Consider the following 50,455-nt stretch of genomic DNA (forward strand, 5'->3'; position numbering starts at 1 on the left):
ACCAGCTGGTGTTCACGACATTCGATCCGTCATCTTCGGCCAGCGCCTGCGACCCGGGGCTCGGCACGGCCAGGATGTACATCCTCTCCGCCACGGACGGCAGGACGCTGTTCGACCTGAATGGCGATGACGTGCTCGACGTATCCGATCGATCCGATGTCCTGAAACTGCGCGGCATACCTCCCGGCATGACCGTACTGTTTCCCGAAGCAACGGATGGTCGGGCATTCGGGCTGATCGGCACCGAAAAAGCACCGGTCCAGATCACCACGGACCCGCAACGCACCTACTGGTATGAACTCAAGGAGGAGTAGCCATGTCTGGAAAACACCGAGGCCTTACCCTGATCGAACTCATGATCACGGTCGCCATCGTCAGCATCCTGGTCGCCATCGGCCTGCCGTCCTACCAGGACTACACCGATCGCGTCAGGCGCACGGAGGCAAGCGCCTCCCTGATGAAAATGGCCGGGTCGTACGAGCAATTCATCCTCCGGAATCGACGACCCCCGGAAACCTTTGTCGCGATCGACGATGCCCTGACGCTGATGATGAACGGGTCGGCGTTTGCCCAGCAGGCACCGGTCAGCGGCCTGCAGTCGAACAACGGGAGCTGGCTGACCGAGGGCGGACACTACTCGATGACCTTGTCGCAGAATGCCGGGGGCCAGGTCCTGATGCAGGCGACAGCGAACTCGGCAGCCGCATTGAAGGATGAAGATTGCCGGACCATGCAGTATTTCGTGAACGGCCTGAAGACATCCATGGCGGCCGACGGGACCGATTCCACGGACACCTGCTGGCGCCGGTGACGCCGGGCCAGCCGGTCGGAAGGCCCCGGAAACAGTGGCGCCAGGCCGTTATTGAACTCCAGCGCGAAATTCCCGTATACTTCGCGCCCTTCGGGGTGTAGCTCAGCCTGGTAGAGCACTACGTTCGGGACGTAGGGGCCGGAGGTTCGAATCCTCTCACCCCGACCAGGTATCAGGAAAAGGCCTGCCATGCGGCGGGCCTTTTTTATTGCTTCGTCCTTGTCGACACCGCCAGCGTCGGCAAGGCCTTGAGGTCCACGACCGCCCCCTCGCTGGCCACCGCCACCTGCGACCAGGCGGATTCCCGCATCACGGTCGCCAGCGCATCCGCTGCCTGCGGCTCGCCGTGCACCAGCACCAGCGGCGGCCGCTCCCGGAAATGTTCCAGCCAGGCCTTCAAGCCCTGCTGGTCCGCATGGGCCGAAAGCCCGCCGACCGTATGGACTTGTGCTGCCACCCTCACCGGCTCGCCCCAGAGCGTCAGGTATTCCGCGCCGTTGACCAGCGCCCGCCCCGGTGTGCCCTCGGCCTGGAATCCGACAATCACCACCTTGGCCTCGGGCCGCCATAAATTGTGCTTGAAATGGTGGCGGATACGGCCACCGGTACACATTCCGCTGCCCGCAATGATGATGGCACCGGAGTGACGCTCATTGAGTGCCATCGACTGCGCCGGTGTTTCGCAAAAGTGCAGGTTCGGCAGCCGGAATCGCGTCTGGCGGACATCACTGCCCGCCTCCTGCTGGTAGAGCTCCCAGTGCCGCGCATAGAGCTCGGTGGCCTCGATCGCCAGCGGGCTGTCGAGAAAGATCTGCCAGCGATCCAGCTGCCAGTCCGCGTAGTGCTTCCCGAGCACGTACAGCAAGTCCTGGGTCCTGCCGACGGCAAAGGATGGAATGAGGATATTGCCACGCGCTGAATGCGCTGACCGGATGATGTCGCCCAGTTCCTGCCAGGTGGACTGCCAATCGCGATGGCAACGATCACCATAAGTGGATTCGCAAAGCACGATATCCGCCTGGTCGAGCACGTCGGGCTGGCGCAACAACAGGGCCGGCGCATGGCCGAGATCACCGGAAAAGACCAGCTTTCTGTTCACGCCGTTGTCAGCGAGCTCACAGCTCACTATGGCGGAGCCGAGGATATGGCCAGCGTCATGGAAACTGGCCGTGACGCCCGCCGCGACCTCGACCTTCTCGCCATAGTCATGAGTCTCGAACAGCGCCATGCAGGCCTCGACATCATCCTGGTCATACAATGCATGCACGGGTGGCAGGCCACGCCGCGCTCGCTTGCGGCTTTCCAGCTCGGCATCCTTCTGGTTGAGGAACGCCGAATCCTTCAGAAGAATGCGACAAAGATCGGCGGTGGCCGGGGTGGCATGAACGACACCGGCAAAGCCACGTTTCACCAGCAGGGGCAATCGTCCGGAGTGATCGATGTGGGCGTGGCTTAGCAAGACGGCATCGATGCTTGCCGGATCGAATGGAAACGCCCGGGCATTGAGATCCTCTTCGCCACCACCCTGGATCAAGCCACAATCCAGCAGTACGCGCTTACCACCCACCTCCAGCAAATGACACGATCCGGTAACGCGACTGGCAGCACCGTGAAACGTCAGCTTCATCCCCGTCTCCTCCCTGCATCTAGGGCATGCGATAATATCGACCCGGCAGGAACAGCATAGCGCCTGCCACTCCAGGCACCATGACCGAGATCAACCCAAACGGGGGAAAGCCGCGCCATGATCGAGACGCTCTCCGAAACGAACCTGCTCCACGATCCCTTTGCCATGTTCCAGAACTGGTACGCGGACGCACAACCCGGCGTGCAGGGCGACCCGACGCAGATGACCCTGGCCACCGCAGATGCCAGCGGCCGGCCCTCGGCACGCATCGTGTTGCTGAAAGAGCTGGATTCCGGGGGATTCGTCTTTTACACCAACTACAGCAGCCGCAAGGGCGCGGATCTCGCCGCCAACCCGCAGGCCGCGCTGCTCTGGTGGTGGCCCCACCAGGGTCGGCAGGTCCGGGTCGAAGGCAGCATCGAGCAGGTTCCCGACACGGTGTCCGATGCCTATTTCGCCAGCCGTCCGCGCGACAGCCAGATTGGTGCCTGGGCTTCCGAGCAAAGCTCGGCCCTGCGCGACCGGGCGTCGCTGGAAGAACGCGTGGCGCAATTCGAAAAGCGTTTCGACGGCCAGGATGTGCCGCGCCCGCCGCACTGGGGTGGATACCGACTACGTCCGGATCACTTCGAGTTCTGGCAGATGGGCGATGCGCGTCTGCACGATCGCTTCGGCTTCGACCTCGATGGTGGTGACTGGCTGGTCGAACGCCTCAATCCCTGAACGGGATCACTTCGGCACGCAGCGGGCGATCTCGTCCAGTCGTTCGATATCCAGCAAGCGGATGTCGCGGCGATCGACTTCCAGGATGCCCTCCTGCTGGAAGCGCTTGAACACGCGACTGACCGTTTCGGTCGCCAGGCGGAGGTAGTTGGCAATGTCACGGCGCGGCATCGCCAGCATGAAATGGGTCGCCGAATAGCCCCGCAATTTCAGGCGCGCCGACAGGCTCAGGAGAAATGCCGCGAGCCGCTCCTCGGCAGTGAAATCACCCGCCAGTGAATGTGAATCGTGGATGTCCTTGGACAGCAGACGGAACATCTGCTTCTGCAGGCCAGGCACCTTGCCCGCCAGGTCCGCCAGGTCTTCGTAGGGCAACTGGCAGACGGAAGCCGTATCCAGCGCCACGGCGCTGCACTGGTGCTTTTCCGGATAGATGGCATCCAGGCCCAGCAGCTCGCCTGGCAGGTAGAAACCCAGTACCTGCTCACGGCCGGATTCATCGATGGTGTAACTCTTGAGGTAGCCCGAGCGGACCGCATAGAGGGCTTCGAAAGGGTCACCCTTCTGGTAGAGATGATCGCCGGCATGCAGCGGCGAACCGCGCTCCACCAGGGAATCAAGCTTGCTCAGCGACTCCCTGTCCAGGCCGACCGGCAGGCACAGCTCGGCCAGCGAGCAATTGCTGCACATCTTGCGAAGCTCGGCATCCAGCTTGGCGACGGCTTGCTGTTCACCCATCGTCACTCTCCCTCGTGGAGAGCTCATGGTAACGACACTTCAGGGCGTTTGCACCCTCGGCGGCCAGCTCAGATAACGTCGCTGAAACTCTGTGAATCGTCGATCAATTTGCCGTGATAGGCGTCGAACGGCAACGCGATCACCCGCAACAGCAGCCGGCCCTTGCCGGTCACGACCAGGCGGCGGCGGTTGAGAATGGCCAGGCCATCCCTCAGCAACGGCGTCAGGCGCAGCAGGCTGTCGGCAAAATATTCCTCGAAGCGGATTCCCCAGTGTGCATCGATGTCGGCGAAGGACACGATGCCATCGCACATGATGCGCTGGATGACATCGGCCCGGATCCGGTCATCCCGCGACAGTTTCACTCCCCGGGCAATTGGCAGGCGACCGGCATCGATGGCGGCATAGTACTCGTCCAGGGACTTGGAGTTCTGGGAAAAGGCCGCGCCGAGATTGCTGATTGCACTGATCCCGAGCCCGATCATTTCGCATTCTGACTGGGTGGAGTAGCCCTGGAAATTGCGATGCAACTCGTCGTTCTGCTGCGCCTTGACCAGCTCGTCGTCCGGCAGGGCAAAATGATCCATGCCGATGAAAAGGTAACCCGCCTTCTTCAGTTTGCCGATCGCCAGTTCCAGCAACGCCAGCTTCTGTTCGCCAGATACCAGGTGGTGCTTCGCGATCTGCTTCTGCGCCTTGAACACGTCAGGAAGGTGGGCATAGCTGTAAAGGGCGATGCGCGATGGCCGGGCTTCCACGATCTTGTCCAGCGTGCGACCGAACCCTTCCAGGGTCTGGCGTGGCAGGCCGTAAATCAGGTCAACGTTCATGGACGACAAGCCGAGTCGCTGGCCTGTATCGAGCAGGTCATGGGTCAGGGCCTCGGGCTGGACACGATTGATGGCTTCCTGCACGGCCGGGTCGAAATCCTGGACGCCGAGGCTGATGCGGTTGAAGCCCATGGCCACCAGCCGCTCCAGTCGGCGGCCGTCCACGGTACGTGGATCGATTTCCAGCGAACACTCCAGGCGGTCCGAAGGCGCCATCTTGAAATGCTTCCGGAGCGTCTCGAGCAGCTGCTCGAGCTGGGCATCATCAAGGAAGGTGGGGGTGCCGCCACCGAGATGAACCTGCTGTACCTCCCTGTCGGGATCGACCAGCGCCGCCTGCATCTCGATTTCCTTTACCAGCCGCGACAGGTAGTCAGCAGCCTTGTTGCAGTCACGGGTGATCACCCGCAGGCAGCCACAATAGAAGCAGGGACTGGCGCAGAAGGGAATGTGGATGTAGAGCGACAGCGGACGCGGAATCGGATCGCCGTTCGATACCCGCATGGCCTCGCGGTAATCCTGCTCGCCAAAGGCCACCGTGAATTCACGGGCCGTCGGATAGGACGTGTAGCGTGGCGCCTTGATGTCGTAGCGACGAATCAGGCCCTTGTCGAAGGTCATGGTCTGGAGCATCACTGCCTCTGCACGGTTTTCCGATGTTGGAAGCGATTGTGCAAGGCTCCGAGGCCAGGGCGCATTGACCTGCATCAAGTGGCCTGCCATTACCACGCGGGCCGACGGGTCGCCTGTCCGCGGTTCAGTTGACCTGAGTCAATGCGGCCGTCCGGCCCCTCCACCGAGAATGTTGCCCACACTGCCAGCCGGCGGTTTCGAGTCATATCATCGAGGAGTGGGTCGCCCATGGAGACGACAAATGCGGGTATCAATTACAACGACAAGGTGGTGCGACAGTTCACCGTAATGACGGTGGTCTGGGGCATTGTCGGGATGCTGGTCGGGGTCATCATTGCCGCCCAGCTGCTGTTCCCGTCGCTGAATTTCGACATTCCCTGGCTGACCTACAGTCGCCTGCGCCCCTTGCACACCAATGCGGTGATCTTCGCCTTCGGCGGCTGCGGGCTGTTCGCCGCCTCCCTGCATACCGTGCAACGTACCTGCGGGGTACGGCTGTTCGGTGACAAGCTGGCAGCGACGACCTTCTGGGGCTGGCAGCTGGTCATCGTGGCCGCCGCCATCACCCTGCCGCTGGGCATCACCCAGGGCAAGGAATATGCCGAGCTGGAATGGCCGATCGACCTGCTGATCACCGTGGTCTGGGTGATCTACGGCATCGTGTTCTTCGGCACCATCATGAAGCGCAAGGTGAAGCACATCTACGTCGCGAACTGGTTCTTCGCCGCCTACATCATCACCATCGCGGTGTTGCACATCGTGAACAACCTGGTCATCCCGGTCGGACCGTTCAAGTCCTATCCCATCTACTCGGGGACGGTCGATGCCATGGTGCAATGGTGGTACGGACATAACGCCGTCGGCTTCTTCCTGACCGCCGGCTTCCTCGGCATGATGTACTACTTCGTGCCCAAGCAGGCCGGTCGCCCGATCTACTCCTACCGGCTGTCGGTAGTCCACTTCTGGGCGCTGATCTCCATCTACATGTGGGCCGGACCGCACCACCTGCAGTACACCGCCCTGCCCGACTGGGCCCAGTCGCTGGGCATGGTCTTCTCGCTGATCCTGCTGGCACCGAGCTGGGGCGGCATGATCAACGGTGTCATGACGCTGTCCGGTTCATGGGAGAAGCTGCGCACCGACCCGATCCTCAAGTTCCTGATCGTATCGCTGTCCTTCTACGGCATGTCGACCTTCGAAGGCCCGATGATGTCCATCAAGACCGTCAATGCGCTGTCGCATTACACCGACTGGACCATCGGTCACGTGCATTCGGGCGCGCTCGGCTGGGTGGCCTTCATCACCATCGGCATGGTCTATCACCTGATCCCGCGCCTCTGGGACCGCGAAGCCATGTATTCCATCAAGGCCATCGACCTGCATTTCTGGGTCTCGACCATCGGCGTGGTGCTGTACATCAGCTCCATGTGGATTGCCGGCGTGATGCAGGGCCTGATGTGGCGCGCGGTCAACGAGGACGGGACGCTGACCTACGCCTTCATCGAAAGCATCAAGGCCAGCTACCCCTATTACGCAGTGCGCCTGCTCGGCGGCCTGCTGTTCTTCGTCGGCATGCTGATCATGGCCTGGAACGTCTGGAAGACGATCCGCGGCGATCGCCAGCCCGTCACCGCTGCTGCTGCGGCTACAGCCTGAGGAGCCTGAACCATGAAGCATGAAAAGATCGAAAAGAACATCGGCCTGATGGGCATCCTGGTCGCCATCGTCATCAGCGTCGGCGGCCTGGTGGAAATCGTGCCGCTGATGTTCCAGGCACAGACCACCGAAGCCATCGAAGGTCTCGAGCCCTACACCGCACTGGAACTGGAAGGTCGCGACATCTACATCCGCGAGGGTTGCTATGTCTGCCACTCGCAGATGATCCGTCCCTTCCGTGCCGAGACCGAGCGCTATGGCCCTTACTCGGAAGCTGGCGAGTTCGTCTATGACCGTCCCTTCCAGTGGGGCTCCAAGCGCACGGGGCCGGACCTGGCCCGCGTCGGTGGTCGCTACACGGACGAATGGCACCGCGTGCACCTGATCAACCCTCGCGACCTGGTGCCGGAATCCAACATGCCGGGGTTCCCCTGGCTGGACGACACGCGCCTGACCGGCAGCAACACGGCCGGCAAGTTGAAAGCCATGAAGTTGCTGGGCGTGCCTTACACCGATGCTGACATCGAGGCTGCCGCCGACGCGGTTCGCGGCAAGACCGAGATGGATGCACTCATCGCCTACCTGCAGGTGCTCGGCACCGCCAACAACGGGAGATAAGCCATGGATATTCATGTTGTTCGCGGCCTGTACACACTGCTGCTGTTGATTGTCTTCGTCGCCATCTGGGCCTGGGCCTGGAGTGGCAAGCGCAAGGCGCGTTTCGAGGAAGCCTCGCAGCTGCCGTTTGCCGATGAATCCCCTGTCTCGCCCGAGAACGGTGGACAGCAAGAAGGAGCACAGCGATGAGTACTGCATGGAGCCTGTTCATCACCATCCTGACGATTGGCAACATCGTTGCCTGCCTGTGGCTGCTCTGGTGGACCTCCCGAGACCGACCCGCGGAAACCACCGAGGAAACCACCGGCCATGTCTGGGATGAAGACCTGGAAGAACTCAACAACCCCTTGCCGCGCTGGTGGCTGATCCTGTTCTACATCACCGTGGTGTTCGGGTTCATCTACCTGGCGCTTTACCCGGGGCTGGGAAACTTCGAGGGCTACCTGGGCTGGACCCAGATCAGCCAGTACGAAGAGGAGTCGGCACGCATCGAGGCACAGCAGGCCGAGACCTTTGCACGCTTTGCCGGTCTCGACATTCCGGCGGTCGCCGCCAGCGCAGAAGCGAACGAAATCGGTTCGCGCCTGTATGCCAACAACTGCTCGGTCTGCCATGGCGCCGATGCGCGTGGCGCACGTGGCTACCCCAACCTGGCCGATGACGACTGGCTGTACGGCGGCTCGCCGGATGCCATCCTGCATTCCATCCGCAAGGGTCGTAATGGCGTCATGCCGGCACTTGGCAGTGCGCTGGGTGACCAGGGCGTGGCTGAGGTGGCCGCCTACGTCCAGAAACTGTCCGGCCAGGCGCTTGGCCCCGCGGCAGCGCCGCTGGCCGCTGCCGGCGAGCAGAAATACCAGATGCTCTGCACGGCCTGCCACGGTGCCGATGGCAAAGGCAACCAGGCCCTCGGTGCACCGAACCTGACCGATGATACCTGGCTGTATGGCGGTGATTTCGAAACCATCAAGACATCCATTCGCCTGGGGCGCCAGAACGCCATGCCGGCCCATGACGAGCTGCTGACAGATGACGAAATCCGCCTGATCGCGGCCTACATCTACAGCCTGTCGAACCAGGACGGCAACTGATGACCGGCAGCGGCTTCGATACACCGGCTGCCCCTCGTGGCGTGCTGAAGGCACTGATCATCGCATGGTCATCCTTCATCACGGCCGGCGTTGCAAGCATGGTGTTCTTTGCCAGCTTCGACCCCGTCGTGCTGGCAGAGGCCGCAACGTTTCCCGCCGAGCTGAATCGCACGGCGGGTTACACCATCGGCTTCCTGCTGCTCTGGTTGCTGACCGCGATTGCTGCGGCCATGGCTGTCTACCTGATGGAATCCCTGAAGCTGCACCCGCCGGAAAAGAACGCGGCCATGGACCCGGCGTCCGGCAAGGAGCATGAACAGTGAGCAAGCCCGGCAACGGGAATACCGGCGATCCGATGTACGTCGCGCGGGAAAAGATCTACCCGCGCGAAGTCAGCGGCCGTTTCCAGAGCCTTCGCAAGCTGGCTGTCGTCGTGCTGCTCGGCATTTACTACATCGGCCCCTGGCTGCGCTGGGATGGCCGCCAGGCCGTGCTGTTCGACCTGCCAGCTCGCCAGTTCCATGTGTTTGGCCTGACCTTCTGGCCGCAGGACTTTTTCTACCTGGCATTGCTGCTGATCATCGCCGCGCTGTCCTTGTTCTTCTTTACCGCGCTGGCCGGACGGCTCTGGTGCGGTTTTGCCTGTCCGCAAACGGTATGGACGGAAGCCTTCATCTGGATGGAGCGCCTGGTGGAAGGCAGTCGCAACCAGCAGATGAAACTCGATCGTGGCCCGCGCAACCGCGAGTGGCTGATGAAGAAGACCACCAAGCACTCGCTATGGCTGGTTTTCGCACTGTGGACCGGCTTCACCTTTGTCGGTTACTTCACGCCAATCGACGTGCTCGCCGACGAGGTCATGGCCATGTCCACCGGACCGTGGGAGACGTTCTGGATTCTTTTCTATGCCTTTGCCACCTGGGGCAACGCGGGCTTCCTGAGAGAACAGGTCTGCATCTACATGTGCCCCTACGCCCGCTTCCAGTCGGCGATGTTCGACAAGGACACCTTGATCATTGCCTATGACGAGCAGCGCGGCGAACCCCGCGGTGGTCGCAAGCGCAATGTCGATCCGAAGGATGTCGGTCTTGGCGACTGCATAGACTGCACCCTCTGCGTGCAGGTCTGTCCGACCGGCATCGACATCCGTGACGGCCTGCAGTACGAGTGCATTGCCTGCGCTGCCTGCGTCGATGCCTGTGACAGTGTCATGGACAAGATGAACTACCCGCGTGGCCTCATTCGCTATGCCACCGAGCACTCCATCGACAACAAGCAGACCCGGATCCTGCGACCACGCACACTGGTTTACGGTGCCTTGCTGACACTGCTTGTATCTGCCTGGGTGCTCGGCATTGCCATGATCAAGCCACTGGCCATGGATGTGCTGCGCGATCGCAATGCCCTCTACCGACTGCGCAATGCCACGGTCGAAAACGTCTACACGCTGAAGATCATGAACAAGTCGGATTCCGAACAGGTCTACGCCCTGTCCGTCGATGGCCTGGACGAGCTGCGCATCGACAGCCAGGCCAGTGGCATCGCGGTACGACGTGGCGAAGTGCTGACCGCAGCCTTGCGACTGTCGCTCGACCTGCCGACCGACCTGCGTGGTGGCGGACATGACGTGACCTTGAGACTGGTCGACCGCGATGGCAACGAAATCGAGGAAACCACCCGTTTCTTCCTGCCGCTGGAGAGCGAACGATGAACGAAGCAACACTGCCGGTCGCGAAACGACCCTGGTACCGGGAACCGATGGTCTGGCTGGTGATTGCCCTGCCGCTCTCGGTGGTCATTGCCGGCATCAGTACCGTGGTCATCGCCAGCCGCAATGCGGACTCGCTGGTGGTGGACGGTTTCCAGCGTGTCGGCCTGCTGTCGAGTCGCGTGTCGGCAGCTGATCGCGAGGCCAGCAGGCTCGGCCTGCAGGCCATGGTGCGCATCGATGCAGAAAACGAGCTCGTGATGGTCAGCCTCAGCGGCAACGATGCGAGCTGGCAGGCAGGCGAAGTGCAGGCCTCCCTGCACCACCCGACTCGCCGCGAGCAGGACTTCACGCTGCTGCTTCAGAGCGAAAACGGCAGCCTGTTCACAGCCGGGCTGCCGCGCGAGATATCCGCAGGCTGGTACCTGCAGATCGAATCACGCGATGGCAGCTGGCGCCTGAGCGGCCAGTTCGCCGACGCAGGAATCCTGCGGCTTGCCGGCAAGGACCAGGCCACACGATGAGCACGGTGATGTCACTCGCTTGCTACCACTGCGGCGAGACCGTTGCTCGTGATGCGGCACGCTGGGTGTCACTGGATGGCACGGAGCAACCGATGTGCTGCAGCGGCTGCGCCGCCGTTGCCGAACTGATCAACCAGGGCGGGCTGGAAGCGTATTATCGTTTTCGGGAAGTCGACGCACCGCGCGCGGCGAACTCGGTGTCGCAATGGAGCAGCTTCGACCAGCCGGCCGTGCAACAGGCCTTCCTGCAGGCCGACAGCGAGACACAGCGGGAAATCGCCCTGCATCTCGACAATGTGCAATGTGCAGCCTGCGCCTGGCTGATCGAACGCTCGTTGGATGCCGCTTTCGACCAGGCCCGCATCGAGGTCAACCCGGTCAGCGGCCATGCCGTGCTGCAATGGAATCCACGGACGGCAGTCCTGTCCGACCTGCTCGCACACATCGAAATGCTCGGCTATGGGGTCGCGCCGCTGCGTCGCGATGCCGCCGGCACCGAAAACCGCCAGGAAAAACGCCGCTTTCTCGTTCGCTTGCTGGTTGCCGGGCTTGCCGCCATGCAATCGATGATGGTCGCAGGCGGCTTCTACCTGTCTCCACCTGGCGACATGCCGATCGACATAGAAAATTTCCTGCGGATCGTCAGCATGTTGATGGCCACGCCGGTGGTGCTGTATTCCGCGTGGCCCTTTTTCAAGGGCGCCCTGCGCGACCTGTCGCAGTGGCGCACCGGCATGGATGTGCCGATCGCCATCGCCATTGCCGCCGCCTACTCTGCCAGCATCGTCAATGTCTTCGATGGCCAGGGTGAAATCTACTTCGATTCGGTATGCATGTTCGTGTTCTTCCTGCTGATCGGTCGCTTCATGGAATTGCGCGCCCGGCATGAAGTTGCCTCGGCGAGCAATGCCCTCGCGGCATCGCTGCCGGCGATGGCGTTGCGTGAAGGCATTGGCGGCGAACCCTCCGCCATTGCCTTGACCGACATCCGCGCGGGCGATGTGCTGCTGGTACGCAGCGGCGACATCATTCCTGCCGACGGCAAGCTGCTGTCGGATACCGCGGTGGTCGACGAAGCGCTGCTGACCGGCGAATCCGAACCGGTGAACCGCCAGTGCGACGAAGAACTGCTCGCGGGTGCCATCAACCAGGGCGCGGCCGTCCGGCTGCGGGTCAGCCGCAGCGGCAATGACACGTACCTTTCCGGCATCAGCCGACTGCTGCGACGCAGCCAGGCAGCGCGGCCTCGCGTCGCCCGCTTGACCGACCGGATCGCCCGGCATTTCGTCGCTGTCGTGCTGGCTGCTGCGGCACTGGCTTATGCCGCGTGGCAGTTCATCGATCCGGCGCAGGGGTTCGAAATCGTGATCGCCGTACTGGTCGTCACCTGCCCCTGCGCGCTGGCACTGGCCGTGCCGGTTGCGCTGACCGCAGCCACCGGCAGGCTGGCAAAGGAAGGCCTGCTGACCATGCATCCAGGGGCAATCGAGCAGTTGCCGGCGGTTACCGATGTTGTCTTCGACAAGACCGGGACCCTGACAGAGGGTCGACCGACGGTCACACGGATCGTTACCGCCAGTGACATCGACGAGCCGACCGCCATGGCCATCGCGGCCGGGCTGGAGGCGGCGTCGAATCATCCACTGCGCCATGCCTTTGCCAGCCCCGACGCCTGGCGCTTCGATGCCGTACGGGAAGTTGCCGGACAGGGCCTGGAAGCCAGCCACGACAATGCGACGCTGCGACTCGGTCGACCCGATTTCGTGCTGGCTGCAACCGCCGGACAAGCGACGCCGGACGAGTCGAACAGCTGGATCGTGCTGGGCAGGAACGGCAAGGCGCTGGCCTGGTTTGCCATTGCCGATTCGCTGCGTGTGGATGCCGCCGACACCGTCGCCGCATTGCAGGCACGCGGCCTGCGCGTGCATTTGCTGAGCGGCGACAGCCAGCCACGGGTACAGCAGGTGGCCAACGAACTTGGCATCGACTCCTGGCAAGCCGGCGTAAGCCCCGAAGACAAGGTCGCTTTCATCCGCGCCCGTCAGCAAGCCGGCAACAACTGCCTGATGATCGGCGATGGCATCAATGACGCACCCGTACTGGTTGCCGCCGACACCAGCATCGCCATGGGCCGGGCGGCACTGCTGGCGCAGGCCAGCGCACACCTGCTGCTGCAGGGTGGTCTCTCCCAGCTGGTCCGGGGCCTTGATGTCGGGCAGCGCACGAGCCGCATCATCCGGCAGAACATTGCCTGGGCCATCGGCTACAACCTGCTCGCCCTGCCGCTGGCGATGACCGGGCTGGTAACACCCTGGATGGCAGCCATCGGCATGTCGAGCTCCTCCCTGCTCGTGACCTTGAACGCGCTCAGGCTGCGCCGAACTGCAGAGGTAAAGTGATGGAAATCATCTTCCTGCTGATCCCGATATCCACCCTGCTGATCGTCATCGCGGTCCTGGCCTTCATATGGGCCGTGCGCAGCGGGCAGTTCGATGACATGGATTCCCCGGCCTGGCGCATCCTGCTGGATGACGAAGGAACCGGCAATCGACGCGACGACAAGCCTGCCCGTGAACAGCGGGAGGAGCGCCGGTGAGCATCACCATCGCAGCCAGTTTCATGCTCGGCTTGCTGGGCGCAGGCCACTGTCTTGCCATGTGTGGCGGCCTGGCCAACCTGCCGCTCGCCCAATGGCAGCAGCAGCATGGACGCACACGGGCACTGGCACCGCTGCTGGTCTACAACGGCGGTCGGCTCGGCGCGTATGCCAGTGCCGGCTTTCTGCTCGGTGGTCTCGGCGAAATATCCGGGCTCGGTGAGTGGCTGCAGCAGACCGGCCTGTCGCTGCGATACCTGACCGCCGCGCTGTTGCTGATGGCAAGCCTTTACCTGCTGACCGGTTCACGCCGCTTTGCACCGCTGGAAGGCTTGGGCCAGCGTGCATGGCAAGCGCTGTCACCCGTTGCTTTGAAGGTCCTGCGCCATACCGGCAAGCAGGGCCTGACTCCGGCACGCATGCTGCTGCTGGGCTTCACCTGGGGATGGTTGCCATGCGGCCTGAGCTACTCGGTGCTGGCAATTGCCGCCAGCACGGCCAGTGCAGCAGACGGCGCGATGACCATGCTGGCCTTCGGGCTCGGCACCCTGCCCGCCATGCTGCTGGCCGGCAGCGCCGGGCTGGCAGCAAAGCGACTGCTGGGGCGTGCCGAGGGACGTCGCGTTGCCGGTTGCCTGCTGCTGGTTGCCGCTGCCTGGACCGGTCTTGGCCCGCAATTCCTGGCTGCCGGGCACCAGCATGATGCGTCGCCACAGACGGCACCCCATGCACACCACACCACGGTATCCACGCCATGAAGATCACCGTATTCAGCAGCCAGGCGCACGATCGCCAGTTCCTGGCCAGCGCCAATGCCGACAGCCACCAGCTGGTGTTTCGCAGCGAGCGCCTCGTGCCCGGCACGGCCACGCTCGCGGCTGGCAGTGATGCCGTCTGCGTCTTCGTGAACGACGACCTTGGCAGGGAAACACTCGGCACCCTGAAAGAGGCCGGGGTGAAATACATCGCGCTGCGTTGTGCCGGCTTCAACAATCTCGATCTGGCTGCGGCCCGCGAACTCGACCTGCCGGTCGCACGCGTGCCTCGCTATTCTCCGCACGCCGTGGCCGAGCATGCCATCGGCCTGATGCTCGCACTTGACCGCAAGTACCATCGCGCCTGGAATCGCGTCCGCGAGGGCAATTTCTCGCTGCAGGGGCTGCTGGGCTTCGACCTGCATGGCAAGACGGTCGGCCTGGTCGGCACCGGCAACATCGGCAGCGTGGCTGCTCGCATACTGCTGGGCTTCGGTTGTCGCGTCCTGGCCGTCGACCCGGTGCGAAGTGACGCCCTCGAGGAGGCCGGGGTCAAGTACGTTCCGCTGCAGGACCTGTATGCCCGCAGTGACATCATCAGCCTGCACTGCCCCCTGACGCCGGCAACGCATCACCTGGTGAATGCGAAGGCAATTGCCGCCATGAAGCGCGGTGTCATGCTGATCAACACCTCGCGCGGCGCTGTCATCGACTCGCGCGCCCTGATCGATGGCTTGAAATCAGGCCAGCTCGGCTACCTCGGGCTGGATGTCTATGAAGAGGAATCGGAACTGTTTTTCGAGGACCACTCCGCGGACGCGATCCAGGACGACCTGTTCATGCGCCTGACCACCTTCCCGCAGGTGCTGATTACCGGCCACCAGGGCTTCTATACCCGCGAGGCCATGACGGCGATCGCCAGCACGACCCTCAGCAACCTCGAGGACCTGGCGGCCGGCCGCGAATGCGAAAACCTCGTCGGCTGAAACCGGTCACTGTGCATTCCGCTGTATCCGACGCGTTTCTCTTGCGCAACAGCGCCGGCTCGGTAAAATCACCGGCATGAAAACACTCAAGAAACTCTTCGACAACAACGCCGACTGGGCCGCCGACATCACGCGCCAGGATCCGGAATTCTTCAGCAAGCTGGCCAAGCAACAGAAGCCGGAATACCTGTGGATCGGTTGCGCCGACAGCCGGGTGCCTGCCAACCAGATCGTGGGCCTGCTGCCCGGTGACCTGTTCGTGCATCGCAATGTTGCCAACCTGATCCTGCACAGCGACATCAATGCACTGTCGGTCATCCAGTTCGCCGTCGACGTGCTGAAGGTGAAACACATCATTGTCTGCGGACACTATGGCTGCGGTGGCGTGAATGCCGCCATGAACAACGAGCGCCACGGCCTGGTCGACAACTGGCTGTATCCGGTCAGGACCCTGCATCGACTCAAGCGCGAGGAACTGGAAGCGCTGCCGGAGTCGGAACGCCTGGACCGCATGTGCGAACTGAATGTCGAAGCGCAGGTAGAAAGCCTGAGCCAGACCACGGTGGTACAGGACGCCTGGGCCAGGAACCAGTCGCTCGACCTGCACGGCTGGATCTACTCGATCAAGGACGGACGACTCAAGGACCTGGCCGTCAATCCTGACTGACGGAGCGTCGGTATCGACGCCAGGCCAGGTCGTAGACGATGTCGCCGATGGTACGGGACGGAGTTGCTGCGCCGAAGTCCGGCGAGGACTCCTGAACACCGCCCGGCTTGTTGCCTGGCTTGTTGCCTGGCTTGCCGCTTGATTCGAACAGCGCCCGGATGTCTCCGGCGAACGCATCCAGCCGACGCTCGATATCATCCAGCAAGGCATCCCGTTGCTTGCGTTCGCTTATCGACGGGCCGCCCGTGATCGGGTCCGTGCCGAGGCGTTGCAGGCCCGTTTCCAGCAAGTCCAACAGGGTTCGCCTCTGTGCTTCCAGCATGTCCGGGTCGGTGGCCGATGGCTGCCGTTCCGGCACAGGTACCAGCTCGAGATGCTTCGCATCCCGCCAGCGAACCTTCCTCTGCAACAGCAGCTCGTCCCTGATTGCCCGCGGCGGCACGTCGCGGCAGCAGCTACGCACCAGTTCCGCGAAGCTGTTACCTGCCTTGCCACGCACATCGAGAGCGCAGCCTCGAAAACGCCTGTCGGTCTGCCAGCGGGTGATCACCTGCTGCACGCGATCAAGACGCTGCAAGGCAGTCGACAAGGGCGGCGGCGCGGCGAAGCCCGCCAGCCTCTGAACCTCGCGACGCGGCAGCCCGGTAAGCACCGCGGCGCGCGACAGGGTTGCCGAGTGGGCCAGGCGGCCCGGCACCGAAAATGCAGGATCATCCAGTGCGGTGCGGACCATGGCCCAACGCAACAGCTCCTGGGCTTCCAGGCCATTCAGGCCCTGGTGCAACCAGAAGCGCCCCAGCAACAGCAGCAAGTCGGCCGTCAGGCGACGGCAAGCAGAATCCGGAATCCGTTCCATGGTTCGTCCCCGTGAATGTCCGGGGATTATCGGAAAGGGTTCGCTGGAAATGAATCAGGGCCGACCGGAGTGACGAACGTGGTGCGCTAGCTGGAGGTATTGGCGACACCATGCGGAACATGCCCGGTGGCCACGTGGTCGCTGGCCAGTTCGACATGCCCCTTCTGGTCATCGAAAAAGATGTCCGCACCGAAAGCCTTCAGGAACTCGGTCTTTTCCATGCCACCGAGGAACAGGGCCTCGTCAATTCGGATGTCCCATTCGCGCAGGGTGCGAATGACCCGCTCGTGGGCGGGTGCGGAACGCGCTGTCACCAGCGCCGTGCGAATCGGCGCCTTGTTGACCGGGAATTCGCTCTGGATGCGATGCAATGCCTCGAGGAATTTCTTGAAGGGCCCTCCGAGCAACGGCGTGCGTGCCGCAGAACGCTCGCTGTCGGCAAAAGCCGCCAGGCCCTTCTCCTTGAAGATGCGTTCTGCCTCGTCGGAAAAGATCACGGCATCACCGTCGAAGGCGATGCGCAATTCATCAGAGCCGGCTTCCGTCGCCTTGCCTGGCAGGATGGTGGCAGCGGCGATGCCATTGTCGAGCGCCTTGACCACATCCTGCGGTTCCGGCGAAAGGAAAAGATGCGCACTGAATGGCGCGATGTAACGCCAGGGCGGCGCGCCATTGGTAAATGCCGCGCGGGTAATTTCGAGATCGTAATGCGAAATGGAATTGAAGATGCGCAACCCGGTGTCGGCGCTGTTGTGCGATATCAGGATGATCTCGACCTTCTGTGGCCCCGCCTCGTTCAGCTTCAACAGCTTCTTTACCAGCGGAAATGCCATGCCGGGTTCCAGCAGGTCATCCTCGTGCTCTATCTGGTAGGCCGCATAGGCTTCCAGGCCTTTCTCGACAAAGACCCGATGACCCGCTTCAAGGTCGAACAAGGCGCGCGATGAAATCGCAATGACCAGCTTGTCGGAAAGATCGGTTGGCATTTTCTGCCGCCTCCAGTTCACTTCGCCTGCCAGTATGAACCAGTCAGGGACAAAATCTAGCGTTTGCCTGCTTCTCCCTCGCCCGCAGGCCAGCAAAGCAACTCGTCATGCAGCGGAAAATACAGGGCCAGCATGATATCCCGGTCCTCGAGCTGCCCGACCAGCGCCGCATAGCGCTCCAGCTGCGAACGATAACGCTCCCGCTCGCGCGCCAGGAAATCGTCGAGATCGCCACCCTCGTGCTCCGAGGTCTTGTAATCGACAATCCAGCGACGTCCGTCTGCCGCAACGAAACTGCGGTCGATGGTGACATTGACCAGCTCGCCTTCGACCAGGCCACCGAGCTGCCACTCGTTCCGGGCATCACTGGCTGCACGATCGAACAACAAGCCGGCGTGTTGCGATGACCTGACGGCCTCCATCGCCTGCAGGACGCGATCCTTCGCAGCGGGCATGTCGACAGCGGGAATACCCAGGTCCTGCAACAGCGGTGTCGGATCCTCCAGCAACGTCGAATCACCCGCTGTCATCCACAGCTCGATGCAGCGATGAACCGCGGTACCGACATGCCTTGCCGTATCACCCGCCCAGTCGAAGACAATGTCATCGGCGACATCAGGCTCCCGGGCTGGCGGCGGCAACACCGGTTCCGGCCAATCCTTCGATTGCCAGCCGGCAGGTACCCGTCGCAGCCTTGCCGTGCTTCCCGGTCCTTCGGTGACGTCATCGTCGGGTACGGCCGCCGCATCGAAACTCGCTGCGAATGCCGGTTCCGCCATCGGCCACAGCGCCGCCAGCGCCGATCGCGAGGCAGGTTCGCCGGCGTCGACCCCGCCCTGCCGATTGCGCTTCGCTGCAGCATGCCCGAACAGGTGCAGGCGATGCCGCGCGCGCGTGGTGCCGACATACAGCAGTCGCACCAGCTCGTAGGCGTCCTGCTGTTTCATCAGCTCGCCAATGAAATCGTAATGTGGATCGCGCTCGCCCCCGGCAGCACGGATAGGCGCAAGCAACAGCTCCGAACCGCGGCGGGGCCGAGGCCGGTCCAGCCAGCGCAACAAGGGCGAATCCTGGCCACGCGTCGGACGGCCGAGCCCCGGCATCAGCACCCAGTCGAACTGCAGGCCCTTCGCCTTGTGCAGGGTCATGACCTGGACGGCCTGGCCGGCACTGTTGTCGGGCGCCGCGAACAGGCGCTCCAGTGCCTCGCCGACATCATTGATGTCCTCGATATCACCAGCCTCTTCGAGGCTGCGAAGCAGGTCGAAGGCCAGCTCCGCGTTGTCCACGTCGACGGCAGACGCCAGCGTCTCCGGGAAACCCAGCGCCAGCCAGCATCCACGGGTTCTGGCGGTGAGACCTTGCCGACCTCGCTGGCTGGCGGCTGCCTGCAGGCTGGCCTGCAGTCGCCCGAGCCGCTGGCAGCCCGGTTCGGACACGCCTGCCTGCTGCAAGGCCTCAAGGTCATGGAGCGCGTCCGGGATGTTGCTGCCGATTCCGGCCACGACATGGAGGTCTGCCAGTTCCAGGCCACAGACCGGGGAGCGCAACAGCGACAGCCAGGCGGTGCGGTGGGCGGGGTTCTGCAAGGCGGTGGCCAACGACAGTACGTCCTGGACCACTGGCAGGTGCCCCAGTGTTTCAAGCTCCACGGCCCGGTAGGCGATGCCGGCGTCGCGCAGCGCCGGCAGGATGTCCACCAGGTGGGTCCGCGAGCGCACGAGAATGGCCAGGGTTTCAGCGGCAGCATCGGCCTCGAAATCCTGTACTGCCGTGACGACCTGCGCGGCTTCCGCACGCGGATCGTTGACATGCAAGGGATGCCAGCTGACGGCCTCGCCCGGCAGGCTCGGGTGCACCGGCTGCGACTCGGCGTAGCGAATGGCGCCCGAGGCCATGTCCTCCTCCGCCGGGAAAATTTCCGCGAAGGCCCGGTTCACCCAGTCGACAATGCCGGCCTGTGAACGGAAATTGCTGGACAGCTGCAAGGCCTGCGGCTTCAGCTGGCCAAGTCCGCTCTCGCGCACTTTCAGGAACAGGCCGACTTCAGCCTGGCGAAAACGGTAGATGGACTGCATCGGATCACCCACCAGGAAAAGACTGTGGCCATCATCCTCGGTCCAGCCCGCTGTCAGGCGCAGCAGCAGGTCGACCTGCGCCTCGGAGGTGTCCTGGAATTCGTCCACCAGCAAGTGGCGAATACGATGCTCGAGATACAAGGCCAGTCGCGTGGGATTGTCCGGTTCCCCCAGCGCCTGGCGGGCGCGCAATGCCATCTCGCTGAAATCGACCTTGCCGCGTTCGGCAAAGACCAGCTGCAACTGGGCCACCGCCATTGGCAGGACCGCCGAAAGATTCTGCAAGGCCGCCCACTGCGCATCCGAGTAGCGCGGGGGTGGCAAGTCACGCACCCGGCGCAGCCTGTCTTCCAGCGCCGCATCCTCGGACAGGCCTTGCAGCAGTTCCAGCATGTCGGCTTTCAGCGGCTTGTCGTCCGTGGGGAAACCGAGCCGCTTGTCGACGGTCTTGCGAAGCCTGCCACCACCGGTGAGCAACAGGCGAGCCAGTGCCTGCCATTCGCCAAGGTGCTCAACGCCTGCCGCCGGCCGGTGCTCCATGCGCGCCAGCATCCAGAGCCAGTCAGTTTCTATCCCCAGTGCATCAAGATGTGGCGCCAGCCGTGCACAGATCGAGATGAGCCGATCGAAGGTGCTTGCCGGAATGCTGCTGTCGGCACGCGCCAGCTCCGCTTCGATCTCGGTTGCCAGCGCATGCTCCAGCCCGTTCCGATTCAACGTGCTGCCAGCCAGCAAGGACAGCCACACATCGCGACTGCCCAGCAGCTTGACCAGCAGTTCACGCAGCCGGTCGTAACGATTGTCGAGGTGCATCAGCACACCCGCCATCGCATCGGTCCATTCATCCTGCTCACCGAGCTCGGCAAGGCATCGTTCCGCGGCCTCGGCATAAAGCTCGTCCGCCTGTTCCTCGATGCCGGGCTGTTGCCCGAAGCCGGTCAGCAAGGGCAACTGGCGCGTCAGCGCGCCATTCAATGCGTCCAGGGTTTCAACCCGCAGGCGATTCGGGTTGGCAAGAATGTTCCAGCCACGCTCGTCATCACGGGCCAGCGCAGCGCGCGCCAGGTCCCATGCCTGCCGGCGATGTTCTTCCTGCGGTGCCGGCCCGCGCCCTGCGGCCAGGGTATCCAGGATACGCTCGCGCATCTCGGCCGCCGCCTTGCGAGTGAACGTCACCGCCACGATTTCTTCCGGTTGCTCGACCACCGACAACAGCTTCAGGAAACGCTGGGTCAGCAGCTCGGTCTTGCCCGAACCGGCTGGCGCCTGGACGATGAAGGAGCCAGCAGGATCCAGCGCCTGCCGACGGGCTGCGGCATCATTCAGCATCGCCATCTCCCGCGGCGTGCCAGTTGTCGCCACTGCCCAGCGCGGCCTCCTCGCCCTGTATTTCGTCAATGCGACAAAGACCGGCAAGATGGCAATAGCGGCAGGCACCGGGCAAGGGATCCGGTGCCGCCTGCCCCGCATGGAAGGCTTCTCCCAGTCGCGCCAGGCTCGCCTGCCAGTCGGCCAGCTGCTCCTCCCAGCTCGCACCGGACTCCTTTTCAACAGCCTTGAGCCCGTAATCGCTTGCGTCGGCAGCCATGCCGATCAGCTCGGTTTCACCGGCGCGCACCTTCCCATAGGCAATCCCCTGCGGTGCAGCGGGACGATTGATGGCATAGAGGGGAAGCTGCGGGCTCGCCGGGCGCTCACCATGCCAGCCGCTGCGCGACAGCTGCCCTCCCGTCTTGTAATCGATGATCAATTCACCGTCCGCCAGCCGGTCGACACGATCGATTCGACCGCGCAGCCGCAATGGTCCCGCCTGCACCTCGGCTTGCAATTCGGTCGCAATCACCTCGAAATCGTCGCGGGACAGTTCAACGGCCACCCAGTCTTCCACCAGCTGCACGAGGCGGCGGATTTCCAGTTCGGCAAGCCCCTTGGGCCACATGACCGGCTGCTGCGCGACACTGGCATCGACCTGTTCCGTGACCACCGCCTCGATGACCTGCCGTCGCCTGTCGCCCGCCAGTGCCTGCAGGGCCGCTTGCGTCTTCCATTGCCGCCACAACTGCTCCAGTACATCGTGCACCAGCTGGCCACGCAGCAAGGCATCGGGTCCGGCAAGCGGCGTGGGCCAGTCAGTTGCCGCCAGCCGATGCCGGGCAAACGCCCGGAAAGCACAGGCCGACTGGTCTTCAATCAGGCTGACGCCACCCCGCACGACATCGTCCGTCACCGCCGGGCCGACCAGGTCGCTGACCGCGTCCAGTTCCACCGCCAGCTGCTGTCGCTGGCTGGCAACACCGGGGTCGACAGCTGGCGCTGCCATCGCGGGCAAGTCGTCGATCAAGGGAGAGGGTCGCAGCAGGCGATCCTTGTCCTGTTCCGAATGACTGAAGACGCAATGCGCGGCTGTCGCCTTGAGCCTGGCCAGCCAGCGTTCCGCAAAAGCCCGCTCCTGCTCGGCCGAGGCATGCGGCCAGCCATGAGCCCGCTGCAAGGCCACCGGAATGACCGGATCGGGCCGCGCCGCCAGCGGCAGCGCCGTGTCATCCAGGCCAAGCACCCAGACTGCATCGAACTGCAGGCCGGTCGCCTCGAGGCCACCGAGCAACTGCACCTGCGCGGCGGCGCCCTGCGGCTGGAACAGTCGTTCCGCGGCCAGCTGACCCAGCTGCGCCAGCGCCATGCTGCGCCCCCATGGCCGACCCAGGCTGTCCGCCTCGCCGAGGCTGGCCAGCAAACCATTGAAGGCCTCGCGGCACTGGTACTCGGCACTGGACAATGACTGGCCGTCGGCCCGGCGTCCCCAGCCAACCATGGCCAGCTGCTCCGAAAAAACACGCGCCCAGGCAGATGGCAGGCGCTCGTCGAGGTGCGAATCAATGGCTTCCTGGTAGGCCTCGAGCACGCTGGCCAGCGACTCGAGCCCTTCCTGGGCGGCGTTGCGACGCAGGAAGCGCAGGCCAAGCTCGGCGTAGCCGTTGTTGCGCAGCCTTGCTTCCAGCCGCGAACGCAAACCCAGCTCGACGCGAGGAAAGAGGTAGACGGAACGCAGCAGGCGGCCGATACGGGCCAGCGGCAAGGCCCGACCACCCAGGCCCAGCACCTGCAACGCGTCTGCCACCATGCCCTGCTCGGCCAGGGGCTCGCCGAGGGAGACATTGAACGGCAAGGGATCGTTGCTGAAGCTGGCCGCATGAGCTGGCGCCAGCGTGTCTTGCAAGGCGGTAGCCAGCTCGGACTTGCGCTCGTTGATATCCATCGCCACCAACCCGATTCTCGCGGCCGGATTGTCGGCCAGCTGCCGCGCCACCCACGTCGCCGCTGCACGCGCTTCCGTCGCCGGGTCAGCCAGTGAGCAACGGCGGCAGTCGCCCGGCGTGGTCGGCAGGGCCTGCCAGTGCACGGCCAGGCCACCAGCTGCCAGGCCGTCCAGGAAGTCGTGCTCGGCACGGGAGACTTCTTCCATTCCCACCAGGTGCAACACGCCCTGCTGCTGCCGGGTCCAGCGCGGCAGGAACTCCCGCAGCGCGCCGGGCAGCTGGCTGAACGACAGGCGCCCGAGCGCGGCGAGGCGCTGCTCGAACTCCTCGCTCAGTGCCAGGAATGCGCGCGTGTCCTCGCTCTCTGCATCACGCAAGGCCTCATGGGGAATGGGATCTGCCTGCTGGCGTTGCCAGGTCTTTTGCAGCGCCGCGGCATACGCGGCGGGCTGCAACAAGCGCCCTGACCAGCTCGACGCTTCAACGACCGCCTCCCAGACCAGGCGCTCGGCCAAGGGTGACAACAGGGGCAGTGCCCGCTCGTCCTGCTCCCGCCAGTCCTGGTGGAGCTGGCGCAGGAAGGCCGCCAGGGGCAGGATTTCCGGGCGTTCCCAGGCCTGCTTGCCGGCCGCCAGCTGGGCCTCCGAGTGAGCCTGGCGCAGCGCCCGGGCCAGGCGGTCACTGCCGGCGATGACCCGGTCTGCGGGTCCTACCTCGTGCAACCATGGGTAGAAAAACGAGTCCATTCTCCGCCTGTCGCTGATGTTGGCCGGACGCTCACCCGCTGGGGGAGAGGCTGAACGGCAGTATATCCTTGGAGTATGCTCAGTCACAGGCAAGGACCGGCGCAGGCAGGACAAAGGCCGGGCTAAAGGGCTAAACTTAACTTATTATCTGTAACAACGAACAAATGGCGGCGGGGGCCGGGCAAATGAAAGGAATGATTCGCAGCTTGCTGATGGTAGGGGTACTGGTCGGCATGGCGTGGCAACCGGCACTGGCCGGGGAACCCACCGTTTCGGTTGCCGAGCAGTTTCGCCAGCAAATGGAGTTCCTGCAGCAGGCCCGCTCCCTGACACCCGTCCAGGTGTCGAGGGACCTCAGCGTGTACCGGCTGGAAGGCGATGTCTGGCTGCACCGCAGCTTCTACGACATCGGTGACCAGCGCCTGCATGCCAATGGCCTGATTGTCCCTGGCGAGGAAGGCATCACCATCATCGATTCGCCATGGACACCCGGTGCCGCTTACGACCTGCTGGACTGGGTGGAAGCAAATTTCGACAAGCCGCTGAAGCGCCTGGTCATTACCCATGCCCATGATGATCGCATGGGCGGCATCGATGCCTTCATCGAAGCCAACGTGATGACCTACAGCCTGGCGAGCACCACCTCGATTGCCCGCCTGAAGGGCTGGACCGGCACCCACCTGGTGTTCAACCAGAACCTCGTGCTGCGCAGTGGTGACACGGCCATGGAGCTCTACTATCCGGGACACGCCCATGCGCCGGACAACCTCGTGGTCTGGCTGCCCAAGCAGAAGATCCTGTTTGCGGGTTGCATCGTGAAATCACGTTATGCGGACGGCCTCGGCTTCACGGGTGATGCGGACAAGGGCGCCTGGCCGCTGGCATTGCAGCACATGCTGGAGCGATACCCGGAAACCGGGCTTGTCGTGCCGGGCCATGGTTTGCCGGGCAAGACCGAGCTGATCCAGCATACGTCCGACTTGCTGGCCAATTGAGCGGCCTTGATCGGGAAGAGTTGGCACTCGGTTCACCTGGCTGGAGCTTCGGTTCACCCGCAGTCGACATGGACTCACGTGAAGGGAATCAGCAAGACTTGCTAGCATCGACATCGGGATTGGAGCTTCGGAGAGTTCTGCATGGTTGACGACAGCGACAGGCGAGCGGACGAACCGACGGATATTCCGCTCGATGTCACCCATATCACCAACGACCTGACGCGCAAGATCCGCCTGCAGATGCTGCTTGAGGATCGCAAGCGCGCCAATGCCGTGCGTGCGAAGATTTCACAGGAATTGCTGACCGTGCTGTTGCTGATGAAGGAAAACATCCGCGACATGCGCAAGCGTCGACCCGACCTCCTGCCCGACCTTCGCGGCGGCGGCGTCATCTACGACAGCCTCTACGCTGCCCCCTACGATCGCATCTGTGACATTCGCAACGAAATGCTGCAACGCTTCACCCGCGTCTACAACGACCTTGACGTACTGGTCGATTCCGACAAGGACAACGACGAACTGGCGCTCGCCGCCTTGCAGCCGATCAGTGACGACCTGCTGGAAGTGTTGCACATCATGATTGACGGCATGGCCAACATTCGCGAGTACCGCAGCGACCTGGGTGCCGACCTGATGAAGAAAGGCGAGGTCTACGAGCACCTCTACAACAAGATTTTTGCGAAAATCAGCGTGATTCGCGATGGCCTGCCCATCCTGATGAACGCCGTCTTTGCCCGCCGCATCTTCCGCCGCTGAAACCGGCAGCCCTCCTCAGTCCTGCTCGATGATCTCTTCGAGACCTCGCTGCAGGATCAATTCGAAATCCATCGCCGGTATCGGACGACTGAACAGGTAACCCTGCTGGACGTTGCAGCCTCGACTGATCAGGTAGTTTCTCTGCTGAACGGTCTCGACGCCCTCGGCAACGGTATCCATGCTGAGATTGCGTGCCAGGTCGATGATCGATTCGGTAACGCGCGTATCCCCTGCCGAAGTACCACTTGGCGCGACAAACGACCGGTCGATCTTCAGCACGTCGATTGGCAGGCGATTCAGGTACGCAAGTGACGAGTAGCCCGTACCGAAGTCGTCGATCGCTATCGAAATGCCCTGCTGTTTCAACCAGTCCAGGGTGCGGGTTGCCTTGTCGACATCCTTCATCAGCAGGCTTTCGGTGATCTCCAGCCACAGATCGGAAGGATGGACCTTGTACTCTGCCAGCGCGCTTGCCACATCCATGCCGAGTCGGCCCTGGTCAAGCTGCTTGGCCGAGACATTGACGGACACGTGCAACTTGTGGCCAATCGAATTCCAGTCCGCCAGTTGGGCAGTGGCTGCCCTTACGGCCCAGGCACCGATATCGTCGATCAGCCCGAGCTCCTCGGCCAGCGGAATGAATTCGAAGGGTCCTACCAGGCCTTCGGTCGGATGCTGCCAGCGAATCAACGCTTCCGCGCCAACAAGTTCGCCACCGCGCGCATCCACCAGCGGCTGGTAAAAAAGCACGAACTCGTCGCGGACAAGCGCCTGCTTGAGTTCTTCTTCACGCGTCTTGCGTTTGATCAGCTTGCTGGATATCTCGGCCGTGAAACCCTGCTGCACACCGCCACCCTGCGCCTTGGCACTGTACAGTGCCGCGGTTGCATGGGTGAACAGCTGCTCCGCACTGTCGGCATCTTCCGGGTAATGCGCATAACCCATGCTGACACCAAGCTTCAGGGGTTCATCCTGGTCAATGGGCACCGGCTGGTTCAGCTCGGCATTGACCTGGCCGATGAATTCATTGAAGCGCTCGTCGTCCATCTGCTCGGTGATCAGCACGGCGAACTCGTCCGCACCCATGCTGGCCACGAAACCGACCTTGTCGCAGAGCCTGTCGAGTCGCTCGCCGGTCTCGCGCAGGAACTGGTCGCCAATGGCATGACCCTTGGCCTCGTTGATCTCCTTGAAGTGATCCACGTCCAGCGCCACCAGCCAGATTCCCGCATTGTGGTTTCTGGCCTTGCGGAACTCGAAACTGAGAATGTCGAGAAACAGCTTGCGGTTCGGCAGGTTGGTGACCTCGTTGGTGGTCGCCAGCCTGCGCAGCTTGCGTTCGGCATCGAGAATGTCGGAAATGTCCCTGACCACGCAGCGCACGCCGGAGAACCCGCCATTGGTGTCGTGAATCGCACCCACGGTGACGTCGCAGGAACTCAGGCCACCATCCCGCATCAGGATCTTGCGCACCTGCTTCATGGAGCGCCCGGGGCCAATGGCCTCGTACTGCCGACGAACCAGCGGGATTTCGTCATCCCGGACCAGGATGTGCAACAGGTCGATACCCTCGCGAAGGCTGGCGGAGTCATAGCCCAGCGTGTCCATGGCCAGCTTGTTCATGTAGGTGACCACGAAATCGCGATCGGCCTCGATCACCATGTCCGGCAGCAATCCCGACAGATCGCGAAAGCGCTTTTCGCTCAGCTTGACGCGCTGATGGCGCAGGATGAGCACGTAGGTCAGTACCCCGAGGATCAGTACGATGACGCCGGTCAACAGGATGCCGCCAGCGAACTGGCTGCGATACGCGTTGATCAGTTCATCCCTGGGAAGCAGCACCAGGGTCCAGCTCTGGTATGCAAACCCCACCTCCTGCCGTGCGACGATGCCATCGAGCTTGTCGACTGCACTGGAGTCCGAGGTCTCCAGGACCAGCTGCTCGTCATCCAGCACGCGCAGTATGTACCGCTCTCCTATCTGGTCGCCGAGGAAACGCCCGAAAAACTCCTCGACCTTGAAGACCGCGTTCACGACCCCGACCAGTTCGCCATTCCAGGTAACGGGCCGATAAAGCGCAAAGCCACGCCCGCCCTGCAGCAGGGTCAGCACTTCTGAAGCGTGGGTTTCGCCGGTCGCGAGGGCATTCTGGAAGGCTGCAGCGGCCGGAACGACCTGATTCAGGTTGGCACCCAGGGCGCCGGCATTGCCCTCCGGCGGGTAGACGATCTCGATGGTGCCATCGGGTCCGACCCAGTTGATGGCCTGGAAACCTGGCATGACCTCGTAGGCCGTCGCCGCTTCAAACCGGTAGTGCTCGACAGGGTCGTCGGGGTTTTCTTCGATATCGATCGCCATCAACTCGATGACAGTCTCGTATTCATCGAGAGCAACGCGCAGTCGAGCACTGGTCTCGTACAGCTGCGTCTGCATGGCCTCTTGCAGGGATTCGGTATTTTCCTTGAACTGTGCCGCCAGCAGGATCAGGACCAGCATGGCTGTCCCGAGCACGACCAGCACGGCACTCGTCAAGGCCTTGCGCTTCGATCGCCGGTAATCTCCTAGCCAGGCACCATGTAAAGGCATCTCATCTCCCCCCGGAGCTTCACCCCACGATACAGGTCTGGACTTGTCATTTCATTGCCCGGCACCCGCTTGTCCACCTGCGCCCCTTTTACTCAGCGCTGCATTGCCGGATAATCCACACCACTTCTGTCGAGACTCCCACGTGAAGAACCCCGAACCCGCTGCAAAACTGGAAGAACATACCCTGTCGGCACTGGCAGATACCTCGGGCTGCCTGTTTCATGGCGGCTTGAAGGGCATCGAAAAGGAAAGTCTCCGCGTCGACAGCAGAGGCCGCCTCTCCGACAGGGCCCACCCGGACGCTCTCGGTTCCACCCTGACTCACCCCGAGATTACCACTGATTATTCGGAAGCCTTACTGGAATTTATCACTCCACCCCGGCAGACGGCCGCCGAAACTCTGGAATACCTGAACAGCATTCAACGGTTCGTGTACAAGAATATCCGTGACGAAATACTGTGGGCCACCAGCATGCCCTGCCTGCTGGGCAAGGACAGCGACATTCCGATCGCCGAGTACGGCAGCTCCAATGTCGGCACCATGAAGCATGTCTACCGTCGCGGCCTCGGCTATCGTTACGGCCGCAAGATGCAGACGATTGCCGGCGTGCACTTCAACTTCTCGCTGCCAGAAAAGTTCTGGCCGGTCTGGCGAGCCACCTTTGGCTCGGAGCTGGACGACAAGGGCCTCCGCTCGAAGTCCTACTTCGGCCTGATTCGCAATTTCCAGCGCCACGGCTGGATCGTGCCCTACCTGTTCGGGGCTTCACCGGCCGCCTGCAGCAGCTTCCTGGACGGACGGCTGGAAGGATTCGAGAAATTCGACGAGCACACCATCTTCCTGCCCCACGCCACGTCGCTGCGGATGAGCGACATCGGCTACAAGAACAAGGCCCAGGATTCGCTGAAGATCTCCTACAACGACATCGACAGCTACGTACAGGGCCTGTGGGACGCGATCGAAGAACCGTGGCCGGAATACAGCAAGATCGGCGTCAAGGTCGATGGCGAATACCGGCAGCTGAACGATCACCTGCTGCAGATCGAAAACGAGTACTACAGCTTCATGCGACCGAAGAACGTGGCCGAATCGGGTGAAAAGCCGACCCTGGCACTGAAGCGCCGCGGCGTTCGCTACATCGAGGTGCGGGCGCTGGACGTCAATGCCTTCGAGCCGGCCGGCATCTCGCTCGAACAACTGCATTTCCTGGAAGTCTTCCTGGTCTACTGCATGCTCGCCGAAAGCCCGCCGATCGACGACCAGGAGCGCGCAGAGATCAATTTCAACCAGTCGCTGGTTGCCGTGCGCGGTCGCGAGCCGGAACTGGCCTTGAAACGAAACGGGCGCGACGTACTGCTGCGCGACTGGGCCGATGACATTCTTGCCAAGATGCGACCCGTGGCCGCGCTGATGGATCGCTGCGAACCGGAGAGCCCCTACACGGCCGCGCTCGACAGGCAGCTGGCCGTGGCCGCCGACCCGGACCTCACGCCCTCGGCCCGCATGCTGGCGGAAATGCAGGAGCGCGGCGAGAGCTTCTTCGCCTTTGCACTGCGCAAGTCGCAGGAACACCATGCCGCCATCAGCGAACAGGCGCTTGATGCCGCGACTGAACAACGCATGCAGCGCGAGGCCCGTGATTCACTGGCAGCGCAAGCCGAAATCGAGGCCGCAGACACGCTCGGCTTCGACGAGTACCTCGAGCACTATTTCTCCCAGCGACTCGACGATTGATTCCCTCGCCATGAAAAAGCCCGGCCATTGGCCGGGCTTTTTCATGCCTGCACTGCAAGGCTGGCTTACTGCTCGCGAAGCGGGCCGAACTGCCGACCGAAGAAGTTGTCCTTCCACTCGACACGCTTGTCACGATTGGCGACTTCCAGGCCAACCAGGAAATTGGTGGCCGCGAAATCGAAGGCTGCCTCCTTGTTATAAGGGAGGCTCAGGTCATCGGACGGCTTGTGATAGTGCTCGGAAGAGAACTCCTCCCAGGCTTCCTCGCCATTGATGGCTTCGTCACGGCTGTTGAAGCCCGGGACGAGGAACACTGCCGGCACGCCTTCCTTGACGAAACTGTACTGGTCGGAGCGCACGAAAATCACTTCCTCCGGCTTCGGATCCGGGCTCAACGCCAGGTCCAGCATGCCCGCCTTTTCTTCGACGATTTCGTGCAGTTCGGAATGCTCGACGCCATAACCAACCACATCGGCGATCGGGAAGGTCAGTATCGGCATGTCCAGGTTCACGTTGGCCGACACCTTGTCGATATCGAGTGTCGGATTGGCACCCCAGTACTCCGAGCCCAGCAGGCCCTTTTCCTCGGCCGTCACGGCCAGGAACACCATCGAGCGCCGCGGCCGGGTTTCCATGTTCGAGTAGACGCGCATGATTTCCAGCAGGATCGCGATGCCGCTGGCATTGTCATAGGCACCGTTGTTGATCAGGTCGCCATGGCCGTCGCCAGCCTCGCCTTCCGCGTGGGAGCCGGCCACCGACTTGCGCACGCCCGTGTGGTCAAGATGGCCGGAAAACAGCACGTATTCTTCCTTCAGCGCCGGATCGGATCCCTCCAGGACACCGACGACATTGCGCGAACTGATGCTCTCCCATTCCGAAGTGACGCTGGCCGTCAGCGTGCCGGGCACATCGAAGGCGACCAGCTCGCCGGCTCCCAGCTGTTCGATCACTTCCTCGTAGTCGTGGCCGGATGCCTCGAACAGCTTGTCGGTCATGTCGTAGGACAGCCAGCCGCGCACACCCAGGTCAGGGTAGGACATCGGCACGTTGCCCTCGGGACCGACCCAGTTGAAGCTGCTGCCACCCCCGACCCAACGGGAAATGACATCCCAACCGTACGCTTCGCGCCAGCTCGGGGATGTCAGGGTGATCACGCCGATCGCACCGCGTCGCTGCGCTTCGGCGTACTTGTGATCGGTCGAGGAGAAATAGGCCCGCTCGTCGGACGGCAGGTCGTCCGGCGCGCCACGGCGCACCATCACGACGTACTTGCCTTCAACATCCAGGCCTTCGTAGCTGGAGTAGCCGAAATCCGGCGCATGGATGCCGTAACCGACGAACACCAGGCCACCCTCGGCGCTTGCCGTCTCCTCGTTGTTCGACGGTGTGATCACCAGGTCATCGACGGGATCGAGCTCCATGGTCTCACCGGCCAGCGTGAGGCTTGCCGAGGACTCGACCACGGTGGCCGAGCGGAACGGCACGCTCTGGAAGAAGCTGTCACCATTACCCGGCTTGAGGCCATAGAGCTTCATGAAAGTCGCGACGTAATTGGCCGAGATTTCATAGCCCGGTTCGCCGGTATCACGACCTTGCATCAGGTCATCGGCCAGGAACTCCATGTGGGCACGGATGTTGTCGGCACTGATGTTGCTGGCATAGTCCATGGCATCTTTCGAGGCACCGGTCTGTGGCTGGCAGGCAGCCAGCAGGACGAGAGTACCCGCCAGGGCTACGCCCAGGGTTACGAGCTTGCGCATTGATCTGTCTCCTGGAGAAGTGCGTAGTGCGTCGTGTTCAATTTCAAGAGGAGCCCGAGAATAGCGAAAGCGCCCGGCACTGCCAAACACCTCGCACGCCGCCATGCTGCGGCGCAATACCCGCGGATAACCTCCAACCAGCTATTGAGAGGGCCGACTGCCCCCAAAGTTCCCGCAATGTGCAGGAAAATGACAGAAGCGTGACGTCGGTCCGCTCAGTCTTTGGCCTCGGCCACGTCTTCCAGTCCCGAACTGGCCATGTCAGGACCGAGCAGGATTGCAATCCAGCGGGTTTCCTCGCGGGCATCCAGCGCAATCTTGAGGGTGATGGTCAGCGGCACGGACAGCAGCATGCCGACCGGGCCCAGCACCCAGCCCCAGAACAGCAACGACAGGAACACCACCAGCGTGGACAGCCCGAGGCCCTTGCCCATGAAGCGCGGCTCGACCATGTTGCCCATGACGATATTGATGACCAGGTAGCAAATTGTCGTCGCCAGCGCCGACAGGCTGCCCAGCTGGATGAACGCCAGCAGCACGGCGGGCACGCCTGCAATGATGGAGCCGATGTTCGGCACGAAGTTCAAGGCAAAGGACACGACGCCCCAGAGAATCGGGTAGTCCACCCCGATGATCATCAGCGAAAGCGTGACCAGGACGCCGCTTGCCAGGCTGACCCAGCCCTTGATGGCAATGTACTGGCGAACCTTGGCGGTGAACTCCTTGATGTTGTCCAGGGTGAGATTGCCCTGGCCGGCAATATAGCGAATCTTGCCTTCGAAGCCGCCTGCTTCCAGCAGCATGAAGACCACGGTGATCAGGATCAGGAAGCTGTTGGTCAACACGCCACCGAGGCTGTTCAGCATGGTGCCGACCAGGCCCATGGCGGCGCCGGGATTGAAGATCTCGGACAGCTTGAGGGATTCGGAATCCAGGCCGCGGCCGGCCAGCCACTCGATCAGGGACGAGAACTCGCCACGCAGGCGCGCCTGGTAGGTCGGCAGGTTCTGGGTGAAATCCGCCACCGCGCTGCTGACCAGGCCGGCCAGGCCGACCCCCACCAGCAGGAAGCCTGAAATCACCAGCATCAGCGCCAGCCACAACGGCAGGCCGCGCTTTTGCAGCCACAGCATGGGCGAGGCGCCCAGCACGGCGAGGAACAGGGCCAGCAGGAACGGCACCAGGATGTCCTGGCTGGCTTTCATGCCGGCAATGACGATCACGATCGACGCCAGCGTCAGGAACAAGCCCGCGGTCCTGCCTTGTGTATTCACCGATTCCGTCACTTGCCGACTCCCGATACTGAATGACCGGGATGATTGTCAGGGCAAGGGGCCGACGGTTCAAGTTGGATTCAGGCCGGAACCTGGCCGGGGATCAGTCCAGCCGCTGGAACACCTGCACGTAATTGCCGTCCGGGTCACGGTACTGGACAAATCGGACCCGGTTGGCCGCGTCCTCCATCTGGCGCAAGGGCTCGTAGGTGTCGGGCAGGGCCGCCATGAATGCATCCAGGTCATCGACAAAGAAGCCGACCTTGAACAGCCCCCGCACATAGCCCTCCGGCCGTTCGACCGCATCGGCCAGCTGCATGATCTCCAGCAGGAAGCCCTCGCCTTTCAGCATGCGTATGTCGTACTGGCCGTTCTCTTCATCATGGAAACGGTTCACCTGCTCGAGCTGCAGCAGGCTCGAGTACCAGGCGGCCGATACCTCGACATCCTGGCTGATGACCGCAAAGAACTGATCACCCGCGCGCGCACTGAAGCTGGCCAGCAACAGCAGCATCGACAGGAATCCGACAAGCCGTTTTGCCCGGAATGATTCGATCATGATTTGCCCCGATTTGAGATGTCAGGCAGCTGAGACAACATTCCCCTGCCGATTGTTCCTGAACGCGGGCATGAAAAAGGCCCGCTTGCGCGGGCCTTGTTCGTCTGGAGCTCGAAGCATCATTTCAGCCGGCGACGACCTGCAGCCAGCAGGCCGAGCAGGCCGACCAGCCACAAGGTGGCACCACCGCCACCGCCGCCACCGGAACGCGGCGCTTCGGCCTTGGCCGTGATGTTGACCACGATCTCGTCGCTGGCCTCGTTGCCGTAGTTGCTGGCAACCGTCAGGCGCAGGGTGGCCGTGTCATCGGCGCTGACGCTCGGCAGCGTGATGTCGGTGGCCAGTGCCGAGGCATCGGCGAAGGTGATGGTCGGACCATCGACCTGCGTCCATGCCACCGTGCCGACAACGGCGTCAGCGAGGTCGGCCGAACCCGCCAGCGACTGCGTCGACTCTTCCTCGGCAGTGATGTCGGTGCCGGCAGACACCACTGGCACCTCGTCACAGGCCGCGCCACGCAGGGCGGCAATCTTGTCGGCCATGGCCGGCAGCGTGTCGAAGGCAATGGCCGCACCGTCACCGAAGCGCGCGTAGTTGTCGCCGGTCGTACCCTGCGCTTCCACCTGCCTGGCACTGACATTGACCACGAGGTCTTCGACAGACAGTGCACCATTGACCGGCACCGTCACGGCAAAACCGGAGCAGCTCGGCACTTCCGTCGCCGTGCAGATCACCTTGCGGTTGTCGAAATCGAACAGCGGTTCGCCCAGGCGTCCCACCTGGTCGCCTTCTACCGAGCAGGTCACTGCGGTGCTGCCCTCCACCGCCGAGGTACCGGCAAAGCTGTCGGCATACACGGTGAAGACACCACCCGGAGTATCGAAGGCACGGCCGGTGGCCGATTCGAGGTAGAACTCGGTCGCCGCATCCGCACCGTTGTTGTAGACGTAGTAGGCCGCCGTCTCGTCACCGCTGGAGTTGTCGCGATAGATGTCGCCATCCACCGCCAGGTCGACGCTCTCGCCGCTGTCGGTCATCGACGGCGTCAGTACGAACAGGCCGTCCTCCATGTCGGAAATCACCAGGGTGCCGGATTCGAACAGGAAGTTGCTCCAGCTGCCGGTGAACTGCGAATCCGAGTAGGTCGGCTTGGTGTCGAAGAAGCCGATCTCGTAGGGCGTTTCCGGGTTGATGATGTCCAGGATGCGCACGCCACCGGCATAGCTCGACTGGTAGCTGTAGCGGCCGTTGACATACATGTTGTGGTCGATGTCGAGAATGGTGTGCTCGTAGGTATTGGTCATCGCCAGGTTGTCGAGATCGCTCATGTCATAGACATAGACCTCGGACCGACTGCCATAGAACTGCTCTTCCAGCTCGTCATTGACGAGGAGGTAGTTGTGATCGTCCGTGGGCCACATCTGGTGGATGTAGCGCGCCTTCGCGTAGGTGAGCCGATCCAGCAGTACCGGATTGAGCTTGTCGGTCATGTCCAGTACGGCGATGTAGGAATAGCGAGGAATCGGGTAGAAACCATCCGTACGGCTCTGTTCGTAAGCCGGATTCTCGAAACCCAGCACGTCGTTGCTCGGGTCGCCGTCGCCCTTGTTGTCGAAATAGGTGTAGCCATCGTAGGTGTCGAGGTCGGCACGGTAATACATCGTGGTATTCGTATCCGGATCGAACTCGCGACCGGAATTGGCGGTCACGCAGATTGCCTTGCCCTGGTGATCCGCATCGGGGCCGTCATAGGTGCCACACCACAGGTCATGGAAGTAGCTGGTGGTGGGCATGCCGTCGATGCGCATTTCGCCGATGTAGGTCGGGTTCAGCGGATCGGCGTTGAGATCGTAGATGCGAGCGCCGCTGCGACGCACGCCGGCATCCGAGGAGCTGTCGCCCACGGCATAGAGATAGCCGTTGTCCCAGTCGATGCCGAGGTTGTGCGAGTTGCGAACCTCATCAAGAATGCGATCGGCCGACACCGTCGATCCCGGCGCGATGGTCCTGAGGCGCGTCAGGTCGAACACGCGAATGCCGAAGTAGCCTTGTTCCGAACCGATGTACGCGACATCGCCGTAGACCTTGATGTCCATCCACAGCGAATCCCCGACGTTGTCCTCTTCGACCGGGTTGTCCACCGATTCGCCGTCGCCCCCGCGACCGCAACCGTCATGGCAGGCCTTGGTGCTGTGCACGCTGTCCTCGAGACGGGCGATGAACACCGGGTTGTCCGGATCCGTGACATCGACAAACGCCGTGCCGTAGTAAAGCCCGACAATGGCGTAATCGCGATTGGTGGAGGAATCGGTCCAGCCCCAGATGTCATTGGCAACGGCGTTGGGATCGACCTCGCCCATCTCGGCCAGCGTCAGCTGGGCATTGAAGTCGATGTTCTGGCAGGGGTAGCTGCCGGCCATGCCGGCCGTGCAGGCGGTTGGCGTGCCGTGGGCTGCTGCCTGGAAGCTGCCCAATGAGGCAAGCAGGAAGCCGATAAGGATCAGAAGGATGCGCATGTGGATCTCCCTTGGGGTGTATCGCGATATGACATAAAAGTTCGGCCAAATTTACATAAGCCTGTTTAGCGAGCCTGTCAGAAAATGCTGAACCGGAGCCCTTATTGACACAGATTTTCCCTATTCCCCTGCAACACGGATTGTCCGGAACCTCGACTATTCCAGGCCGTCTAATACCCTGTCGATCCAGACAGGCCGCGCAGACCGAGGCAGGTTGGCATGACGAAATCGAGTGAAATCAGGCTGTTGCGACGCGTCAAGGTGAACTTGCTGGGCACCTTGCTGCTGGCTGCCGCCGCCCTGCCCGGTGCTGCCTCGGCAGCCGGCGACTGGGACGTCCTGAAAATGACCACAGCGCCTGACTATGCCCGCCGTCACATCATCATGGCGCGCATGTTTCCCGGCTTCGAAGACACGGCCGCGGGCGACAAGCGGGGGTTCTCCATCCAGCCTGCCGAGGAAACCTGGCTGATTCGCAGGCCGAACCACCCGCCCCCTGCGAAGGGCTATCGATTGCTGGTCTGGATCGATCCCGGCGAGCGCAGCCGACCGCCCGAGAAATGGGCGCCGGTGCTGGATGATTTCGACATGGTGGTGGTGATGGCACTCGACAGCGGCAACCGTCATTCCGTCAGTGGCCGTCGCGCGCCCCTGGCGCTGGCGGGCCTGGCCGGGGCGGTGTCCACCCTGCCCATCGATCCGGGCCAGGTGTATGTCGGCGGCTTTTCCGGTGGCTCCAAGACGGCCCAGATGCTCGGCTTCGCCTATCCGGACGTGTTTCGTGGCGTGCTGCTCAGCGGCGGCTTCCTGCGGCCGGACAGCAAGTTGATCTACTGGCCTCCCGAGCCGCTGATGCCCCGACTCAGGCAGCAACGCTACTTCATGGCCTCAGGCGCCGAAGACCCCTTTGCCCGGGCGGATTTCTCTGCCACTCGCCAGGCGATGGAAGATAAGGGACTCCAGTTTATCGGTTCCCAGCTGCTGCCGGGCAAAGGCCACCGCCGCATGTGGGCGAGTGAATTCGAAAAGGCCCTGGCGTACCTTGTTGCGGAGTAAACCGGTCGGCGTCGCAAGGTGGCCGCGAAACTTCCATCCCCCGAACTAGAAAACCCGCCGATGGGCGGGTTCTTCGAAGGCGGTGGCCAGGGGCGGACAAGAAAAAAGCCAACCGGAAATTTACCGATTGGCTTTGTTTGGTGGCTAGGGGCGGAATTGAACCGCCGACCTACGGGTTATGAGTCCGTCGCTCTAACCAACTGAGCTACCTAGCCGGATCTTGTTGTTCGCCAAATCCTTGATGGGACTGGCTTTCTTGCCATCCGGGCCCCTCTCCGGGCCTTGTCGGAAGGAGCGGAATTATCCGGATTCCGCCCTGCCAAATCAAGCCCGGAAGCCAACTGCGGACCGCACCGGGTTCGCCAGCTGGCTGCTGGCAGCAGCCTAGAGCCTGTCATCCCCCGCCAGCTCGGCCTCCAGCTCGTCGGCCTGCTCGATCGCCTCGTTGATCGCGGCCTCCAGCATCTCGGCCGGGGCATCGGCCCGGATCTTGACCATGTACACCACGGCATTGCCCTCTCGGGCCCAGCCACCCATCACGCCCTCGTAGCTGGCGAACAGCAGCTCGCGCTCCAGCTCCATGGGAAGGTACTTGGTGGGATGGGTGTAGCCATAGGACCAGACATCGCGCATGGCGATGCCACTGGATTCATAGGTCTGGCTGCGAACGAACACGGCCTGGCTGCGGCCGTCATCGAATTTGTAGATCAGCCGGAAATCGTTGTCTTCGTCGATGTCGTAGCTGAGCTCGAGCGCGTCCAGCTGCCCCTGGATGAATTCATCGACGGGTGCCAGCTCGGTCGCCCCGGGTTCTTCCACCGGTTCATCGGCCGCGATCGCCTCGCCAGCTGCCACGCCACTCGTGGCGAGCAGCAGGGCGAGAACGAATGGCAGCTTGCCGACCTCAGAGATCATCGGAGCCCAGCAATTCCTTTTCCAGCTCGTCAGCCTGTTCGGCGGCTTCGAGGATGGCCGCGCGCAGCTCGGTGGCCGAGGCATCGGCAGTCAGCTTGACGACGTAGCTGATTTCACGGTTCTCGCGTGCCCAGTTACCCATGACCGTGCCGACATTTTCCGACAGCAGCCGCGACAGGAGATCTGCCGGCATGTCATCGCTGCCATGCACGTAGCCCGGCGACCAGATGTCGCGCATCACCACGCCGCGACTGTCATAGACGGCGCTGCGCACGAATACCAGCTGGGTACGGTCGTCGTCGAAGCTGATGACAATGGCGTAATCGCCATCCTGGTCGATGTTGTAGGCCATGCCGATGTCGTTCAGCGCGCTCGCCACTCGATCGTCGGCAGCCATGGCGCCACTCGCAAAGACCAGGCCCATGGCCAGCACCAGCGCCCGGACCGGCAATTTCATTCCCTTGTTCATCATCTCGTTTCCCCTGCTCATACGTTGAAGCGGAAGTGCATCACGTCGCCTTCCTGCACGATGTAGTCCTTGCCCTCCAGGCGCCACTTGCCGGCGTCCTTCGCGCCCTGCTCGCCCTTGCAGGCGATGAAGTCATCATACGAAACAACTTCCGCGCGGATGAAGCCCTTTTCGAAATCGGTATGAATGACGCCCGCCGCCTGCGGAGCCGTCGAACCCTGCTTCACCGTCCAGGCACGCACTTCCTTCTCGCCCGCCGTGAAATAGGTGCCCAGGCCCAGCAGCTCGTAGCCCGAGCGGATGACGCGGTTCAGGCCGGGCTCTTCCAGGCCAAGGTCACTGAGAAACTCTTCCTTGTCGGCATCGTCCAGCTGCGCGATCTCGGCCTCGATGGCGGCGCATACGGCCACCACGTTCGCGCCTTCCTTCGCAGCATGCTCGCGCACCTTGTCGAGCATGGCGTTGTTCTCGAAGCCGTCCTCGTTGACATTGGCGATGTAGAGCAGCGGCTTGATGGTCAGCAGGTTCAGGTCGCGAACGAGCTTCCTTTCTTCCTTGTCGAGCTCGGCCACGCGAGCCGCATTGCCTTCGTCCAGCGGTGCCTTCAACTTCTGCAGCACGCTGATCCGGGCCTTGGCATCCTTGTCACCGGACTTCGCCACCTTTTCACTGCGCTGAATGTTGCGCTCGACCGTGTCCAGGTCGGCCAGTGCCAGCTCGGTGTTGATGATCTCGATATCGGAAAGCGGATCGATCTTGCCGGCGACATGGGTGATGTCATCGTTCTCGAAGCAGCGCACGACCTCGACAATCGCATCCGTCTCGCGAATGTGGGAGAGGAACTTGTTGCCCAGGCCCTCGCCCTTGGAAGCGCCTTCGACCAGGCCGGCGATGTCCACGAATTCCACCGTGGTCGGCAGCGTCTTCTGTGGCTTGACGATGGCGGAGAGCTCGTCGAGTCGCGGATCCGGTACCGGCACCACCCCGACATTCGGCTCGATGGTGCAGAAGGGATAGTTCTCGGCTGCAATCTCGGCCTTGGTCAGCGCATTGAAGAGCGTCGACTTGCCGACGTTGGGAAGACCGACGATGCCACACTTGATACCCATGTTATTGCGTTCCTTCTTATCGGCTGTGGACCTGGGTCTGCGCTTTCTGCAGCCCGTCCTTCAGCAAGCGTTCGAAACCATCGACCGCGTCGTCGATGGCGCGCGCCAGTACCGGCGCTTCGTCCTTCGAGGGACGCTTCAATACGTAATCGGCAACCCGCTTCGGATCGCCGGGATGACCGACACCGATGCGCATGCGCAGGATGTCCGCACCAAGATGCGGAATGATGTCGCGCAGGCCGTTGTTGCCGCCATGGCCGCCACCCTGTTTCAGTTTCAGGGTGCCTGGCGGCAGGTCGATCTCGTCATGCGCGACCAGCACCTGCTCGGGTTTGATCTTGAGGAAGGAGGCCAGCGCCTGCACGGCCTTGCCGGAGACGTTGTAGAAAGTCACCGGCTTCAGTAGCCGGATGTCCTGGCCATCGATGTCGATCCGCGCCACTTCGCCATGGAATTTCTTTTCCAGCTTGAACTGCCCGCCATGCCGGCGCGCCAGTTCGTCCACGAAGTGGAAACCGGAATTGTGGCGGGTCGAAACGTAATCGGCCCCGGGATTTCCGAGGCCGACCACGAGACGGATGTCCTGTCCAGACATTGTCTATTCCTTGAGGAGAGAGTCGACTTACTCGTCGCCCTTGTCCTCGCCTTCCTTGTCTTCCTTCTCGTCGGCGACGGTCGGAACTTCGGCGGACTCTTCGCCCTCCTCTTCTCCGTCGACCGGCTCTTCTTCGACACGCGGGTGGTGAATCGACACCAGCACCGGATCGTTGTCGTGCATCAGGTCAGCCGACTCGACGCCTTCCGGCAACGTGATCTCGGAGAGATGGATCGACTCGCCGATCTTGAGCTCGGCGCAATCCACTTCGATGTACTCCGGCAGGTCCTTCGGCAGGACGTAGACTTCCAGCTGCGTGACATTGTGGGACATCACGCCGCCTTCCTGCTTGACGCCGTAAGACGTCTTGTCGTTGAGGAAGTGAACCGGCACGTTGACGTGCATCTTGTGGCCCTTCTTCACACGCTGCAGGTCGACGTGCAGCACGACCGGCTTGTACGGATGGCGCTGCATGTCCTTCATGACTGCCTGCTCTTCCTTGCCGTCGATGTTCAGCGTCAGGATGTGCGAGAAGAAGGCTTCGTACTTGATGTGGTTCGCCAGCTCGTTGGCATCGAGCGTGAGCGAAACCGGATCGCCGTGTCCGTAAAGGATCGCCGGCACCTTGCCCGCACGACGCAGGCGGCGGCTCGCACCTTTCCCCTCGTCCTTGCGAGATTCGGCATTCAGATTGAAATCAACCATTTCATTAACCTCAGTTACAGTTTCAAAAGCCCGGATCGCGACCAATCCGGGTGCAGTTCCCGACCTTCACAATGAAGCCGGAAATTCTTTTCAGTTCCCGCTTGTGGATCAATCCACGTAGAGCGAACTGACGGACTCTTCGTCCGAAATGCGACGCATCGTTTCCGCGAGAATCTCTGCCGTGCCCAGCTGGCGGATTTGGCTGCAGGCCCTGGCTTCCTCGCTGAGCGGGATGGTGTCGGTCACGACCAGCTCATCCAGCTCCGAATTCGTGATGTTCTCGATGGCCTTGCCGGAGAGCACCGGGTGCGTGATGTAGGCGTACACGGCCTTCGCACCTTTTTCCTTCAACGCGCCAGCCGCCTTGCAGAGCGTCCCGGCCGTGTCGACCAGGTCGTCGACAATCATGCAGGCCTTGCCTTCGATATCGCCGATGATGTTCATCACCTGCGACTCGTTCGCCTTCGGGCGACGCTTGTCGATGATGGCCAGGTCCGAATCATCCAGGCGCTTTGCGAAGGCCCGGGCACGAACCACGCCGCCGACGTCGGGCGACACCACCACCAGCTCGCCATGCTTCTGCATGAGCTTGTACGCGTCGCCCAGCAACACCGGCGAGGCATACACGTTGTCCACCGGGATATCGAAGAATCCCTGGATCTGGTCGGCATGCAGGTCGACCGTCAGCACGCGGTGCACGCCAGCGGATGTCAGCATGTTGGCCACCAGCTTCGCCGTGATCGGCACGCGCGTCGCACGCGGGCGCCGATCCTGGCGGGCATAACCGAAATACGGGATCACCGCGGTGATCCGGCCGGCGGACGCGCGCTTCATCGCGTCGATCATCACCAGCAATTCCATCAAGCTGTCGTTCGACGGCGGGCAGGTCGACTGCACCAGGAACACGTCGCGACCACGGACGTTTTCCATGATCTCGACAGCCACTTCGCCGTCGCTGAAGGTGTCGACGGTGATCTTGCCCATGGCCAGATCCAGATGTTGCGCAATGCTCCTGGCCAGCTCCGGGTTTGCGTTACCGGTGAAGACCATCATGTTGCTCAACGCCATGTCATATCCCCTGCACGTCTGGTTCTGGCTTGATACATCAAATTCTGGCTGGGGCGGCAGGATTCGAACCTGCGAATCACGGGATCAAAACCCGATGCCTTACCGCTTGGCTACGCCCCAAAATTTTCCCTGACCCTTGCGACGCAACCGACCTGGATCAAAACCCGATGCCGATTGTCCACCCGGGGCTTGGCTACGCCCCAAATGTTCGAAAATCCGGTCGCCAATGACAGCGACGGCCGGACGAGTTTCCTCTCCGGCCGTGGATCCGACCGCGGCGTGCAAACAGGCCACGGTCGAGGGCGGGTATTTTCGCGGCAGGGGCCGCTGGAGTCAAATGAAATGGCCGCTCGAACGGCGGCGAAGTGCCTGAAAACACTGATTTTTGGCGCGGCTCCGGAAATCCGGCCAAATCGGCCCGAATCGCGGCCGATTTCTGCCCCGGCGGCGCGCCATCCGGGCTAGCTCAGCGCGGCGGTTCCGTCCGGATCGGCGTCGAGCCGGCGTCTCCGGCCGGGGGCCGTTCCTTGCCCGGGATACGCAGGCCAGGCCGGCTGCGGCGCTTTTCCGAGCCGGTCGAGTCATCGACTCTCGGCAAGCTCGCCTGCAGCTCCCACTCGGCGACGATCAGCCGGATACGCACATTGTCGCGAAACATTTCCAGCTTTCTCGGCAAGGCCCGCTGGCTGCCATCCGGCGCTGTCACCTGCAGGTAATCCTCGAAGTCCACCTGCCAGCGACCCTGGCGAAAACCCCGCAGTCGACCGGCACCGTCCACCTCCAGGCCGCTGACCTCGCCCGGTCCCGGCAGGCCCAGCACCCAGTAGCGCATGCGGTCCAGCGGTGCGGTCCAGCCCAGCTGCCAGTAGAGGTCGGTCTCGGGATCGCTGGTGACGAAGGTCTCACCATCGCTGGTCTCGACCGTCAGGAGTTCCGGCGTGCCGGTGACCCGGGCGCTGCCGAAACCCAGCGGGCCGGACAGGCGCACATCCATCAGGATGCCGCGCTGTCGCCAGAGGATGCTGGCATTCCAGCCCTCGTCATACGCGGCAATCGCGGTGCGGCCATCGAGATCCCAGCGATCCTGCTCAAGCAGCCAGGCCCGACGATCCTCCCAGGTTTCGGTGTCTGCGGGCCCGTCGACCGGTTTCAGGGCCTGGCTGGTGGAGCAGGCGCCCAGCAAGCCCAGCAGCAATCCGAACAGGGTCAGGGTGATCAGGCGGTGCAGGACTCTCAATGGGCTCTCCCGGGCATTCCATGGTTGGCGGGCGTGATGTGGCGCACTATAACAGGCACGTCGCGCAAAGTTTGAGACCTGCGTGCACCCGGATGACCCGCAGGAACTTGCCAAGAAACCCGCCAAGGAACTTGCCAAGCAGGGTGCGGGCCTGTGGTAAGCTTACGCGCCAATTTGTGGACAAATTTCAGAGACTTGGCAGAGAAAAATGCCTTTCTACACCCTCGGAATCAATCACCAGACCGCGCCGGTCGAGATCCGCGAGAAGATGGCCTTCTCCGCGGAGCAGCTCGATGCTGCGCTCGGCCAGCTGCAGGCGCTGCCGGAGGTGTCCGAGGCCGTGATCCTGTCCACCTGCAACCGCACCGAGATCTACTGCAATCTCGATGCCGCCACGCCGGATGCCCTGCTGGACTGGCTGGCCAGCGAGCGCGCTCCCGACGATCCGGAGGTGCGTGAACGCTTTTACGCTCACGAGCAGCAGGACATGGTGCAGCACCTGCTGCGCGTCGCCTGTGGCCTGGATTCCATGGTCCTGGGCGAGCCACAGATTCTCGGCCAGCTGAAGTCGGCCTACGAGCAGGCCCGGGCCAGAGGTGCAGTCGGCCCGGTTCTCCATCGCCTGTTCCAGTACAGTTTCTCCGTCGCCAAGCAGGTTCGTACCGACACGGCGATCGGCGCCAACCCGGTGTCGGTTGCCTACGCCGCCGTGAACCTGGCCCGCCAGATCTTCGGCAAGCTGGAAAAACAGACTGCGCTGCTGATCGGCGCTGGCGAGACCATCGAACTGGCCGCAACCTACCTGCACGACAAGGGCCTCGGTCGCATGATCGTCGCCAACCGCAGCCAGGAACGCGCCCATGACCTGGCCAGCCGTTTTTCCGGCTATGCGATCGGCCTGGACGAAATTCCCGCCCACCTGGGTGAAGCCGACATCGTGATCTCCTCCACGGCAGCGCCGAACGTCATCCTCGAACGTCCCACCGTGGAAGCGGCCTTTGGCAAGCGCCGCAGCAAACCGGTGTTCATGGTCGATATCGCCGTGCCGCGCGACATCGATCCGGCCGTGGCCGAGATGAACGACGTCTTCCTCTACACCGTCGACGACCTGCACGGCGTTATCGACGAGAACCGCAGCCAGCGTGAAAAGGCCGCGGCCGACGCGGAAGAAATCATCACGGCTCGCGCCGCACTGTTCATCGACCAGCTCAGGACCCTCGATGCCGTGCCGCTGATCCAGGGTCTTCGCGAGCATGGTGAAATCGAGCAGCGCCGCGCCCTGGAAAAAGCCGAACGCATGCTTGCCGCCGGCAAGCCGACCGAAGAAGTCATGCAGTGGCTGGCCAGCACCCTGACCAAGCGCTTGCTGCATGCCCCGACCGCCTCGCTTCGCGAGGCCGCAGCCGATTCACGCAACGACATCATTCGGGCCGCCGCCGAGCTGTTCCAGCTGGATGACAAGCTGGACCGCAAGCCGCTTGATGAAGACGGGGATGCGGAGTGAAGGACTCGATCCGCGACAAGCTCGAACGCCTGCTCGACCGGCACGAGGAGCTGTCAGGCCTGCTGGCCGATCCGGACGTGATCAACAAGCAGGATGAATTCCGCAAGCTGTCCCAGGAATACTCCCGCCTCGAGCCGGTGACCCAATCCTTCAATGCCTTCCGCCAGGCCGAAGCGGATCTCGCCGAAGCCGAGCGCATGGCCGAGGACTCCGATGCCGACATGCGGGCCATGGCGGAAGACGAGATTGCCACCGCCCGGGAAAGACTCGAAGCACTCGAGCCGATGCTGCTGAAACATCTGCTGCCGCGCGACCCTCATGACGACAGCAACCTGTTCCTGGAAATCCGTGCCGGCACCGGTGGCGACGAAGCCGCGATCTTTGCCGGCGACCTGTTCAGGATGTACTCGCGCTATGCCGAGCGCCAGGGCTGGAAAATCGAAGTGCTGTCGGAATCCGAGGGCGAGCATGGCGGCTACAAGGAAGTCATCTCGCGCCTGATCGGCAGCGGCGCATATTCACGATTGAAATTCGAATCCGGTGCCCATCGCGTCCAGCGCGTCCCCGAAACGGAAAGCCAGGGCCGCATCCACACTTCGGCCTGCACCGTCGCGGTGATGCCGGAGCTGGATGATGTCGAGGAAATCGACATCGATACCAACGACCTGAAGGTCGATACCTTCCGCGCCTCCGGCGCCGGCGGCCAGCACGTCAACAAGACCGACTCCGCCATCCGCATCACCCACCTGCCGACCGGCATCGTGGTCGAGTGCCAGGAAGACCGTTCCCAGCACAAGAATCGCGCCAAGGCGATGAACTACCTGAAAGCGCGCCTGATATCCGAGCAGCAGGAAAAGCAGCAAAGCGAGCAGTCCGCGAATCGCAAGAAGCTGGTCGGCTCGGGCGATCGCTCGGAACGCATCCGCACCTACAATTTCCCGCAGGGTCGCGTCACTGACCACCGCATCAACCTGACGCTCTACAAGCTCGACCAGGTCATGCAGGGCGACATGGATGAAATCCTCGAAAGCCTGATGAACGAATACCAGGCCGACCAGCTGGCCGAGCTGGGCGCCTGATGACCATGTCGGCGGATGGCATGAAATACGCCGACCTCGACAGCCGCTTTGGCGCCTTCGTGGTCGACTGGCATGTTCGCACCATCCCGATCGCCCTCTGGGGTTTCCTGGTCTTTTTCGAAACCATTCCCGTTTATTTCCACGCCGGGCAATTCGGCTTCGGGATCTTTTTCGACATGGCGGCTCCCTTTGCTGCACGTCATGCCTTGTCCTTCTGGCTGTCGACGGCGACCTACTTCCTGTATCACCCCGTCATCGAACTGCTGATGCAGGGCAACTCGATCGGCAAGCGCATGATGAAGATCAAGGTGGTGGATGCCTCGGGCAGGCCGCCGTCGGCAAAACAGGTCCTCGTTCGGAACCTCTGGCGCGCCATCGAATTCCTGCCCGTCTTCTGGCTCTGGGCCTACATCGCGATTCGCGACTCAAAAGAAAACGCGCGAACCGGGGACATCAAGGCCGGAACGCGCGTCGTAGTTGACCAGCGTTGATTTGCAGATCACGAACCTGGAGCTATTCCCGCCCGTCCTCTTCGACCAGCTTGCGCTTCTCTTCCCGCACACGCTTTAGGTCGTAGAACGTTTCCAGGAAAAACACCGAGTAAAGCGAAATCACGACGCCATTCAGTACCAGGTAGAGATAGGTTTGCCAGGCACCGAAATCTGGCGCGATGGACCCGCTGGCCATGCCGACGGTTTCGCCAAAGCCGATAAAGAATCCCGGTACCAGGGAAATCGCGACGATCGCGACAATGAAGATCAGGTTCACACCCAGGAACATCCAGGCATTGCCCCAGACCAGGTCGAAGCTCTCCTGGACGGCCCTGAATGGATTGCTGCCATCGAGAAGAATCAACATGGGCATCATGCTGAGCAGGATCGCAGCCATCAGGCCGGGAATCAGCAGCAACATGGCGCCAAGCAGGTAGATCAAGTAGTAGATCAGCACCCCGATAAACACGAACACGATGCGCTTCGCAAAACGTAACAGGCCGAAGTTCATCCAATCCCCGCGCCGCTCCAGCACAGCTGCATAGAGAGAAAGCTGCAGCCCGTACATGGTCACGCCCAGCAGCATCATCAAGCCGAAGGACTGCCAGAATGATGCAAGCCCGTCGCCAAACGTCGCATTGGCGGCCAATGCCTGGTTGAAGAACATTGAATTGAGAAACAGCGACACCAGCGATACGACAAGGCCGATGGGCAGGAAGATGTGGATCCACTTCCAGGTGTTCTTGAAGGTGTTTTCGAAAATTCCGGTAATACTGATCAAATGCATGCCTGCGGCCCCTTTTCCGGTATCAGTCAGGCTGATGGTTTAACCAAATTCGAAGCGCATCGCAAGGCAAGGCGATTCGGAATGTCAGCGTCTCGTGCAGAACCAGCCGGTGAGAGAGAAACGCTCGCGAGTTGCCGGCAGGACCTCGTGCGGAAAACGGTCGGACAGGAAGGTCACCAGCGTGCCGCCCTCGGGCAGGACATCCTGCGACTGCTCGTATCCATCGACGTCGGGAAGATACAGCCGCAACTCGCCCCCCTCCGCGGGCAGCCAGTCCTCGTTGAGGTAGAGAATGCAGGACACCTTGCGATGCGCGGCATCGGTGAAGCGATCGATGTGCCGGGCATAGAACCTGCCCGGTGGATAGACGGTGACATGGCCTTCGTAATCCCAGAGCCCGAGTTGCAGCTCGCGGTTCAGGGCCAGGCGAATGGGTTCGTAATGCGCGGCGAAGAATTCGGCAAACACGCCGTTCGAGTCGGTATCGATCCAGCGGACGTAATCGCCGCGGATGTCGTCGTCGATCTTGCGCTTTTCACCGCGGCCTATGGCTGCACGGCGCAGCTCGCCCTCCTCCCACCAGAGTCGCAAGCGCGTGCGCAGGTCGGCGAGCACCGCGGGCGAGAGGAAATCGCGACAGACGTGGAAGCCATCCACCGCCAGGCCATCGGCAATGGCGGCGGCGGTGTCTTCGAGCGATTGCCGGAAAACCGGCGTGTCGTTCATGGGGCTGTGTTTCAGGCCAGCTTCAAGCCAGCGCCTGCTGACTTGCCCTTCTCGAGCAGTTTGCGCTGGCTCATGCCAGCGCCTGCTTGAGGTCTTCGATCAGGTCTTCGACATCCTCGATGCCCACGGACAGGCGCACCAGGTTGTCGCTGATGCCGAGCTTTTCACGATTCTCTGGCGGTACGGAGGCGTGCGTCATGACCGCCGGATGATTCACCAGCGACTCGACGCCACCCAGCGATTCGGCCAGCGCGAAGACTTTCAGCTTCTGCAGGAAGTCCTTGGCCTCGCCATAACCACCCTTGATCACGATGGAGATCATGCCGCCGGGGCCCTTCATCTGGCGCTGCGCCAGCTCGTACTGTGGATGCGATTCCAGCCCCGGGTAGATGACCTTTTCGACCTTGTCATGGCCTTCGAGGAATTTTGCCACTTCCATCGCATTGGCGTTATGCCGCTCCATGCGCAGGCCCAGCGTCTTCAGGGAACGCAAGGCGAGGAAGGAATCGAACGGCCCCTGCACGGCACCGGCCGAGTTCTGCAGGAAGGTCATGCGCTCGGCAAGGTCATCATCACCCGCAACGACCATGCCACCGACGATGTCGGAATGGCCGGCGATGTACTTGGTCGCGGAATGCAGGACCAGGTCGAAACCATGCTCCAACGGACGCTGCGCCCAGGGTGTCGCGAACGTGTTGTCGCAGACGGCAATGATGCCGCGCTCAGCGGCGATGTGGACGATGGCATCGAGATCCACCAGCTTCAGCATCGGATTGGTCGGCGTTTCGACCCAGATCATTTTCGTTTCCGGACGAATCGCCTTTTCGACATTCTTCGGATCGCTCATGTCGATGAAATCGAACTTGAGGTTGGCGCTGCGCTCACGCACGCGATGGAAAAGGCGGAAGGTACCGCCATAGAGATCATCGCTGGCAATGACATGATCACCGGAATCCAGCAGCTCGAGCACGGTCGCGGTAGCAGCCATGCCAGAGGCGAAAGCAAAACCGGCCTTGCCGGATTCGAGATCGGCGACGCAGCGCTCGTAGGCAAAGCGCGTCGGGTTGTGACTGCGCGAATACTCGAAGCCCTGGTGCTCGCCCGGCGCAGACTGCACGTAGGTCGAGGTCTGGTAGATCGGCGTCATGATGGCGCCGGTCGATGGGTCGGGCTCCTGGCCTGCGTGAATGCCGCGGGTGTTGAAACCTTTTTTCGCCTTGTCGGTGCTCATTGGATAATCCTGTTTCAGCCGTGCTGCTTGCGCAGGTGATTGAGAATGTCTGATCGGGTAATGACGCCGTGGAAACCGGTCTTGTTCTCGCGGTTGTCCACGATGGCCACGCAGGTTTCGATTTCCAGCAGGCTCATCAGCTTGCCGAGCGGCTCGGTGACTTCCAGCGTCGGGAAATTCGGGTTCATTGCCGTTTCGGCCTGTTGCGAGAAACCGCCGCGCATCACCGCGGAGATCAGGTCGGCCTCGGTGATCACGCCAAGATAGGTTTCGCCATCCACCACCGGAATCTGCGAAAAGCCGTGGTTGCGGAGACGATTGTGGGTCGTCGCCAGGGTGTCCTTGGGACCGACGACCACGGTCGAACGATCTTCCTGCGGGCGCGAGATCAGGTCGCGCAGGTCGCCGAACTCCCGGCGACGGGAAAAGCCCTGGTCGAACATCCAGAAATCGTTGTAGACCTTGGAGAGGTAGCGATTGCCGGTGTCGCAGGCAAAGGTCACGACCTTCTTCGGCTCGGTCTGTTCCCTGCAATACCGAAGCGCGGCAGCGAACAGCGTGCCCGACGATGAACCTGCCTGGATGCCCTCTTGCAGCAGCACCTGGCGCACGGTTTCGAAGGCCTCGGCATCGGGGATGCTGTAGGCCTTCTTCGCCTGGCTGAGATCGCAGATGTCGGGAATGAAATCCTCGCCAATGCCTTCCACCAGCCAGGAGCCCGCCTCGATCATTTCGCCGGTGTTGATGTACGGCGCCAGGATCGAGCCTTCCGGATCGGCCAGCACGATCTCGACGTGCGGTGCATGTTCTTTCAAGTACTTGGTCAGGCCTGTGATGGTGCCGGAGGAACCGACGCCGAGCACGATGGCATCGACATCCGGCAGCTCGGCCAGGATTTCAGGACCGGTGGTGCGCTCGTGCGCCAGCGGGTTGTCCGAGTTGCCGAACTGGTTGACGTAAAACCAGCCGTTTTCATCCGCCAGGCGCTTGGCATAGTCCTGGTAATACTCGGGATGGCCCTTGGCCACGTCCGAGCGGGTCAGGATCACTTCCGCACCCATGGCGCGGCAGTTGAAGACTTTCTCCGGCGACATCTTGTCCGGGATGACCAGCACCAGCTTGTAGCCCTTTTGCTGGGCGACCAGCGCCAGGCCCAGGCCGGTGTTGCCGGCGGTGGATTCGATCAGCGTGTCGCCAGGCGAAATGTCGCCCCGCTTCTCCGCCTCCTCGATCATGGTCATGGCGATGCGGTCCTTGATGGACGCGCCGGGATTGGCCAGCTCCAGCTTGGCGTACAGCGTGCAGGGCCCGGTATCGAGATGGCTGAACTCGATCATCGGGGTGTTGCCGATCATGTCGAGCACGTTCTTGTAGATGGTCATTGCAGCTCCACGCTGGCGGTGTATGGCCAAG

Annotated in this window: 45 protein-coding genes and 3 tRNA genes; 23 read left to right on the forward strand and 25 right to left on the reverse strand. The window is 62.3% G+C overall.

Features of this window, described 5'->3' with window-relative positions:
- From R3217_02875 to R3217_02885, 3 genes are all read left to right on the forward strand, one after another.
- Positions 1-314 (forward strand): hypothetical protein (locus tag R3217_02875; protein MDX1454377.1); only part of this gene is annotated, 314 nt, incomplete at its 5' end.
- 2 nt (positions 315-316) lie between these two features.
- Positions 317-811: a type IV pilin protein gene (locus R3217_02880; protein MDX1454378.1), complete on the forward strand. Its 495-nt coding sequence runs from the start codon at positions 317-319 to the stop codon at positions 809-811.
- Between the two features lie 91 nt (positions 812-902).
- Positions 903-979: transfer RNA gene (locus R3217_02885), tRNA-Pro, on the forward strand.
- 37 nt (positions 980-1,016) lie between these two features.
- Here the strand turns inward: R3217_02885 and R3217_02890 are convergent.
- Positions 1,017-2,438, reverse strand: a complete 1,422-nt coding sequence (locus R3217_02890) for an MBL fold metallo-hydrolase (GenBank protein ID MDX1454379.1) — start codon at positions 2,436-2,438, stop codon at positions 1,017-1,019.
- A 117-nt stretch (positions 2,439-2,555) separates the two neighbouring features.
- On the opposite strand from R3217_02890, the gene pdxH reads away from it, so the two are divergent.
- A complete protein-coding gene (gene pdxH, locus R3217_02895) occupies positions 2,556-3,161 on the forward strand; it encodes a pyridoxamine 5'-phosphate oxidase (protein MDX1454380.1) in 606 nt (201 codons plus the stop codon).
- 6 nt (positions 3,162-3,167) lie between these two features.
- On the opposite strand, the gene fnr is transcribed toward pdxH, so the two are convergent.
- Both fnr and hemN read right to left on the reverse strand, forming a co-directional pair.
- Positions 3,168-3,899: a fumarate/nitrate reduction transcriptional regulator Fnr gene (gene fnr, locus R3217_02900; GenBank protein MDX1454381.1), complete on the reverse strand. Its 732-nt coding sequence runs from the start codon at positions 3,897-3,899 to the stop codon at positions 3,168-3,170.
- 68 nt (positions 3,900-3,967) lie between these two features.
- The gene (gene hemN / locus R3217_02905; GenBank protein MDX1454382.1) at positions 3,968-5,362 is read right to left on the reverse strand and encodes an oxygen-independent coproporphyrinogen III oxidase; all 1,395 of its coding nucleotides are present in this window, start codon (positions 5,360-5,362) and stop codon (positions 3,968-3,970) included.
- A 228-nt stretch (positions 5,363-5,590) separates the two neighbouring features.
- On the opposite strand from hemN, the gene ccoN reads away from it, so the two are divergent.
- From ccoN to can, 12 genes are all read left to right on the forward strand, one after another.
- Complete coding sequence (gene ccoN, locus R3217_02910) at positions 5,591-7,018, forward strand: cytochrome-c oxidase, cbb3-type subunit I (GenBank protein MDX1454383.1); 1,428 nt, start codon at positions 5,591-5,593, stop codon at positions 7,016-7,018.
- Positions 7,019-7,030: 12 nt separating this feature from the next.
- Positions 7,031-7,636, forward strand: a complete 606-nt coding sequence (gene ccoO, locus R3217_02915) for a cytochrome-c oxidase, cbb3-type subunit II (GenBank protein ID MDX1454384.1) — start codon at positions 7,031-7,033, stop codon at positions 7,634-7,636.
- 3 nt (positions 7,637-7,639) lie between these two features.
- The gene (locus tag R3217_02920) at positions 7,640-7,825 is read left to right on the forward strand and encodes a cbb3-type cytochrome c oxidase subunit 3 (protein ID MDX1454385.1); all 186 of its coding nucleotides are present in this window, start codon (positions 7,640-7,642) and stop codon (positions 7,823-7,825) included.
- Positions 7,822-8,727: a cytochrome-c oxidase, cbb3-type subunit III gene (ccoP, locus tag R3217_02925; protein ID MDX1454386.1), complete on the forward strand. Its 906-nt coding sequence runs from the start codon at positions 7,822-7,824 to the stop codon at positions 8,725-8,727. Before R3217_02920 ends, ccoP begins: the two co-directional genes overlap by 4 nt.
- Positions 8,727-9,050, forward strand: a complete 324-nt coding sequence (locus R3217_02930) for a hypothetical protein (protein MDX1454387.1) — start codon at positions 8,727-8,729, stop codon at positions 9,048-9,050. The genes ccoP and R3217_02930 overlap by 1 nt, the downstream gene beginning before the upstream one ends.
- Positions 9,051-9,082: 32 nt before the next feature.
- Entirely contained in the window at positions 9,083-10,438 is a 1,356-nt protein-coding gene (gene ccoG, locus R3217_02935; protein MDX1454388.1) for a cytochrome c oxidase accessory protein CcoG, read from the forward strand.
- The gene (locus R3217_02940; GenBank protein ID MDX1454389.1) at positions 10,435-10,959 is read left to right on the forward strand and encodes a FixH family protein; all 525 of its coding nucleotides are present in this window, start codon (positions 10,435-10,437) and stop codon (positions 10,957-10,959) included. Before ccoG ends, R3217_02940 begins: the two co-directional genes overlap by 4 nt.
- A complete protein-coding gene (locus tag R3217_02945) occupies positions 10,956-13,358 on the forward strand; it encodes a heavy metal translocating P-type ATPase (protein MDX1454390.1) in 2,403 nt (800 codons plus the stop codon). The genes R3217_02940 and R3217_02945 overlap by 4 nt, the downstream gene beginning before the upstream one ends.
- The gene (gene ccoS / locus R3217_02950) at positions 13,358-13,555 is read left to right on the forward strand and encodes a cbb3-type cytochrome oxidase assembly protein CcoS (GenBank protein MDX1454391.1); all 198 of its coding nucleotides are present in this window, start codon (positions 13,358-13,360) and stop codon (positions 13,553-13,555) included. The genes R3217_02945 and ccoS overlap by 1 nt, the downstream gene beginning before the upstream one ends.
- Positions 13,552-14,313, forward strand: coding sequence for a sulfite exporter TauE/SafE family protein (locus R3217_02955; GenBank protein MDX1454392.1), 762 nt, complete (start codon positions 13,552-13,554; stop codon positions 14,311-14,313). Before ccoS ends, R3217_02955 begins: the two co-directional genes overlap by 4 nt.
- A complete protein-coding gene (locus R3217_02960) occupies positions 14,310-15,296 on the forward strand; it encodes a 2-hydroxyacid dehydrogenase (GenBank protein MDX1454393.1) in 987 nt (328 codons plus the stop codon). Before R3217_02955 ends, R3217_02960 begins: the two co-directional genes overlap by 4 nt.
- Before the next feature lie 76 nt (positions 15,297-15,372).
- Positions 15,373-15,963 carry a carbonate dehydratase gene (can, locus tag R3217_02965; protein ID MDX1454394.1) on the forward strand — a complete coding sequence of 197 codons (591 nt, stop codon included), beginning with the start codon at positions 15,373-15,375 and terminating at the stop codon, positions 15,961-15,963.
- Here the strand turns inward: can and R3217_02970 are convergent.
- The 4 genes from R3217_02970 to R3217_02985 form a co-directional block, all read right to left on the reverse strand.
- Entirely contained in the window at positions 15,950-16,819 is an 870-nt protein-coding gene (locus tag R3217_02970; GenBank protein MDX1454395.1) for a DUF6502 family protein, read from the reverse strand. The genes can and R3217_02970 overlap by 14 nt on opposite strands.
- A gap of 86 nt (positions 16,820-16,905) precedes the next feature.
- Positions 16,906-17,805 carry a 5'-nucleotidase gene (locus tag R3217_02975; protein ID MDX1454396.1) on the reverse strand — a complete coding sequence of 300 codons (900 nt, stop codon included), beginning with the start codon at positions 17,803-17,805 and terminating at the stop codon, positions 16,906-16,908.
- A gap of 56 nt (positions 17,806-17,861) precedes the next feature.
- Positions 17,862-21,212 carry a UvrD-helicase domain-containing protein gene (locus R3217_02980; protein MDX1454397.1) on the reverse strand — a complete coding sequence of 1,117 codons (3,351 nt, stop codon included), beginning with the start codon at positions 21,210-21,212 and terminating at the stop codon, positions 17,862-17,864.
- Complete coding sequence (locus R3217_02985) at positions 21,202-23,886, reverse strand: PD-(D/E)XK nuclease family protein (protein MDX1454398.1); 2,685 nt, start codon at positions 23,884-23,886, stop codon at positions 21,202-21,204. The genes R3217_02980 and R3217_02985 overlap by 11 nt, the downstream gene beginning before the upstream one ends.
- Positions 23,887-24,071: 185 nt before the next feature.
- Between R3217_02985 and bla the strand changes: the two genes are divergently transcribed.
- Positions 24,072-24,881 (forward strand): subclass B1 metallo-beta-lactamase, encoded by an 810-nt coding sequence (gene bla / locus R3217_02990; protein ID MDX1454399.1) that lies wholly within the window; start codon positions 24,072-24,074, stop codon positions 24,879-24,881.
- Positions 24,882-25,022: 141 nt separating this feature from the next.
- Positions 25,023-25,637 carry a hypothetical protein gene (locus tag R3217_02995; protein MDX1454400.1) on the forward strand — a complete coding sequence of 205 codons (615 nt, stop codon included), beginning with the start codon at positions 25,023-25,025 and terminating at the stop codon, positions 25,635-25,637.
- A 15-nt stretch (positions 25,638-25,652) separates the two neighbouring features.
- Here the strand turns inward: R3217_02995 and R3217_03000 are convergent, their stop codons facing one another.
- Positions 25,653-28,223, reverse strand: a complete 2,571-nt coding sequence (locus R3217_03000) for an EAL domain-containing protein (GenBank protein ID MDX1454401.1) — start codon at positions 28,221-28,223, stop codon at positions 25,653-25,655.
- Positions 28,224-28,365: 142 nt separating this feature from the next.
- On the opposite strand from R3217_03000, the gene gshA reads away from it, so the two are divergent.
- Positions 28,366-29,958 carry a glutamate--cysteine ligase gene (gene gshA / locus R3217_03005; protein MDX1454402.1) on the forward strand — a complete coding sequence of 531 codons (1,593 nt, stop codon included), beginning with the start codon at positions 28,366-28,368 and terminating at the stop codon, positions 29,956-29,958.
- 65 nt (positions 29,959-30,023) lie between these two features.
- On the opposite strand, the gene R3217_03010 is transcribed toward gshA, so the two are convergent.
- The 4 genes from R3217_03010 to R3217_03025 all read right to left on the reverse strand — a co-directional run bounded on the left by R3217_03010 (position 30,024) and on the right by R3217_03025 (position 36,070).
- Positions 30,024-31,721: a M28 family metallopeptidase gene (locus tag R3217_03010; GenBank protein ID MDX1454403.1), complete on the reverse strand. Its 1,698-nt coding sequence runs from the start codon at positions 31,719-31,721 to the stop codon at positions 30,024-30,026.
- Between the two features lie 215 nt (positions 31,722-31,936).
- Positions 31,937-33,007, reverse strand: a complete 1,071-nt coding sequence (locus tag R3217_03015) for an AI-2E family transporter (GenBank protein MDX1454404.1) — start codon at positions 33,005-33,007, stop codon at positions 31,937-31,939.
- A 91-nt stretch (positions 33,008-33,098) separates the two neighbouring features.
- The gene (locus R3217_03020; protein MDX1454405.1) at positions 33,099-33,554 is read right to left on the reverse strand and encodes a VOC family protein; all 456 of its coding nucleotides are present in this window, start codon (positions 33,552-33,554) and stop codon (positions 33,099-33,101) included.
- A 119-nt stretch (positions 33,555-33,673) separates the two neighbouring features.
- The gene (locus tag R3217_03025; protein MDX1454406.1) at positions 33,674-36,070 is read right to left on the reverse strand and encodes a choice-of-anchor B family protein; all 2,397 of its coding nucleotides are present in this window, start codon (positions 36,068-36,070) and stop codon (positions 33,674-33,676) included.
- Positions 36,071-36,289: 219 nt separating this feature from the next.
- Here R3217_03025 and R3217_03030 point away from each other — a divergent pair, with 219 nt between their 5' ends.
- Positions 36,290-37,126, forward strand: coding sequence for a PHB depolymerase family esterase (locus tag R3217_03030; GenBank protein MDX1454407.1), 837 nt, complete (start codon positions 36,290-36,292; stop codon positions 37,124-37,126).
- A 138-nt stretch (positions 37,127-37,264) separates the two neighbouring features.
- Here the strand turns inward: R3217_03030 and R3217_03035 are convergent.
- The 9 genes from R3217_03035 to lolB form a co-directional block, all read right to left on the reverse strand.
- Positions 37,265-37,341: transfer RNA gene (locus tag R3217_03035), tRNA-Met, on the reverse strand.
- A gap of 169 nt (positions 37,342-37,510) precedes the next feature.
- Entirely contained in the window at positions 37,511-38,041 is a 531-nt protein-coding gene (locus R3217_03040) for a hypothetical protein (GenBank protein MDX1454408.1), read from the reverse strand.
- On the reverse strand, positions 38,031-38,513 hold the full coding sequence (locus R3217_03045) for a hypothetical protein (protein MDX1454409.1): 483 nt from the start codon (positions 38,511-38,513) through the stop codon (positions 38,031-38,033). Before R3217_03045 ends, R3217_03040 begins: the two co-directional genes overlap by 11 nt.
- Positions 38,514-38,527: 14 nt before the next feature.
- A complete protein-coding gene (gene ychF, locus R3217_03050; GenBank protein MDX1454410.1) occupies positions 38,528-39,619 on the reverse strand; it encodes a redox-regulated ATPase YchF in 1,092 nt (363 codons plus the stop codon).
- Positions 39,620-39,635: 16 nt separating this feature from the next.
- The gene (gene pth, locus R3217_03055) at positions 39,636-40,214 is read right to left on the reverse strand and encodes an aminoacyl-tRNA hydrolase (GenBank protein ID MDX1454411.1); all 579 of its coding nucleotides are present in this window, start codon (positions 40,212-40,214) and stop codon (positions 39,636-39,638) included.
- A 27-nt stretch (positions 40,215-40,241) separates the two neighbouring features.
- On the reverse strand, positions 40,242-40,919 hold the full coding sequence (locus tag R3217_03060; GenBank protein ID MDX1454412.1) for a 50S ribosomal protein L25/general stress protein Ctc: 678 nt from the start codon (positions 40,917-40,919) through the stop codon (positions 40,242-40,244).
- Between the two features lie 108 nt (positions 40,920-41,027).
- A complete protein-coding gene (locus tag R3217_03065) occupies positions 41,028-41,987 on the reverse strand; it encodes a ribose-phosphate diphosphokinase (GenBank protein MDX1454413.1) in 960 nt (319 codons plus the stop codon).
- Positions 41,988-42,032: 45 nt separating this feature from the next.
- Positions 42,033-42,107 (reverse strand) — tRNA-Gln (locus R3217_03070).
- A gap of 346 nt (positions 42,108-42,453) precedes the next feature.
- Entirely contained in the window at positions 42,454-43,224 is a 771-nt protein-coding gene (gene lolB / locus R3217_03075) for a lipoprotein insertase outer membrane protein LolB (GenBank protein MDX1454414.1), read from the reverse strand.
- 208 nt (positions 43,225-43,432) lie between these two features.
- On the opposite strand from lolB, the gene hemA reads away from it, so the two are divergent.
- The 3 genes from hemA to R3217_03090 are packed head-to-tail and all read left to right on the forward strand — an operon-like array spanning position 43,433 to position 46,298.
- Positions 43,433-44,728, forward strand: a complete 1,296-nt coding sequence (gene hemA / locus R3217_03080; protein ID MDX1454415.1) for a glutamyl-tRNA reductase — start codon at positions 43,433-43,435, stop codon at positions 44,726-44,728.
- Positions 44,725-45,807 carry a peptide chain release factor 1 gene (gene prfA / locus R3217_03085; protein MDX1454416.1) on the forward strand — a complete coding sequence of 361 codons (1,083 nt, stop codon included), beginning with the start codon at positions 44,725-44,727 and terminating at the stop codon, positions 45,805-45,807. The genes hemA and prfA overlap by 4 nt, the downstream gene beginning before the upstream one ends.
- Complete coding sequence (locus tag R3217_03090; GenBank protein MDX1454417.1) at positions 45,807-46,298, forward strand: RDD family protein; 492 nt, start codon at positions 45,807-45,809, stop codon at positions 46,296-46,298. Before prfA ends, R3217_03090 begins: the two co-directional genes overlap by 1 nt.
- Positions 46,299-46,320: 22 nt before the next feature.
- On the opposite strand, the gene R3217_03095 is transcribed toward R3217_03090, so the two are convergent.
- The 4 genes from R3217_03095 to R3217_03110 all read right to left on the reverse strand — a co-directional run bounded on the left by R3217_03095 (position 46,321) and on the right by R3217_03110 (position 50,424).
- Positions 46,321-47,085 (reverse strand): hypothetical protein, encoded by a 765-nt coding sequence (locus tag R3217_03095; protein MDX1454418.1) that lies wholly within the window; start codon positions 47,083-47,085, stop codon positions 46,321-46,323.
- An 84-nt stretch (positions 47,086-47,169) separates the two neighbouring features.
- Positions 47,170-47,811 (reverse strand): 2OG-Fe(II) oxygenase, encoded by a 642-nt coding sequence (locus R3217_03100; GenBank protein MDX1454419.1) that lies wholly within the window; start codon positions 47,809-47,811, stop codon positions 47,170-47,172.
- A 70-nt stretch (positions 47,812-47,881) separates the two neighbouring features.
- Complete coding sequence (locus tag R3217_03105) at positions 47,882-49,042, reverse strand: cystathionine gamma-synthase (GenBank protein ID MDX1454420.1); 1,161 nt, start codon at positions 49,040-49,042, stop codon at positions 47,882-47,884.
- Between the two features lie 14 nt (positions 49,043-49,056).
- Positions 49,057-50,424: a pyridoxal-phosphate dependent enzyme gene (locus R3217_03110; GenBank protein MDX1454421.1), complete on the reverse strand. Its 1,368-nt coding sequence runs from the start codon at positions 50,422-50,424 to the stop codon at positions 49,057-49,059.
- Between the last annotated feature and the right edge of the window lie 31 nt (positions 50,425-50,455).

It is taken from the genome of Gammaproteobacteria bacterium, from assembly GCA_033720895.1.
In the GTDB taxonomy this organism is placed as follows: domain Bacteria; phylum Pseudomonadota; class Gammaproteobacteria; order Natronospirales; family JAJUFS01; genus JAWWBS01.

Excerpts from the sequence above, each read along its gene's own strand:
- R3217_02880 (MDX1454378.1), top strand. The coding sequence starts at position 317 with ATGTCTGGAAAACACCGAGGCCTTACCCTGATCGAACTCATGATCACG.
- R3217_02890 (MDX1454379.1), bottom strand. The coding sequence starts at position 2,438 with ATGAAGCTGACGTTTCACGGTGCTGCCAGTCGCGTTACCGGATCGTGT.
- pdxH (MDX1454380.1), top strand. The coding sequence starts at position 2,556 with ATGATCGAGACGCTCTCCGAAACGAACCTGCTCCACGATCCCTTTGCC.
- fnr (MDX1454381.1), bottom strand. The coding sequence starts at position 3,899 with ATGGGTGAACAGCAAGCCGTCGCCAAGCTGGATGCCGAGCTTCGCAAG.
- hemN (MDX1454382.1), bottom strand. The coding sequence starts at position 5,362 with ATGCTCCAGACCATGACCTTCGACAAGGGCCTGATTCGTCGCTACGAC.
- ccoN (MDX1454383.1), top strand. The coding sequence starts at position 5,591 with ATGGAGACGACAAATGCGGGTATCAATTACAACGACAAGGTGGTGCGA.
- ccoO (MDX1454384.1), top strand. The coding sequence starts at position 7,031 with ATGAAGCATGAAAAGATCGAAAAGAACATCGGCCTGATGGGCATCCTG.
- R3217_02920 (MDX1454385.1), top strand. The coding sequence starts at position 7,640 with ATGGATATTCATGTTGTTCGCGGCCTGTACACACTGCTGCTGTTGATT.
- ccoP (MDX1454386.1), top strand. The coding sequence starts at position 7,822 with ATGAGTACTGCATGGAGCCTGTTCATCACCATCCTGACGATTGGCAAC.
- R3217_02930 (MDX1454387.1), top strand. The coding sequence starts at position 8,727 with ATGACCGGCAGCGGCTTCGATACACCGGCTGCCCCTCGTGGCGTGCTG.
- ccoG (MDX1454388.1), top strand. The coding sequence starts at position 9,083 with ATGTACGTCGCGCGGGAAAAGATCTACCCGCGCGAAGTCAGCGGCCGT.
- R3217_02940 (MDX1454389.1), top strand. The coding sequence starts at position 10,435 with ATGAACGAAGCAACACTGCCGGTCGCGAAACGACCCTGGTACCGGGAA.
- R3217_02945 (MDX1454390.1), top strand. The coding sequence starts at position 10,956 with ATGAGCACGGTGATGTCACTCGCTTGCTACCACTGCGGCGAGACCGTT.
- ccoS (MDX1454391.1), top strand. The coding sequence starts at position 13,358 with ATGGAAATCATCTTCCTGCTGATCCCGATATCCACCCTGCTGATCGTC.
- R3217_02960 (MDX1454393.1), top strand. The coding sequence starts at position 14,310 with ATGAAGATCACCGTATTCAGCAGCCAGGCGCACGATCGCCAGTTCCTG.
- can (MDX1454394.1), top strand. The coding sequence starts at position 15,373 with ATGAAAACACTCAAGAAACTCTTCGACAACAACGCCGACTGGGCCGCC.
- R3217_02970 (MDX1454395.1), bottom strand. The coding sequence starts at position 16,819 with ATGGAACGGATTCCGGATTCTGCTTGCCGTCGCCTGACGGCCGACTTG.
- R3217_02975 (MDX1454396.1), bottom strand. The coding sequence starts at position 17,805 with ATGCCAACCGATCTTTCCGACAAGCTGGTCATTGCGATTTCATCGCGC.
- R3217_02980 (MDX1454397.1), bottom strand. The coding sequence starts at position 21,212 with ATGCTGAATGATGCCGCAGCCCGTCGGCAGGCGCTGGATCCTGCTGGC.
- R3217_02985 (MDX1454398.1), bottom strand. The coding sequence starts at position 23,886 with ATGGACTCGTTTTTCTACCCATGGTTGCACGAGGTAGGACCCGCAGAC.
- bla (MDX1454399.1), top strand. The coding sequence starts at position 24,072 with ATGAAAGGAATGATTCGCAGCTTGCTGATGGTAGGGGTACTGGTCGGC.
- R3217_02995 (MDX1454400.1), top strand. The coding sequence starts at position 25,023 with ATGGTTGACGACAGCGACAGGCGAGCGGACGAACCGACGGATATTCCG.
- R3217_03000 (MDX1454401.1), bottom strand. The coding sequence starts at position 28,223 with ATGCCTTTACATGGTGCCTGGCTAGGAGATTACCGGCGATCGAAGCGC.
- R3217_03010 (MDX1454403.1), bottom strand. The coding sequence starts at position 31,721 with ATGCGCAAGCTCGTAACCCTGGGCGTAGCCCTGGCGGGTACTCTCGTC.
- R3217_03020 (MDX1454405.1), bottom strand. The coding sequence starts at position 33,554 with ATGATCGAATCATTCCGGGCAAAACGGCTTGTCGGATTCCTGTCGATG.
- R3217_03025 (MDX1454406.1), bottom strand. The coding sequence starts at position 36,070 with ATGCGCATCCTTCTGATCCTTATCGGCTTCCTGCTTGCCTCATTGGGC.
- R3217_03030 (MDX1454407.1), top strand. The coding sequence starts at position 36,290 with ATGACGAAATCGAGTGAAATCAGGCTGTTGCGACGCGTCAAGGTGAAC.
- R3217_03040 (MDX1454408.1), bottom strand. The coding sequence starts at position 38,041 with ATGATCTCTGAGGTCGGCAAGCTGCCATTCGTTCTCGCCCTGCTGCTC.
- R3217_03045 (MDX1454409.1), bottom strand. The coding sequence starts at position 38,513 with ATGATGAACAAGGGAATGAAATTGCCGGTCCGGGCGCTGGTGCTGGCC.
- ychF (MDX1454410.1), bottom strand. The coding sequence starts at position 39,619 with ATGGGTATCAAGTGTGGCATCGTCGGTCTTCCCAACGTCGGCAAGTCG.
- pth (MDX1454411.1), bottom strand. The coding sequence starts at position 40,214 with ATGTCTGGACAGGACATCCGTCTCGTGGTCGGCCTCGGAAATCCCGGG.
- R3217_03060 (MDX1454412.1), bottom strand. The coding sequence starts at position 40,919 with ATGGTTGATTTCAATCTGAATGCCGAATCTCGCAAGGACGAGGGGAAA.
- R3217_03065 (MDX1454413.1), bottom strand. The coding sequence starts at position 41,987 with ATGGCGTTGAGCAACATGATGGTCTTCACCGGTAACGCAAACCCGGAG.
- hemA (MDX1454415.1), top strand. The coding sequence starts at position 43,433 with ATGCCTTTCTACACCCTCGGAATCAATCACCAGACCGCGCCGGTCGAG.
- R3217_03090 (MDX1454417.1), top strand. The coding sequence starts at position 45,807 with ATGACCATGTCGGCGGATGGCATGAAATACGCCGACCTCGACAGCCGC.
- R3217_03095 (MDX1454418.1), bottom strand. The coding sequence starts at position 47,085 with ATGCATTTGATCAGTATTACCGGAATTTTCGAAAACACCTTCAAGAAC.
- R3217_03100 (MDX1454419.1), bottom strand. The coding sequence starts at position 47,811 with ATGAACGACACGCCGGTTTTCCGGCAATCGCTCGAAGACACCGCCGCC.
- R3217_03105 (MDX1454420.1), bottom strand. The coding sequence starts at position 49,042 with ATGAGCACCGACAAGGCGAAAAAAGGTTTCAACACCCGCGGCATTCAC.
- R3217_03110 (MDX1454421.1), bottom strand. The coding sequence starts at position 50,424 with ATGACCATCTACAAGAACGTGCTCGACATGATCGGCAACACCCCGATG.